The sequence below is a fragment of the Fructobacillus sp. ESL1117 genome (assembly GCF_058508565.1).
The window spans coordinates 754,729-812,399 of the sequence record NZ_CP196385.1 but is presented as its reverse complement, the minus strand read 5'-3'; the positions used below and the strand labels follow the sequence as shown (position 1 = coordinate 812,399).

Genomic DNA, 57,671 nt, shown 5'->3' with positions numbered 1-57,671 from the left:
GTTGCTAATAAGCAAACCGATGCTACGGTTTCAGCTTGGTTACCAAATACTCACAAGGCTTTGTACGCTAAGTATAAGAATGATGTCGATTTGCTTGGCCCTAATTTGAAGGGGGTTAAGTTAGGTTTGGTTGTGCCAGATTATATGGATGTCAACTCAATTGCTGATTTGACCAACCAAGCAAACAAGACCATTACGGGGATTGAACCTGGTGCCGGTGTGATGGCTGCCGCACAAAAGACGATTGATTCTTATGGTAACCTTTCTGGTTGGAATTTGCAGGCATCATCATCTGGTGCAATGGTTTCAGCATTGGATAAGGCTTATAAGGCTAAGCAACCAATTGTCTTGACTGGTTGGTCACCACATTGGATGTTCAACAAGTACAAGTTGAAGTACCTGGCTGATCCAAAGGGAACAATGGGATCACAAGAAACAATTAATACTGTTGTTCGTAAAAACTTGAAGCAGACGAACCCTGATGTCTACAAGGTGATGAAGAACTTCCACTGGACACAAGATGACATGCAGACGGTTATGCTTGATATCCAAAACGGTAAAACGCCTACAAAGGCTGCCGACGATTGGATTAGTAAGCACAAGTCTCAAGTGAACGCTTGGTTTAAGTAACAATTTGAATCAGGTTCGCCATCGTTTTGATGGTTAATTAAAAGCGACCCAAGCAATTTGATTGCTTGGATCGCTTTTTGATTTGGGTTATTATCGGTAAGCCTGGAAGGAGCTGGGGCTGATTTTACCGTTTAAGAGTGCTTGAGGGAAGCTAATAGTTGCTTCAAGATATTTTCATCTGAATAGGACAAAACGTTTTTAGCGTAAAGTTTTTGTCCATATTGAGCAAGCGCCACGAGAGCAATGAGTGAAATGGCCAATGATAGAAGAGCCTGCCACCAGCTGGCATATTGGTTGGCAAGCAAGCTTGGCATTGTTGATTGAGCCATGAAGGGGATATAGGCAAAAATACGAACGAGAATGTTATTGCCACCATTTGAAGCTGAAGCAAGGCCAACAATATAGGGAATCATGGCCAGGGTCGTGACGGGGACCATGGCTTGAGAAACTTGTGAATTATCATTGACTAATGAAGCTGCAATGGCTGCTAAAATCAGGTAAAGGCCAGTGGCAACGATGATGAAAATCAAGGAATAAATTAGAAAAGCTGGGGTCAAGGCAGTCAAGTAGGAAAGGGCCTGCTTGACCACTGCAATTTTTTGACCGAAAAGGTTGGTTCCTATTCCTAAGACCACGTAAGAAAGCAGTTGGGTAACCAGAAGACCAGTGATACCTAGCAGCTTACCGAAGTATTGTGCCCGAGAAGACGAGGCTGCTAATAGGGTTTCCATAATTCGTGACGATTTTTCATTGGCAATCTCATTACCAATTAAGGATGCATAGGTCGAAACAATGACTAAGACGATAATCGTTATAGCAACTGAAACAGCTGCTTTTGCAGCCTGGTTATTGTCGGCGTTTTCTTGACTAGCGTGACTTTGCACAGTTGTTTTCAGGCTAAACGGTGTCATCAATGCTGCGGTTTGTTTGGGGGTTAGACCATAATTTTCAGCCTGATTCATCAAAAAAATCTTGCTTAAGACCGCTTGTAATTGATCTTTATCAATTTTCGGTGCTTTTGGCTGCATCACTAATGTTCCTTGATCAGCGTTGAGAGTAAGGATGCCGTCAATGCTTTGCTTTTGTAAAGCCGACTGTGCAGAGTGGTCATCGGTAATTGATGAGACCTTGATATTGAGCTTGCTAGCTGTTTGGCTGATGGCCTCACGACTATTGGCCTGTCCAATAACAGCAATTTTGGCTGGTTGATCGTTTGAAAAGTAGCTAATTCCGTAGCCTAGAAGACCAGCAGCAGCAATTAAAAGGATAGGTGAGATAATTAACCACCAAAAAGATTTTTTCTTAAGGCGACTGAAGTAGGTGTGCTTGGCTACGAGAAAGGTTAGATTAGTCATTGGTGCTGACCTCCGTTTTAAAGATTTCGGCTAGAGTGGGTGGCTGTTGTGAGAAGGCGGGGATGTACCCATTACTGGTCACCGCCTCGAAGATGGAATGTCCAGCCGCTTCAGAGTCTAGCGTCAGCAGAAAGCCACCATCTTTAGCTTCGACATGGTTGACGCCGGTCATTGCTAAATAGTCTGATTTTGTTAAATGAGGCGCTTCAACATAAAGACGGGTTCGGCCAAAGGATTCACGAATTTCCTGAACAGGTCCTTGCAGGACGGTTCGACCCTTTTTAAGCATTAGGAGTTGGTCTGAAATTTGGCTAACATTATCCATATTGTGCGATGAGAAGATAATCATTGCGCCACGATCTTTGAGGCGCTGAATTTCGTCCATAAAAATGGCAGCATTGACAGGATCTAAGCCAGAGAAGGGTTCATCGAGAATCACAAAGTCCGGCTCGAAAATCAGAGCCATAATCATTTGGATTTTCTGGGCGTTTCCTTTTGATAGAGATTGGACTAAGTCCCCTGGTTTTCCAACGACTTGTAAGCGGTCTAGCCAGTCTTGGAGCGCTACTTTTGCCGCTTTTTTGTCCATACCATGTAATTGGGCAAGGTAGACGACCTGTTCTTCAATGGTCTGTTTTTGATAGAGCCCGCGTTCTTCGGGTAGAAAGCCAATTTTTCGACGTAAATTAGCATCGATTGGATGTTGATCCCAGGCAATCGTACCTTCGTCAGCCTGGATAAAGTCTAAAATCATCCGAAAAGTGGTGGTTTTGCCGGCACCATTTTGGCCAATCAAGCCGAGAACTTCACCTGGTTGAAGGGTGAAGGAAAGATTGGCAACGGCTTGGTGACTGCCGAATGCTTTTGATAAGTTGGAAATGGTAATCATGGTCTGCTCCTAACGTCTCTAATTTAATGGATGAATTGGGTTTAACTTAGGCTGTTCAACAAACGTGGACTAGTTATTTAATACCAAAAATTGATCTTCATCACTTGTTCGAATATTCTCATTATCTCATAGTTTTTCTTTGGGTTCGACAGTAATTGAAGAGAGTTCGGTGTTGATGAAAACGGCTCTTGGGTTGGTGGGTCAGTGTAAATTGGTTGTTAGCTGGTGTCTTTGAGCCTGACAGTCACAAATTTGTGATACAGGCTCTGGTCAAAGGGGTTAACAAGGTAACAATAACGTTTGTTATACCAATAATTTGCTAATAGCAAACAATGCTAAAAAAATAATTGACGGGTGGGCAATAATCTAGTAAACTATTTAAGTATTGTTGACTATGGCCCCATGGTCAAGTGGTTAAGACGTCGCGTTCTCAGCGCGGAATCGAGGGTTCGACTCCCTCTGGGGCTATTTTTGCCGATGCATTGCAAACAAGCAGTGCATCGGCTTTTTTGTTAGAAAAGGCTCTATATCAGTAGTTACATAAGATAAAAAAAGATAAAAAAAGATAAAAAACAAGTAAATAAATTTGCTAAAAATTTGCTAAATCATGGCAAAATTAGTCCTGTTTGCCCCAAATTTGCCCGAAAAAAATACCCCCCAAAGGGGGTAATCGAAGTTATAAATTGTTCAAATAATCAATTGATTTATCTCTTCTTGAGTTTTTAGTTCATGAATCATGTGGGCATATAATTCTATCGTGATTGTCGTATTCTCGTGTTCTAAGCGCTCAGAAATATAATTGATAACAACACTTTTAGATAGCAGCAAACTAACATGAGTGTAATGCCAGTTTTTTGCTATGGGTAGCTAACGTAATTGTTGGTTTCTTCAAGCTACTACTTAATAAGTAATCAATGGTCCTTGGGTTGTATATGATTAAATATTAATTATTTTAAAATGTGATTGTTAGAGCGTGTATATTTAACTGGAAAAAAAGTAGAGGGAAGGTGATGGACTTATGCAACTATAAGTATATCAGTAAGATATTTTAGTAATGCTGTTGATGTAAGAAAAATGCCAATTAATGGTTTAGCTCCCGCACTAATTACTCTTTTCGATGCTGTTCATGAAATTAAAAGATCGAAAATCCAAATGAAACGTTTCTATCTTGAGCTATTAAAGCAATTAAGAAAGATTATTTGATTGTTGATTTGGTGTTAGCAAACGGAAGTGATATTTATTAAAAGCAGTTAATCTACTTACTTTTAATAAATTAAATGTTGTACTTAATTTGGCATTGTATATTGGCATTTTTGATGGTGTTCTATAAATATATTTTAAAAAAGTCGATTAAGTGATCTGAAAGAGTGAAAGGTGCCAAGTTAATCATGATCGAGCAGTAAGACTAAATCATACAAGAATTGGCTTATAAATAAACTCGAGATAACTCCTATTGCTGATTGTGCTTTAAGGGACCATGCTTTGGAATACTTGGGTAGGTAATTTAGCACAACATGTTGTAAACGAAAAGGGCTCCCATCGGAAGCCCTTTGTCTCACTTTTTAAATTCTTTGGCTGCTTTTTTTAATGCGATTGGCACAATTAATTTTTGTAACCAATTTGGCTTCTTTGTCGATGCAAAATGAAGTCCATTGTTAAATTCAACCATTAAATGCCATTTATGTCCTTCTAAGATAGCATCCGGAGCTGACTGTGGCAGGAATACACCTAACTTGACATGTAAACCGTTCTGCTTTCCCTTGAATTGATGCATTCCGATAATCTTAGTATCTTGCATATTGTGGGCCAGGAGTGTTTTACCAAGCATAACCATGTCTGTATCAGCATCAGGGGTGATGGGTTTTGCCACACCTCGTCCAGGTACTAAGTGTAAGTAGGATGGATCTTTATACATACCAAATGTTTCGACAATTGTTTGTGTGCCCCCCTTACCAGCTTCAAAGTAGTAATGCTCAGGGTGAATTTTTGATGGCAAGTACAAATTGTTTTCCTTGGCCAGACTTTGATTAAAGAGGATGAATTGAATTAGTGAAATATTATCTGTTTCCACTTCCACAATGGCTTGTTTCATTGGCTTTTGGCCATCGGCTTCTGCAGCAATGTCTTCCCACATTTTATCGGCGCGGAGCAATTCGTCTTTGTAATAATCGAGCATTCCTTGCTTTCCAACTGCCTCTTTACTTTGGGCAAGAAGTTCTTTAGCTTCTTCCAAGGGAAGTTCAATGGCTTCTTCTGCGCTATATTGCTTGCCATCCATTTGAAGAGGAATACCCTTTTCACCAAACTCGTTAAAGACCTTTTCATAGCGGCTAAGTTCCATGTCATGAATTTGTTCTTGCGTAATCATTTCACCATCGATTTTAAATTGAATATTGAAATCTGCCATTTATTTTCCTCCAACTGTCTCGTTTGTATCTTTTAGTTATACCAAGTATACTTGGTGTCAGAAAAAAGAAAATACTTTTTAAGTAAGTTGCACAATTGGAGATTATCTGTGTCAGTAAAAAATAATATAAAGAGAACCAAACAGGTTGATCAATCAATTAATCTGCTGATTTTAGGATTGATAAGATTAATGAATACGAAGCCACTTGAAAAAATAACTATTAGCGAATTGACTAAGGAGGCGGGGTTATCAAGGCGGACTTTTTATCGTCACTTCCAAAGCATAGATGATATACTCACTTTAAAAGTCGAGCAGATCGTTGATAAACTCTATCAAAGAGCTGGATTGAAGGGACAGACGTTGGAGGAAGTTTTAAATGACGCTTATCATGTTTTGCTGTCAGATAAGGTCTTCTTGCAAAGTTTATTAGAAAATAATCATGAGTATTTGTTACAAAAAGTCATTTTACAGAAGCGTGAACAAAGTACGATGGATGTTCCTCATGATCAAATTCATAATTTAACGGCTTATTTTGGGTCCGGTGGTATCAGTTTCGTTATCATCTACTGGATTCATCAGGGGTTTAATCAAAAAATAGAAGAAGTTAAACAGGCCAACAGAGAGCTCGTAACGCATATTAAAAAATTAATGTAATGAATATGGATTCATTTAAAAACAAGATTCATAAAATAGGATAGCGCAGTAATTGTGTATTCTATAATAAAAAGCACCTTGGTAAACCATAAACTGTCCGGCAACCAGGGGGCTTATTTTATTAATATATAAGTCATTAATAGTGTATTGTCTCACTTGAAGAAGCCAAGGGATCAAGATCTTTGTCGCCAATGTGGTTATTATAGTCTTCCCCGTTATAGGTGAATCCTTGTGATTTGCTAGTTGGTTCTTTGGTGAAAATTTGGAAATATCCCATGCGTGCATACATTGCCACTACATTTTCTTTTTTACCATTGATAGTTAAGGTTGCTGGCCAGAATGTAGCACCGTCGGTGTAGTTTTCGTTCGGATCAATACTTCCGTTAGTAGTGGGCAAGGTTGTTTTTGTTTGACCATCATAATAAACGAGGCTGTTATTATTGGTATGTGACTGACTAAATGACGGTTGACTGCTTGAAACTGTTGAATTTGCTGACTCTTGTTGATTGGTTGACTTTGAAATGTGGCTCAAAATTACACTTGATGAGTTATCGCTATTTTTTCGTCCTTGTTATTATTAGCATTACCGACAAAGTAAAAGCTGACCACCAGAATGACGACAATGGCTAAAACAGAAGTGAATAACAGGCCTTGGCTGTTTTTATTTGATCCGTGTTTCATGGTTATATCTCCGTTAAATATATTTTTTGCTTGCAAGCCCTGGAGGAATTTGTTAATTGTTCGTATCCACCCAATTTTGGTGGTAATTGTGCACGTTTCTCTAAATCTATCAGTAGGTCGATAATAGGTTGTATGTTTGCTTTTATTTCGGGGTACGCGTTATGGCGAAGTGTTGCTTTTCTAGCCAAGTACTGAACCAAGCTAAGCTAAGATTGTCCCCCTTTTCTCAACTGTCTAATATTATTTTGCTTTGTTATTTATAAGAGTAATTCTAAATACTTTTATAATAAAAGTATCGACGAATTGTCTTAGCGGTTCAAGAGATAATTTTTCCTGTAGCAAAGTCCTTATTTTGAATTTACCAGCGTAGTTTTTGCCTTTATGCCCATTAGTCGACTATTGATAAAAGATTCCAGCGGAAAAGAATAGTACAACTGTTGTGTACTGCGTTTCAATAATTTTGTCATTGCCTTTTTCTAATTCCGTTAAAACTGAATTCAACTGACTGTTAAAATTTATTAGGGATTAGAAACTATTGGTGACGATTGTTTACCTCTAGCTGAGTTTTCCATTCTGATTTTGTTAGTGACCAAACGTTCTCATCGTGGTAACCATCGGATAATCGTTCTTGTTGACGTAACGTGCCATCGAGGGTGAAGCCAGCACGTTTGGCGGTGTTATTACTACGAGTGTTATCTACTGCCGCATGAATGGTCATTTTATGCAAATCATAATCTTCAAAGCCAATTGCACACATCCCTTGAATTGCTTTTTGCATAATGCCTTTTCCGGAAAAATTAGTGCCGAGCCAATAGCCAATTTCAGTATTCTGATTGAGCCAGCTAAAACGGTTGAAACTGATCATACCAGCAATTTCACCGTGATAAAGAATGACCAGATTGAGTGAAGCTTTTTCGACAAAGCGTTTCATAGTACTTTCCAAGAAGATTTGTTCATCCTGAGGAGATTTCATATTCTGAATCCAGGGGAGCCAAGGCTCAATTTCTTTTTGACTGGCGGTTAATAAATTAAATAGTGGTACTGCATCTTTTTCAGGGGTCGGCAGGGCCAGACTATCTTCCTGATCGATTCGATAAGTAAACATAACTTTCTCCCTAACATTTTCTAAATAGCATAACCTTAAATTAAACAAATTATTACGCACTTTAGGAGTGGGGTCAATAAGCTAATCATTGGATGGCTATATTTAATAAAAAATATATCGGGATGATCTGGGCTTTGAAAGTTGCATGAATTTTCAGGGGATATCTAATTATCAAATTTTACTGTTAATCCAAAGGATGAGCTAAATAGTTGAAAAACAAAAGAGATTTTTGCAGTAGTGGTTGCTTGAGTGGACATGATAACAAGTTCAGTGAATCATTCAGTTTTCGTATTTTCAATGAAATAAATTTAAAAAACTTGCTAAATGATAATTTATTGGTTACACTATGAATCTAGTCGATAAATCTTATTTATTGACGTAATCAGAAAAAGGCTTTAGCTTATGTATGATTTGTTGAATGGGATGTCTTTAGAGAACTCTAAAGGCACATTCAGAAATCATCTTTTTTTTTGCTTTCATTTTGATAAAAGCAACTAAGAGGTGAAACTTGTTCGGTTGATTCTTTTCTTGAAAGAAATTAGCTGTCGAATTCATTTGTTAAAGCGATACGAAAGTAAACAGGCCGCAAAAATTTATTTTCGAGTGATTACGTGAATACGAAGTGGAGTAGTTGGGCTGCTCTACTAATAAGATCTATTCAACAAATCATCACTATTAATGGCCGTTCTGATTACTGTTACTTGTATTCGGAAAGGAATTAGAAATGAGTAATTCAGAAAAAAGTAGTCCAAGGAAATGGTGGGCATTATTTGCACTATCCTTGGGCGTCTTTATGAGTTTGTTAGACGTAACAATTGTGAATGTTGCTTTGCCAATTATAGCTGAGGGCTTTAAGACCAACTTTAGCAATGTTCAATGGGTGATTAGTGCCTATACAATTTCGTATGCGGTGGTCATCTTGATTGTGGCAAAATTGGGTGATATGTATGGCCGTAAACGAATCTATTTAATTAGCATGCTGATTTTCGTTTTAGCTTCAACCATCAACGGTTTAGCACCGTCGTTGCTGATTTTAAATATTGGTCGGGTCATTCAAGCATTCGGTGGCGCCGGCTTAATGAGTTTAGCGCTGGCACTAGTCGCCTCTTTGTTTGATGGAAAAGAACGGGGAGTTGCCCTAGGTATTTTAGGTTCAGTGATGGGAATTTCAACTGTTTCTGGTCCTTTGATTGGTGGTATTTTATCAGAGTCATTTGGCTGGCCATCAATCTTTTATGTAAACATTCCAATTGGAATATTGGCAGGATTTTTAGTTTATTTCACAACAAAAGAAACGCCAAAGTATGGTGAAGGTCAGAAAATTGATTTCTGGGGGATGCTTTTATCTTCGGCAGCCATTTTTTCTGCGATTTATGGATTAATTCAAAAGGAAAATCATGCGCAATTATCATGGTTTAATCCTCAAATCGCATTCTGGTTAATTACAGCAATTCTACTGTTAGTGGCATTTATCGGTGTTGAATCGAGAATCGAAAAACCAATGATGGATTTATCCTTGTTCAGAAATAAAAATTTTGTTGGTTCGATTATTGTTGCCTTTGCCTTGGGATCTGGCGTTTATGCGATGCAAATTTTTATTACTTCGATGATGGAAAATGCGCTGTCTTACGCAGCCTTTGAAACTGGGTTACGTCAGGTACCAATGACCATTTGGAGTTTGATTTTAGGGCCAGTTGCCGGTTATTTAACCAATAAGTTTTCAAACCGCCGCACAATTGCGGTTAACTTATTAGTGGGCGCTGTCGGTCTATTACTCTTCGCTAATGCCATGACAACCCAGCTGTCTTATCAGGAACTAATTTTGCCACTAATTTTGCTCGGAGTATCAAATGGACTCGTCAATCCGTTGTTGAATAATGCAGCCTTGGCAGATGCAAAACCGGCTGAAATTGGAATGGTATCAGGCCTAGTCAATGTCTTTATGCAGTTAGGAACATCCTTTGGAGTCGTGATCTTAGGGCTGTCTCAAAGTAGGACATATGATACTCATCTGCAGACTTTCTTTCATTTTTTTGATACCCATTTACCAGGCATTGAAAAGATCAAAGATCAGTTATTAGCAGAAGGACCCTTTTCGAGTCATAGCATTATGTCACAGGATATTCAGGCACCAATGACAATGGTGAAAAGTCTTCAGCATGCTGCCTCAAAAGCCTTTTACGCAGGAATGAACAGCGTGATGTTGGTTTCGGCATTGATTTTAACAGTCGCTGCTGTTCTAGCCTTTTTCTTGCTAAAAGATGGTCAATCTGCTAAAAATTTAGAAAATAATTAATTGTGACTCAACTTGACTGAAACCCCTGAATGTTATCGACATTCAGAGGTTTTTCTTATTTTTTGTCAGGGTTTTCGTCTGATTTTTGGAAAAAATGTCTTCAAAACAACATTTTGTATGTAAACAAAGTAAAATAAATGATAAAATTGTATTTAAATATTATCAATAAGATTATTTAAAAGATAAGGAGAAATATATATATGGATACAATATATGATGGCAATGCAAGGATTAACAACGTGAATAAGCATGTTTTTGTTTGGGTTTGCAATTTTTTGGTTGGTACCTTTGGTGTTGATCGCTTTATTCGCGGACAAATCGGCTTAGGTTTGCTCAAGCTACTTGTTGGTTCATGGATTACCTTTGGAATTTGGCCTTTTGTTGACTTTGTGATTGCTCTGGTTAAAGCTTATGGTTCCAATAATCATAGCAATCAACTAACGTTTATTAATGGTCGTTATGCTAACTAGGGATTGCGACTAAGCATTAATGAACTAGTTTACTAATCAGTAATGTCCTAATTTGAATTCTAACATTGGTGTCAGTTAACAAATTTTTCCGGATAACAAATTGTTACCATTTATAAAACCCCACTGTTCAATCACGGTGGGGTTTATTTTTTATTTGATGTTGTGAAAGTGGACCTAAGCCAATACTGATTTGGTATTAGTAATCGTTCACCCAAGCAAGGCAATATAGCCGACCCCGACCATACTGAGGACCGCAATGATGCCAATCATAATGAACCAAGGACGCGTGTAGAGCGTGTCTCGGGGTTGTTGGTCTTCGTTTTCTTTGTTTTTCTTGTACATTAGGCGCTCTTCCTTTCCGAAAAAATTAGATTATTGGTATAAAATAATAGCGCGATAGCTGAGTGACCATGGTGAAATTGACACGATTTCATAACCTTGGTCTGTCAGATTGCTGATGGCTGTATTTAAATTTTTTTCAAAACCTTTAGCAGTATTAGCGATAATAACTTCTGTTTTCATTAATTCTCTCCGTTCTTTGGATAACAGGTACAAGTAACTGTCTTCCTTCATTGTAAGTAAAACGACGTATTTTTCAATGTTCGAGGTGATTCTTTTAATAAATTTAAAGGGATTCAGCTACGATTACGATAGTTGCCAATTCGGTGCTAAGAATCGAAACAGCTAGCTGGTATTGGATTTGTTCAGGTTGAAAATGGGATATGAATGACAAAGAAGATTAATTTCTTTGAGGAGATTTTAGCGTAGTAAACCTCAGCCCGCTATTTCGAAATTAGTTTCCGACAAAGTGAGATCCAGTCAGCTTAGTGGATGAACTTGTTTGTGGATGAGCCGTTTGATTTCTGTCAGTAAAGATAAGTTCGCTAAATTGTCATCAGAATGATAGACAAAAAAGCGACGAGAGAGTTAAACTAATGGGGTCAGTTACCAATTTTTCTTGCAAAGAAATGGTACAAATTTATTAGGTTCGATTGAACATCAGGTTGTTTAGTGTCCTGATTTTTAATTGTTTGGGAGAATCAGAATGTTTTTCTTGTTTTCAATGACGATTGTCGCCTTGCTGTTTTTGACTGCAATTGTGCGGGCATACCATTTAGCTCGCCGCCGTCGTATTGTTGGTGCAATGTTTCGGCATGGAGTTAATCAGGTTTTGGTCGACCAAAACCAGCAGAGTGACCATGACTTTGATTTTGACGTTCATACGCCAAAAGAGGCCCATGATTATCTCAAGCAGCAATTCCAAGATGAAAATGCCTTAAATCTCGGTGATGGTCTCTTTATTGATGTTAAGACAGAGTATTTGTTTTATGACTTGGGCCATGCTGATGCCGACGGCAACCTTTATTTCATTGAAAACTTTGATGAAATTGAATACTATGAAGTCGTAGCTGAGACTGAGGAGACTAAGACCATTGCTGCTAACTTTTTAGATTTTGATGATGGTGATTTTGTTCAGACGACTTTAAGCCGTCGGGAAAATCCGGTTATAGGGGCTAGTCCGGCTGACTACTTTGAAAAATTGTTGAAAAAATGCGTCAAGCAAAACCGGCAAACCTACCAGGATTATTTGGTTGGGCAAGAGCGCTAAAAGCGGATTATATTCTCACTTAATCTATTTGAGTTACACTAGAGTTACAATCATGATATTGAATGAGGTATAAAACGTGTTCTTATTATTTGGTTTAATTTTAGTAGTGTGGGGAGTTGTTTCATTATTCCGCTTCACTTTATCTGTATTTTCATACTTTTTAATTTTGATTGGCTTTTTGTTAATCATTGGTTTCTTTCTCCACCACTGGATCTTTTCGTTGATTCTTGCAGCCATTATCGTTTACATTGTCCGCAGTGGGAAACGTCGGGTTGTTGTTGAAGAACAAGCGGATACAGCCTTTGGCCGTCGCGATATTAGCGATGAGGCAGAACAAAGTGATTCAAAATAATTTTCAATCAATAAAGACGACCGAGAGGTCGTCTTTTTATTAGCTACTAATTTTTTATCAATATTTTCCTTTTTTTCTCAACTGGTCTATAATCAAGATTGCTTATTATAGTTGAAAAGAGGACGAATTAATGAAAATTGGTATTACAGCAGATGCGAATATGCAGCAAACGGCCCCAAGTCGATTGAAGCTAGCTAACTACGTTCAAAAGAGTCTAGTAGATGTTTTGGTTAAAAATGACGTGGTGCCAGTGATTTTACCAATTGTTAAGTCAGCAATGGTAGCAGAGATGGTGCGCATGGTGGATGCCATTATTATTCCAGGTGGACCGGATGTTTCACCACATCTTTACGGTGAAGACCCACACCAACAAATTGGCGTAACTTATGTGCCACGCGATGACTTTGAAAAAGCAGTCATTGAAGAAAGCGTGCGGCAGAACAAACCCGTTTTGGGAATTTGCCGTGGTATTCAAATTATTAATGTGGCCTTTGGTGGCACGCTATATCAGGATTTGCCTTCACAATATGAACAGGAAGCGATTCGTCACGAACAGGTGCCCGATTCGGCTTTTCCAACCCATTTCGTCAATGTGGAAGAGAAAAGCTTCCTGGCCAAGTCTCAGGGAGCGCACCCGTTCGTGAACTCCAAGCACCATCAAGCAGTGAAAAAGATTGCCGATGGTTTCAAGGTCACGGCACGGGCCAAGGATGGGGTCATTGAGGCGATTGAAAATCCTGATTTGGCCGTTTACGGCGTTCAGTGGCATCCGGAAACTTTCTGGTCTGACCATGAAAAGCAGGAGAAGCTTTTCCAAGATTTTTTTGCCTTGGTAGCTGAAAAAAGCCCTAATGAACTAAATAGTGAACGGAATTGATTGTTAATAAGAATTGCAATAAACCCTTAATTTTACACTACTGAAACCCGGGTATTTATGCCAAATGGGAATAAATTTTGCAAACTGAATTGCTTATAATGGTGGCAAGCGAAAGCCAAATTTAATAGCAATGAGGTGATTAGAATGCAAAAATATTTATGGCCGGTGACAAAGGGCGGACTCATTTTTATGGGACTGCTGTTGATAGATTTCTTTGTCGCCATGTTTAATATTTCCCAGAGCGGGGTGACAGAAACGGCACTCGGAATTCGGATTGAGACCGAACGTGATGCTCGCTCAATGAGCAATTTTGTGACGGGTACCTGGGAGATGCTGGTATACTTTACCGTCTTTATGCTTTGCTGGTTGGCTTATTTTTATTTCAAAAATCAGACCCAAAGCAAACATTCTGCTGCCAAATAAAATCATCAAAAAACCGACTTTTTAGCCGGTTTTTTTTATGAGCGAATGCTGATTTTTATTTGATTTGATAAAGACACCAGACCATCTCGGGGTGGTATTCCTTGATGATGGTCAATGAATCGTGGGGGAGGAAGGATTGCTGACTGAAAATGGCGTATTGATAGTGGCCTTTCTCGAAGGCCTTTTGTGCCAGGGGCTTGCTGGGGACGAAGTCGATGGTTAGATTTTGGTGGCTATCAACCATGTATTGCTGAATTAACTCCGCTGTTGCTGGATGGAGGATGGCTTTTTTATTCTTGATTGTTTGGTTTTCCGTTAATAACATCGGCATGGTTGGTAAGAAAAAGGTCGTTTGAATCGTGAGATGATCGAGATAGCGGTAGTTATTTCTGGTCCAACTGTCGCCATTGTCTGATTGGTAGGCAGTTGGCACCAAAAAATAATCACCGATAAAATCAGTCAGGTGCTGGTAGACGTTCTCAAAGTTTTCATGCAGGGTGATTGTGAGAGCTCGATAGTCAGGATCCTCATCTTGCAGGTGCTTGGCGGCTTGATAGCTGTCGGTTGTTTTTGGTCCTAGAGTATGAATGGTAGCCATCGTCAATCCTCCTAAATGTTAACGTTGATTGAATGAATAATTTCTTTTGCGATATCAGCCGGTTGTTTGCCATCAACGGTAATAATTTCACTGGCAATTTTTTCGTACACTGGCTGGCGAGTCTGCTTGAGCGCTAGCAGACCGTCCATCCCCAGTTGCTGAAAGAGTGGCCGACTAGTAACCCCATCGGCCAAGAGCCGACTAGCAATGGTCTGGTCACTGGCATCCAAGAAAATGACGGGGCCAGGCTGATTTTTCAGTAGGCCTTGGTTGCTGACTTGAACGGGGGTGCCGCCACCAGTTGACAGGATGCCTTCTAGGCTCAGTGCCTCGGTTAAGACACTCTGCTCGAGCTGACGAAAGCGAGCCTCACCAAATTGTTCAAAGTAGGCGGGGATAGTTAGGCCCGCAGTCTGTTCAATGAGGGTATCAAGATCATTTTGCGGTAGGTTCAACTGGTGGCTAAGCTCTTTGGCAACAGTAGTTTTACCGGAACCCATAAAACCTATTAAGGTAATTCTCATCGCTTGTCCTCCAATCGTCGTCGAGCCGTGTTGGCGGCCTGGAGTTGGTCATGAATACTGTCCTGGTCATCAACCGAGATGGCGGTTCGTAACCGGGTTAGTTGCTTTTGAAATTGATCGATCTGTGCTAATAAATCAGCCCGCTCGCTCGTAAAAATAGCGGTCCACATGTCAGGGTCTGCCTTGGCAATTCGTGTGGTATCAAGCAGACCGCCGGAGGGAATACCAGGATCGATAGCCATGTCGTCCACCTCCGGAATGATTGTGTTGGTTAGTGCAAAGGCAACCATGTGGGGCAAGTGACTGGTAGCTGAGACTAGTTGATCGTGCTGCTCAGCAGTTAAAGCACTAAAGTGCAACTGAGCTGGAACCAAGAGTGCTTGATAGGCCTTGATAGTCGTGGGACTGGCATTGCCATTCACTAAGAAAAAACTGTGGTTGGCCAAAAGGTCCAGCCGGCTATTTTGGCTTCCCGTTAGGTGGGATCCGGCCATCGGGTGGCCACCTAGGAATTGGACACCGCGGTCCATTAAGGGTTCAGCGGCCCTTAGAATAGTTTCCTTGCTACTACCAACGTCGGTCACGAGAACACCTGACTTTAAGTCCAGCTGAGCTAACTGGTGGAGGCTTTCACAGATACCAGAAACGGGGGTGGCAAGAATGATTAAATCAGCCTGGCTGGCTCCCGTTGCAAAGTCAACGGTTTGGTCGACAACCCCAGCAGCTACCATTGTGGTCACATTCTCTTGTTTAGAATCAAAAGCAGTTATGGTTGTGGTCGGGCTAGCGGCTTTGATGATTCTGGCCATCGTGGCCCCAATTAACCCTAACCCGTTGATAAAGACGGATTTCAATTTAATCAACTCCTTAATCGTTGTAAGTCAGCTAGAAAGCTGGGGTAAGAAATATTGACGGCATCAAAGTCACGAATTGTCACTGGCTTAGAAAGGAGGAGAGAGGCGATTTTCAGGGTCATTGCAATGCGGTGGTCATGGTGGCTATCCAAATCCGTACTGTGTAACTGCCAATTTTGCCGCCCGTCAATCACGAAACCATCGGGTAATTCCTCAATGGCAATGCCAAGCTTACGAAATTCTTCTGCAACGACGGCTAGCCGATCAGACTCCTTAAAGCGTAATTCTTCTGCGCCAGTTATGCGACTGATGCCATCCGCTCGAGCAGCTAAGAGGGCTAATAGGGGGACTTCATCAACAAGAGCGGGAATTTCTTCAGCACCGATTGTAAAGGGCTGTAGTTTTGAGGCGGTGACGGTAATATCGGCAGCAGGTTCGGTTTCATTGTTTGCCTGAGTCCGTTCTTGAATGGTTAGTTGTGCACCCATTTTCTTTAGAACTGAAAGGATGCCGGTGCGCGTTTGATTAATACCAACATTTTCAATCGTGATAGCAGAGCCGGGCACAATTGCACCCGCAACCAACCAGAAGGCGGCGGAAGAAATGTCACCGGGAACGGTGACGTGTTGGGCGGTCAGAGGATGGCCAGGGTGAATGATAATTTGGTGACCATGCCGGTCAATACTGGCTGGGCTAAAGGTCGCTAGCATTCGTTCAGTATGGTCTCTGGAGGCCGTTGGTTCCTCGATGACGGTCTCGCCCGTTGCCTGCAGAGCAGCGAGGATGATGGCACTTTTGACCTGGGCACTGGCAACCGGCAGGCGGTAATTAAACCCGTGGAGGGGGCGACCGAAGACCATTAATGGTAGGTGGTTTTCAGTGCTGGTAAAATTAGCTCCCATTTGACTGAGTGGGTCGGTGACCCGGGCCATTGGTCTTTTGGAAAGTGAGGCATCCCCGACCAATGTGGAAGCAAAATCTTGGCCGGCCAAAAGACCAGTGATTAACCGCGTTGACGTACCGGAATTCCCCATGTCAAGGGGTTGGCTGCTTTGTGTCAGTCCCTTTAAGCCAACACCTTTGACCAGTACTTGGCTTTTTTGTTCATCAATTTTGACCCCCAAGTCCTTGAAAGCCTGCATCGTGGAGAGGCAGTCAGCTGATTTCAAAAAATTATCAATCGTTGTGACGCCCGTGCTAATTGCCGCAAAAATAATGCTGCGGTGGGAGATACTCTTGTCACCAGGAACAGTGATGCGTCCTGTTAATTTTGTTCGATCTTGTTCTGCCATGGTTTATCCTTAGAAATTCTTGAGTTCGAGACGGTAGTCCGCAATTTGCTTTTGTAAGCGGGTGAGGTTGCTACCGTCAAAAGTATCGGTAATCGCCTTAGCCAATTCAATGGCAATCACACTTTCAATCACAATTGAAGCGGGCACAATCGCAGTGGTATCGGAGCGTTCCACTGTAGCCTTTTTAACTTCCTTGCTATTGATGTCGGCACTTTGTAATGGCTTGTAAAGAGTTGGGATGGGCTTCATGGCTGCCTTAACAATGATTGGCATGCCGTTGGTCATCCCGCCTTCAAAGCCACCCAGGTGGTCTGAATTACGGGAAAATCCATGACCCTCTTGCCAATCAATCTCATCCATGACCTGGCTGCCACGGTGTTCAGCGTTTTCAAAACCGTCGCCAATTTCAACGCCTTTCATCGCATTGACACCCATGACCGCCGCCGCCAGCTTGGCATCTAATTTTGTATCCCAGGAAACGTAGGAACCTAAGCCGGCAGGGACGTTTTCAGCAACTACACGAATCACCCCACCCAAAGTGTCGCCATTACGCTTAGCTGCATCAATTAAATCGTGAATTGCTGTCACCTGGGTCTCTTCAGTGAGGCGCAAGTCGTTTTGGGTAATCAACCGTTCGATTTGATCAACGTCTGTGGGTTGGCTGCCTTCGGCATGGATGCCTCCAATGGCTTCAACGTAGCCAACCAATTTGATGTCGAGGGCTTGTAAGACCTGCTTGCAGATATTACCAATAGCGACCCGCATCGCTGTTTCGCGGGCGGAGGACCGTTCTAACACATTGCGCATGTCACGATGACCGTATTTCATGCCGCCAACTAAATCAGCATGGCCAGGGCGGGGCCGACTAACTGCACGCAAAGTATTTTCTGGTGTCTCAGTTGAGGTGGGATTCATGATTTCGGACCATTGCTTGTGGTCACGGTTTTTAACCGTTAAGGCAATTGGGGAACCAAGTGTTAGGCCGTGGCGAACGCCACCAGTGATAATGATTTGATCGTGTTCGATCTTTTGCCGGTTGCCCCGGCCGTAACCACCCTGACGGGCTGCCAAGGCGGCATTAATTTCATCAATATCAAGGTGGAGACCAGCGGGGATGCCCGTGAGGATTCCTGAAAGTTCCGGTCCGTGTGATTCACCAGCAGTTAAGTAAGTCAGCATAATGTTTTTTCCTTTTCTATCCTATGGTTGAAATGGTTTTCAATGATAACGGCTATCATCGTCACGTTTTTTGTCAAATTGACCTTTTTTATTTGAGTGAAGCTTGGTACTTGCGTGAATTATCCATGATTGTTTGGATGATATCTTGATTGTAAGTGACTAATTTTTTATTTTTAGTTTTTCTGGCAACGTGAGCGAGGACTTGCCGCTCACGGTCGAGATCTTTAATGGCAATTTGCCCGGATTGCTTAAATTGATGGACGTCATCGACAGCCGCAAAGCGCTGTTCGAGGAGGTCAATGATTTGCGTGTCGATACGATTAATTTCTGCCCTTGCATCAGCCAAAGAGGTGATAGCTGGTTTTTCTTTGGGGAGGACCCAGTACATCATCAAGGCGACGACCAAACCGACCAGGGCCACGAGAATGTCGCCGGCCATCAAATTCAAATGTTGGTTTTTAACAATCAGGCCAGTCATGATTGGCACTGAGAAGGAGGCCAAGGAACCAAAAATAAAGAAGAGACCGGTTAACATGCCCTTGTGCTTTGGGTAGATGGACAAGAGGGTGTTTAAGGCGATTTGCATCAAGCCACCCGCCGCGCTCAAACCAAAGAGAAAAGCTGCGACGGCTGAAAGCGTTTCGTTGGTGCTCAAGGTAATGGTGGTGATGGACAGGAATGAGATAGCGTTTAGTGTTAGGAACAGTTCTTTTTTAATGGTTAAACGCTGTAGTAATATCACGACAATGATGACGCCACTGATGGAGCCTAGGCTGTACAGGGAAAGGAGGAAGTGCGCCATGGCAGCCGTAAAATTAATTTTCTTAGCGAAAATGGTAATCCATTGGGTAAACCAAATCATGACGGCCATCGATGTGTAACCATAGATGAAGAGCCCAGCGGTCAAGGCTGATTTCTTAGCAAAGCCGAGCTGGAGACCGGATGTTTCTGTAACAGCGGCTGTTTTCTTGGCAGCCTGAACATTGATCGTCAAAATATTGACAAGGTTCACCAGCAAAATGCCTGCTGGAACCAAAAATGAAAGGCCGAACCACAGTTTTTGCTCGGTTAAGAAGAGCACAAGCATTGGCAAGATAAATTCGCCAATTGAAATGAAAGCCTTCAAGAAGACGCTATTACTAGTGCCATTTTGGTTAATTTCAGTTAAAAGCGGGTAAGTTGCTGAGTCGAGGGCTGAGTTGGCCACACCGGCCAAGATGGCGAGGCTGTAAGCTAAGGCAAGTGATTGGTTCAGTGGCGTAGCCACGAAGAAAATTAGGTAAGTAATCATCCCAATTAAGAGGGTTGTCTTGCGGCCAAAGCGGTCGGAAATAAAGCCCATAATCAAGTAAGCAAGCAGGCGACCTATCCCTATTCCAGAAAGGATAAAGGAGGCCACCGGTAAAGTGGCTTGCCAGTGCTGAGCCAGGGTGACCAGATTTTGGGTCAGAATAATCATGCCAAAGCCATGAACTAAGTAATTGGTGAAAAGCCCGGATTTGAGACGAAAGCGGGAAGTTTGCATAATGATTTCTCCTTAGAGTAGTTGAAAGATTTGCCGGATTTGAGCGATGGTTAGTTGGCCGGGCGCTGACTCTGCTGTTTCGTCCAGGCTAGCGAAAGTAATTGCCGACCCGCTGAGTTGACCCGCGATGCGACTGATTTTTCCAAGGTACCCCATGGCCATGGTGATGATTGGAATCGTCAAACTTTCCTGGGCGGTTTGGCTAGCAGTTAAGAGACGGAAAACATCGGCCTTGGTTTTGGGCATAACGGCAATCTTGGCCATGTCTGCCTTCAAATTAGCCATTTTTTCAAATTGCTTTTGTAGAAAGGTCGTGGTTGGGGTTGATTGGAAGTTATGGTAGCTGGCGATAACCAGTTGATTGCGATCGTGGCTAGCCTGGATGGCTTTCTCAACCAAATTTAGGTCGTGGTCAACCTCGACATCGATGAGATCAAAATCACTTTGAGCTAGGTTGGCTAAAAGGTCGCCGTAATCTGCTTCTTCAAGGGGCATGGCGCCACCTTCGCCCTGTGTTCGAAAGGTAGCGATAATGGGCAGATCACCTAAACCAACCGTTAAAGCAGCTCGAATATCTTTGAGGTCCTTTAACTCTGGGGTATGGTCAAGGTGGTCAATTCGCCATTCAACTAAATCAGGCTGGCTTTCCCTGATCGCTGGCAGTTGCTCTTTCAAATCGGCTAGGTTGGTTGCGACGATTGGGAGGGCGATGGCACTTTGGTCGTTTTCGCCGATGATGGTATTGTGACAAGTAAGTGTTTTCATTGTTGGTCCTTTTGCTCAATTGCTGTTTGGACGAGGTCGATTGGCATGTTTTGGCCGGTCCAAAGTCGAAAAGCGGCAGCGCCTTGTTCAATCATCATACCCAAGCCATTGTAAACATGGGCAACGCCGGCATTCTTGGCGATGGTCATGAGCTTGGTTTCTCTTGGGGCATAAACTGTGTCGTAAACGACCAAGTCTTTTTTGAACCAGGTCGGGTCTGTGACGAGGCTTTGGTCTTCCAATGGCTCCATGCCAACGCCGGTCGCATCACAAAAGATGTCGGCCCAAGCGAGGGCTTCTTGCAAAGCGCCTTGATCAGCCAGGTCTGTTATGCTTGCCTGACAATTCGTTTTTTGATTGATGATGTCGACGGTTTCTTGTGCGTGGCCGAACCGCCCGTCGTGACGGTTAAAGATTCTGATTTCACTGAGGCCATCGAGGGCCGACTGGGTCGCAATCGGGGTTCCAGCACCACCGGCACCAATCAAGACCATCTTTTTTCCGGCGACTTCATGGCCTTTTTTCTTTAAATCAGTGACGAAGCCAACGCCGTCGGTGGTGTAACCGGTTAAGATTCCGTGATCGTTGACCACAGTGTTGACGGCCTGGTTTAGCTCAGCTGAGATATCGAGCTTGTCTAAGTAGGGGATGATCGCCTGTTTATTGGGCATTGAAACGTTAGACCCCCGCATCTCGAGGGTGCGGATAGCAGCGACACCATCCTTGAGTTTTTCCTCTGGTACATCAAAAGCCAGGTAAACAAAGTTTAGGTTCAAAGCCTCGAAGGCGGTGTTATGCATGGTTGGTGACATAGAATGGCGGATGGGGTAGGCCATCAAGCCAATTAAGTAGGTGTGTCCATCAATTCTTGTCATATGATTCTTCCTTTCTGATTGAAATAAAAAAGCCGGCTAGGTAAAGACCTAGTCGGCTGATTGCTCACAGTGAGAAAGAAAAAATTCCATCATGGTTGCCATCGATTACCGACTAGGTGTTACATCTAGTCGGCCAACACAAAGATGGCTTTATTACCTAGATGCGGACGCTTGAGCACGTCCGCATCGAGAATTGGACGTGCTATCTAAAGTAATAAAAGCCATAATAACGACTCATCATTTGTGCTGATGATTTTTTCATTGTTGGAATCCCTTTCCGTTAAGTTGCTTTAATTAAAACACAGGAAAAATGTTTTTGCAAGATTTTTATCATCTTTTTCTCATTTTTATCTTGTCTGCTTGATTTTCTTTAATGCTTAAATAATCCGCTATATAAGAAGAAAAAAGTCGTTTAATAGTTGCTATTTCTTGGATTGATTTATTTTTTAATCATAAAAATGAAAATAATCCTCATTTTTTCTTGACACTTTTTCATTTTGTGATTAAACTGAGGGCAATTAAATAGTTCGTCCATAAAAACCAATGATGTGGAGATCAAGATTGTTGTGCACGCTAAGAGAGTCGCCGATGCTGGGAAGGCGATGGGAACGCAGGCAGTTAAATGGACCACGGAGGGTTCCGCTGAAAGAGCATTTGCTCAAGTACGGGAAACGTCAGGCATACGTCAGTTGTCGGGGATATGTTAGTATCTCGCTAAGGAGGGGCTAAAGACCTTTTTTCATTGACTTTTTTGTTGAAAAATGAGTTTTTTGGCCTAATTAAGGTGGCACCGCGGAGAGAATCCGTCCTTAACAAAGCATAGATTGCGTTGTTATGGGCGGATTTTTTAGTTGAAAAAATGAAACGAGGTGACCAAGAGTTGAAACAATTAGACCTAAAGCAATATGGCCAAGAATATCCCTTCCTGCCAGTGATTGTTAGCAAAAGAATCAGTAATTTTGACCCAGAATTGCTCATGCAGGAACTGGGGACAACCAAGAATCAGACGATGATCTTTCAACGCGAGGGTGTGACCACTTTTTTCCTCTCACTTGAGCAAACGATTACCGGTCGTGATGGCCAAATCCAAGTAATGAGTGCCGATGGTGCGGTCGAAACCGCCCAGGGTGATCCAATTGCCTTTTTAAATCAGCTTTATCACCAGTATCAAATTCCCAAGGTGACAGACGCCATCCCCTTTGTGGCCGGACTAATGGGCTATTTTGCTTATGATTTTGTCCGTTACCATCCTGATGTTCACTTAGCGCCAGCCCAAGACGATCTTGGTTTAGCGGACTTCGAATTATTTTTACCAAAGGTGGTTGCCAATTATCGTCACGAGACCAAGGAATTGATTTTAAGCCAAACGGTACCGTCCGAAAGGTTGTCGACCGACTTCGATCAGGTTCAACAAAAGTTAAATGATTTGGCGAACCGGGCTGGTGAAATGATGGACCAAATTCAGGAAAATGATTTGGCAACTGCCGAGCTGGAAAACCAGGTTAGCTCAAATCAAGAGCTGCTTCAGGGTGATGAGGCCAAAAGCCAGTCAGCACTAACTTTTACCAATCAATTGACGCGGACAGCCTTCAGCGATCGGGTTCAAAAAACGAAAGAACATATTCATGCTGGTGATATCTTTCAGCTGATTTTATCCAATCCTTACCTGGCGAAAACTAATAATCAGCAACTCTTGCTGGGTGTTTTTACCAGGTTACAGGGTGGGCCCCAATCACCCTACCAATTCTACTTTCATAACGGTGACTACCAAGCAACCGGTGCCTCACCAGAAACCTTAATTAAAAAGACCGGGGACCGATTGTTCTCATATCCGCTAGCGGGTACGAGACGGCGGGGGAAAACAGCAGAAGAGGACCAATTTTTTGCCCAGGAACTGCAGCACAGCGAAAAAGAACTCGCGGAGCACAATATGCTAGTTGATTTGGGTCGCAATGATTTGGGTCGAGTGAGCCAATTTGGCACGGTCGCCGTTACGAAGCTGCGCCACCTGCTTTATTTTCCAAATGTGATGCACCTTGGCTCAACAATTGAAAGCCAAGTTCAGACTGATTTAACTCCCATCGACATTCTAAAAGCAACCTTGCCAGCGGGAACGTTATCCGGAGCACCTAAGATTTCGGCCATGCAGATTATCAATCAGTTGGAGAACCGCAAACGTGGCATTTACGGTGGTGGTATTGGAACGATTGGTTTTGATGGCGACCTCGACTTCAGCATTGGGATTCGCTTAGCCTACCAAAAAAAGCAAAACCTGGTCGTCCAGGCCGGTGCTGGGATTGTGGCCGACAGCAGCCCAGCGGAAGAGTACCGAGAATTTGAAAATAAAAGCCGGTTAATGTTGGATTTGGTCACAAAGGAGGTGGCAGCCGATGCTATTACTAATTGATAATTATGACAGCTTTACCTATAACCTCTACCAGGAAATTTGCAAGTTGACCAAGCAGACCATCAAGGTGGTTAAAAATGATCAGGTAAGAGTTGAGGACCTAGATGAACCAACGTTAATGGGACTGATTTTATCACCGGGACCGGGTCGGCCAAATCAGGCCGGGAACCTCAATGCCGTTCTGGCAGCTGCTATCGGTCGGGTACCCGTTCTTGGTGTTTGCCTTGGCCATCAGGCAATTGGCGAGGTCTATGGTGCCAAGATTGTTACGGCCCCGTTGATGCACGGGAAGACCAGCCTGATTCACCAGCAGGGAAAGCAGTTGTCGGGTATCTTAGCCGGGTGCCCGACAACTTTTACGGTTGGACGCTACCATTCCTTGATGATTGATCCAGCCACCATTCCTAATCACTTAACCGTGACCGCCCAGGCCGACGATGGGACCGTTCAGGCAGTTGCCGATGAAGAAAACCACGTTTACGGAGTCGAATTTCACCCCGAATCGATTATGACGGACCAAGCGGCCGCCAAACAAATTTTTACTAATTTTTTAGCTTATACGGGAGAGAACAACCATGATTAAACCAGCCATTCAAAAAGTCAGCCAACAGCAAAACTTAACCTTCGATGAGTCAGCCGAGGTTATTAGTGAGATTATGACCGGCCAAGCAGAAGAAAATCAGATTGTCGCTTTTTTGACGGCATTAACAGCCAAGGGGGAAACGGCCGCTGAAATTGCTGGGGCAGCCCAAGCAATGCGGCAAGCGGCCCTGGAATTTCCTAAACAAGCAGCGGCCCTGGACATCGTTGGTACCGGCGGTGACCATTCTAATTCCTTTAACATTTCGTCGACGGCGGGTTTGGTCATTGCTAGTCTTGGTTATGATGTGGTCAAGCACGGGAACCGCGCTGCTTCTTCAAAAAGTGGTGCTGCCGATGTTCTCGAGGCCCTGGGATTTCCAATTAACCAGGAGGTTGGCCAGGCCGAGCAGCTACTAAAAGATCAGCACTTTACCTTTCTTTTTGCCCAAAAGTACCATCAAGCAATGAGGTATGTTGCCCCTGTTCGCCGCAGTTTGGGCATCCCAACCATTTTTAATGTTTTAGGTCCCTTGGCCAATCCAGCCGAACCAAAGCAAATGGTTTTGGGTGTCTATGATGGGGCGCTGTTGGAACCGATGGCTCAGGTTTTGCACCAACTCGGTGTACAGTCAGCCAATATTTTGTATGGAACGGATGGCCTCGATGAAGCTTCAATCTCAGCACCAACTAAGTTAGTACGATTGCGGGGTGATAAGGTTCAGTTCCAAACGATTATCCCAGAGGAGTTTGGCTTGAAGCGGGCTACCAAAGAAGAAATTGTGGGCGGAACAGCCCAGGAGAATGCAGCCATTACTCGGACTATCTTAGCCGGTGAAGAACGGGGAGCCAAGCGTGATATCGTGGTTTTAAATGCGGCCATTGGCCTCAATGCCGTCAATCCAGCTATCTCGATTGAACAGGGGGTGATATTAGCGCAGGAGGCCCTCGATAGTGGTCGGGTAGCTGATTTGCTTGCAAGGATAAGCACTGCGGAGGCCGTTGAATGATTTTAGATGATTTAGTGGCCGCCACGAAAAGCCGGCTAGTAAAAGAAAAAGTAGCGGTGTCATTAGCGACTTTGAAAGCTCAGACAGAGGCTCTGCCGGTGATTGACCCGCAAGCTGTTTACGACCGTTTTCTAGCACCAGGGATTCACGTGATTGCCGAGGTCAAGAAAGCCTCACCCTCCAGGGGTTTGATTGCGGTTGATTTTCCTTATCAAGAAATTGCTCAAACCTATGATCAAGCCGGCGTAACGGCCATTTCTGTCTTAACCGAGCCGGATTACTTTTTGGGCAAATTAGACTATTTGGCTGAGATTGCGGCCAAGGTAACCGTTCCAGTTTTGCGAAAGGACTTTGTCATCGACCCCTACATGATTTATCAGGCAAAGGTTGCGGGCGCAAAAATTATTTTGCTGATTGTGGCGATTTTATCTCCGCTAGACTTGCAAGTCTATTTGAACTTGGCTGAGAGTCTGGGACTGGCCGTGTTAGTCGAGGCACATGATGCAGATGAAATTAGTCGAGCGCTGGCCGTCGGTGCCAAGCTGATTGGGGTTAATAATCGCAATTTAAAGGATTTTACAGTCTCCTTTGATAACAGCCAGCGGCTCTTTAATTTGGTGCCCGATTCTGTTGCCTTTATTGCCGAAAGTGGCGTGCAAAGTCCGGCAGATATTGCACACCTACAATCCTTAGGAATCAATGGTGTGCTGATCGGAGAGGCCTTGATGAAGGCGGCTAGTCCAAAAGCTTTCATTGAAGCCGGATTGGGGGAGCCAACCCATGACTAAGATTAAAATTTGTGGCTTGATGACTAAAAAAGAGGCCCTGATGGCCAACGAGGCCCGCCCTGATTTTGCAGGAGTCGTCTTTGCTCCAGGTCGCCACCAGGTTACGAAAGCGGAAGCTTTAGTAGTGCGCACGACGCTTTATGAGTCGATTCCATTGGTTGGTGTCTTTGTTGCTGAACCGGTGGAAATGATTTTGGAATTGGTTGAAATGGGGACGATTCAGCTGATTCAGCTCCATGGCCGGCGACCAATTGATGAGGTCCGGCGGTTGGAAATGGCAGGCGTACCAATTATCCAAGCCCTGGTGGGTGATGATGCCATTGACCAGGCCAAGAGTTGGCAAAATCAGCTTCGGTGGTGTCGGCCACAAGCAGACAATGGCGGTTTGGAAGAAGGTCTAGATCGCAATCGGCAGTTAGCCAATTTTAGTGGCAGTTTGCAAGAACAATCAGTTAGTAATTTTGACCTAATTGATTTTTTAATGGTTGATGCTGGTGCTGGCTCTGGTCAACGATTAGATTGGCAGCGGTTAGCTGGTTTGGCCCCGAACCACCTATTTGTGGCTGGCGGGATTCGCCCCGATAATTTAAGCGATTTACTGCAGGTTTATCAGCCTGCTGGCGTTGATGTGAGTACTGGGGCGGAAACCAACCGGCATAAAGACCTAAAAAAGATGTTGGCACTGGTAGCCATTGCCCATCAAGAGGAGAGAAAGTAATGGAAGCAGAATACAAGACAAAGAAGCAGGGTGGTCGGTTTTTAGAGTATGGCGGCCAATATGTACCGGAAACTTTGATGAATGAGTTAAATAAGTTGGCTGCAGTTTACCAGGAAGCCCAGGCCGACCCTGATTTTCAGGCGGAATTGGCTGACCTATTGGCTAATTATGCCAACCGACCATCGTTGTTGTACTATGCCAAAAACATGACGGCTGACCTTGGTGGCGCCCAAATTTATTTTAAACGTGAGGATTTGAACCACACGGGGGCCCATAAGATTAACAATGTCATTGGCCAGGCACTGTTAGCTAAGAAAATGGGCAAGAAACGCTTAATAGCCGAAACAGGAGCGGGACAACACGGGGTAGCAACGGCTACGATTGCTGCCTTGTTTGGTCTGGAGTGCGAAGTCTTTATGGGCAAGGAGGACACGGATCGCCAACGGTTGAATGTTTATCGGATGGAACTCCTTGGGGCCAAAGTCCACGCCGTGACTTCCGGATCAATGGTGTTGAAGGATGCCATTAATGCTGCCTTGCAGGACTTTGCGGCTCGGCCTGAGGATACGTTTTATGTGATGGGTTCGGCCACCGGCCCCCATCCTTATCCGGAGATAGTCCGTGATTTTCAAAGCGTGATCAGCCAGGAATCCAAGCAACAAATTCAAGACCAATTGGGACGTTTGCCCGATATGGTCATCGCCTGCGTTGGTGGCGGATCCAATGCCATTGGTAGTTTTGCCCATTATATTAACCATGCTGAAGTTGAGTTGATTGGGGTAGAAGCAGCCGGCAAGGGCGTTGATACTGATTTGACGGCGGCTACTATCGAAAAGGGTCGCTTAGGTGTCTTTCACGGCATGAAGTCACTCTTTTTGCAAAATGATAGTGGCCAAATCAATCCGGTCTATTCGATTTCGGCTGGGCTCGATTACCCGGGTGTTGGGCCAGAACACGCAGCATTAGCAGCCGAGCACCGTGCCCAATACGTCGGTATTACAGATGATGAGGCCGTGGCTGCCTTTGAATACATTGCCAAGCAAGAGGGGATTATTGCCGCTATTGAAAGCTGTCATGCTGTGGCCTATGTGCAAAAATTAGCGCCAACGTTACCTAAGGACCAGGTCATTGTCTGCACACTATCTGGCCGGGGGGACAAGGATGTTGCCGCAATTGCCAAGTACCGGGGGGTTGAAATTCATGAGTAAAATTAGTCAAAGCTTTACGAATCATAAAAATTTTATTGCCTTCGTCACCGCCAATGATCCTGACATGGAGACGACTGTGAAAAATGTCGTGGCTTTGGCAAAGGGCGGGGCCGATATTGTTGAAATTGGCATTCCTTTTTCGGATCCAGTCGCCGACGGTCCCGTTATTCAAGCGGCCGATTTGCGGGCTTTGCGTGACCCTGATTTACCAATTGAAGTGATTTTTACGGCGGTGAAGGAAATTCGTCTGCAAACAGCGGTGCCTCTGGTTTTCTTGGTGTACCTGAACGTTGTTCTCCAGTATGGCTATGAACGTTTTACCGCCGACTGTGAAAAATTCGGTGTCGATGGCCTGATTATCCCCGATTTGCCCTATGAAGAACGAGGAGAGTTAGTTTCTTTTACTGACAAGCATGGGCTGGATTTGGTTCCGTTGATTACAGTGACGTCTGGTGAGCGCATTGCGCTGATTGCCAAAGAGGCGACCGGTTTCATCTACTTGGTTTCTTCTTTAGGCGTAACGGGAACCCGTGAATCCTTTGCTGCTAATTTAGCAGAAGTTGTCGGGCAAATTAAAGCGGTCACGAATGTGCCGGTGGCTATTGGCTTTGGTGTACATACCGCTGACCAGGCCCGGGCAATGGCTGATTTGGCCGATGGGGTTATTATTGGCTCAGCCTGCGTCCAGATTGTCGCTGAAAATGGTCACAAAGCACCAGCAAAGTTACAGGCGTACGCTAAAGAAATCAGCGCTGCTGTTGATGGTGTGTCGGTTGGGAATGCTAAATGCATTGGTCAAAATTGAGTGCCGTTACCAACAAGTAAAATGGCCTAGTGATTGCTACCAAGATTGAGGTTGTTGCTGGTGGTGCATTTCGCCTAACTTTTTTGACCAGCGCTTTGGCTGCTACTATTCGTGGAACAGTTTCGAATTTGATTAAACAAAGTTGATTATATTTGTTCTAATATTGAATTTCATGTTATACTGAAAAAAATTAATTAATTCGCAAGGGGAGCATCACGCTGAGATTAGACAGAAATGTCTTAGACCCTATGTACCTGATCTGGTTAATACCAGCGTAGGAATGCAACTAATATTGATAACAAGGGGTCTTTTTTGGGACTTTTCGGTTGAGGTTGAATTCATCATGAATTCAACCTTTTTCTTTTGCTGGTAAAGACTGTTCAGGGTGGATTGATGAATTGAATTTTAGGAGAAAAAAATGATTCAACAGAACCATCAGCAGCAAGAAAGTTCCCCGGAAGAGATTCCATTGAGTACTAGTCAGACGATATTGATTAGTCTCCAACACATCTTTGTTTCCAATGTCTGGCTTGATCCGATTTTTGTTGCTTCAGCCGCGGGCCTCTCGTTAGCCCTGTCGACGAATTTGATTAGTGCCATTTTTTTGGCATCTGGTCTGGTAACGATTTTGCAGGCTTCAAAATTAGCACGGCTGCCGATCGTGCAAGGGCCTTCAGCGGCCTTTGACGCCCTCATGATTAGTGCTGGTAAAACCGGTGGTTTGCCAGCTGCCGGTGGTGCCGTCTTTCTCAGTGGCTTTATTGTTTTGCTGATGTCTTTATTTGGCTGGGTTCATCGCTTAGCTAAGAAATTGACACCTGCGATTAACGGGACCATTATTTTTTTGGTTGGCATTTCGCTTTCAAGTTTTACAATGTCAGAATTACTAGGAGGGACGCCTGGCACAAAAGGTTTTGCATCGCCAAACGTTCTTCTGGTGGCCGTTACAACCACTTTGATTGTCGTCTTAGGATCGTTGTTTGGCCGAGGTTACTGGCGCAAGTTTTCCTTTTTGCTGGCCCTTGTGGTTGGTAATCTTTTGGCGGCCAGCCTGGGGATGATTGACTTGTCAAGCGTGCAAAGTCAACCATTTTTTGGCCTACCACGGTTGTTTCCTTATGGACTATTTCGTTTTAATTGGGCCATTTTTCTGACCTTCTTCATCGCTTATTTAGTGGCAGTGATTGAAGCTTTGGGCGTTTATGAAGCCTCTGCAGATGTTACCAAAGAAGAATTAAGTGCAAAGCGTATTAGTCGTGGAATTGCAGGTGAAGCGGGTGGCTCAATGCTTTCTTCTTTGATTGGCGGTTTTCCAACCACAGCTTTTGCCCAAAACTTAGGGGTCATGAAGTTGACGGGAGTGCATTCTCGTAAGCCCATTCTATTGGCCGGGGGATTACTAATTTTACTAGGATTTGTGCCCAAGTTTGCAGCAGTACTCGCTTTGACCCCAGCACCCGTTATCGGTGGGATGTTTTTGCCGGCAGCGGCAACCTTGTTAACGACGGGCTTTGCAACCCTGCAGAAGGCTGATAAAGGCGAAGCTACTCGGATGAGTATTGGTCTGTCTTTGTTGCTGGCCATTGCCCTGCCATCTTATGCAAAAGGATTTTCGGGTATTTATCAGTCGCTCTTTTCAAATAGTATTTTAGTCGGTGCTCTGTCGATTGTGACCCTGCATGTTCTATTAATTGTTGTACCAGGATTTTTTGGAGGGAAAAAGAACCATGAGTGATTCGGTTGCTGCAATTCAAAAAGAAATTCTGAGTTTTATTGACCAACACCAAGTCATGGACGGCCACCATGAAAGTGATGAGGATTTCAATCAGTTGGCCCTCGATTTATTTCAATACCAATTTGACCATAATTTACCCTATAAAAAATATGCGCAACAACAACGAAAAAGTCCGCTAATGGTACATCGGTGGCAAGAAGTACCATTAATGCCGATTCAGGGATACAAGCAGTTAACGCTGTCGACAACGCCGATCACGGCGGGCGAAGCTGTTTTTATGTCAAGTGGGACAACGGATAAGACCCACCGTAGCCATAGCTACCATCCGACTTTTGCTGTTTGGAATGAGTCAATGAAAGTATCTTTCAAGCAGTATGTCCTCCCGGACGTTGATCAAATCACTATTATTGGCCTATTTCCGGATGAAAAGCACCTTGACAATTCTTCTTTGGCTCATTATGTCAGTCGCGCCATTACCGAATTTGGTGACCAACACAGCAGATCCTATGTCGATGCAGACGGGATTGATTATCAGGGCGTGGTCGCTGCTTTAACGGCGGCAGAAATTGATCACCGTCCCGTGATGCTGCTTGGCGCAAGTTTTTCCTACGTCCATTTTTTGGATTATCTACAAAAGCACCAGTTGGTCTTTCACCTGGCTGAAAAAAGTCGAATTTTTGATACCGGTGGTTTCAAGGGCCAATCGCGTCAAGTTAGCGAAGACCAGCTACTAGCTGATTTGGAAGCGGCCTTCGGTATTGGTCGTGACTATTATTTGAATATGTATGGCATGACGGAAATCAGTTCACAGTGCTATGACCAAAATTTGTGGCGGCTCAACCAGGGTTTGGACCCAATTTTTAGTAAGCAAACACCAGCTTGGGTTCGCGTCAGGATTTTAGATACCGATACCTTGGCGCCTGTTGCGCCCGGACAAAAAGGTGTCTTGGCCTATTATGACCTTTCGAACTGGAACTCATGCTTGGGCATCTTAACGGAAGATTTAGCCGTACAGGATGACGTCGGCTTTACTTTGCTTGGTCGGATTGCTGGGGCGGAGTCAAAGGGGTGCTCAATTTCTGTTGATCAACTACTGCAAGCCAATCAAGCATGAAAGAGGATACAATGGCTAAAGAAGGAGAGACAACCAAAATCAACTTGTTTCTTGCGCCAAATGAGAGTCAATTTAATCGATTGAAAACCTGGTCGATTTCGGTGGGTAAGCAACGCTATGATTTACAGTATCCTGATTTGACAGAACAAGAAGTCAAAGAAACCATCAAGACGTTGAAAGACCATCAGCAGGCTTTTTTAAGTCAACTTTCGGTCGAAGAAATCATTCTGATGATTAGTACTGCCGCCGAAAAATGGATGGACCCGGCGTACAATGAGCGCCAGTTGGCACTAAAGTTATTACCGATTATCACGGGATACAGTGAGGAAACGATTAACTTGGAAATTAGGCGGTATATGCGCCTGTTTCGTGCCAAAGAGTTACGTCGCTTTTTAAATACGGAATTGGCAAACCCAGCAATTTTGGATGCTTTTCAGCCACAAGCATCCGGAAGCCTAACCAAGGCTTATGGTCCCCAAACAAGCTTTCACGTTTTTTCCGGTAATATTCCTGGTCTCCAGGTTTGGCCGCTCGTAATGACACTGTTGGTAAAATCAGCTAGCTTTGGGAAAACTTCCTTTGCTGAGCCGCTTTTCCCGGTGCTCTTTGGCCAAAGTTTATTAGCAGTGGAACCCAGATTGGCGGGTTGCTTGGCAATCTTTCCTTGGAAAGGTGGTAGCAAGAAGTCAGTTGAGAAAGCGGCTGCGGCTGGGACAGAGGCTACGATTGCCTATGGCTCGGATCAATCGGTGAAGAATGTTCAGACATTGGTGCCAGCTGGCCATTTATTTTTGCATTTTGGCTATAAAATCAGTTTTGCTCTGGTTGGTCAAGAGGCGTTGGCGACCGATCGGTATCAAGGTACCGTTAATCGGGCGGGTGCGGACGTAGCGATTTATGACCAGCAAAGCTGCCTGTCGCCGCAGTGTATTTTCGTTGAACGCGGTGGTTCTCTGTCACCAAAGGACTTTGCTAGTGCGTTAGCAGCTGATTTGGCAAGCAGACAACAACGGTGGCCTCGGGCGGACCTGGATGACCAACAAGCCACAGCCATTAACCGCTTAAGGGCACAATTTCAATTGGAAGCAATCGCTGATCACAGCTTGACAGTCTATTCTAGTCCGCAAAAGACAGATTGGACCGTTGTTTACCATGATCAACCCATCTTCATCAGTTCGCCATTAAATCGGTTTGTGCATGTGGTGGCCGTTGATAATTTACTGACTGTGCCGATTTACTTAAGACCCTACCAGCAGTACTTACAAACTGCCGGTATCGCTGTCGCACCAAAACGTCTGTTACCAATCACGGATACTTTGGGCCAAGCGGGTTTGTGCCGGATTACCGCCTTAGGGGAGATGACTCGGGCACGACCTGGTTGGCACCATGATGGTCGTTTTAATATATTAGATTTGTTGCGGTTTACAGATATTGAGCCAAGTGCAGAAAGTCTGGCTGAACACTTAGATACAGATGTGGAGTGGTAAAGATGTTATTAGAAAATCAAGTCGCACTGGTGACTGGGGCTAGCCGGGGCATTGGTGCTGCCGTTGCTAAAAAATTTGCTGCTGAGGGAGCACTTGTTATCGTCAATTTCTTGAAAAATCAGGAAAAAGCGGATGCAGTTGTGCAAGAAATCCAGACAGCCGGAGGACAAGCGGTCGCGATGGCTGCCAATGTTTGTGATGACCAGGCAGTTCAGGATATGATGACGATGATTGCTGATAATTTTGCAGGTTTGGATATTGTTGTTAATAATGCCCTAAGACACTACAGTTTTAATCCAAAAAACCGTCATCAGGTGGAATCGATGCCTTGGAGTGACTATCAGGAACAATTTGAGGGGGCAGTCAAGGCAGCTTACAATGTCAACCGGGCTGCCCTACCTTTGTTAAAGGCGAACCAGGACGGTCGAATTATTCAGATGATCAGTAACCTTGTTCAACAGCCAATGGTTCCTTACCACGATTATATTACTGCGAAGGCTGCTTTATTAGGCTATTCGCGGGCATTAGCCAAAGATCTTGGGCCATTTGGTATCCGCGTGAACACAATTGCACCTGGGCTGACTTATCCGACCGATTCGAGCAGTGCTACTGGTAATGACGTGCGTGAGCGGTTGTTGGCTCTCTCGGCAACGAAACGGTTAACCATTCCAGAAGATGTGGCTGGAACAGCTCTGTATCTAGCTTCAAGATTATCCAATAACGTGACGGGTCAGTGCATTACAGTTGATGGTGGTCTAACCATGAATTAACAATCAACTTGTTTTTTTATTAGGTGTTTGTTTGAATAAGTGAAACAAAAAAGGAAACAACTAGTCAGGGAGAAGCCTGACTAGTTGTTTCCTTTTTATCTTTTTAAAAGAACAAACGAATACCAAAGTACATAATGACAAAGCCAATGAAGGGCGATAAGAACTTGTTAATCTTTTTTGGATCAAATTGTTTTAGAACAAGGGGTGTCAGAATTGAACCCGCCACACCACCAATCATCAGATAAAGGCCAGCTGTCCAAGAAATAGGACCGCCACTTAGTAAGTGGCTGATGAGCCCGACGACAGCTAAAACCCACAGAACGTAGGTTGTGGTACCAGCAGCCTTGACTGCAGGCACGTTCATAATCGAAAGGCCCGCTACGGTGGCCGAGCCACCTGATAGGCCGCCAAAACCAACCATCAGGCCGGAAATTAGTCCAAAGACTGGTGCGACTTTACTATTCTCATTGGACTTTGCGTTCTCTTTTTTCTTACGGAAATTTTTGATGACCACAATCAAGCCCATCCCAGTCAACAAGATTCCGACGCCGAGATTGTAAACAGTGACGGGAATGAACCGGGAGACGGCGGTACCGATGATAATGCCTGGAATACCGGCTATAATTAATCGATTTCCAAGTTTACTTTCGATATTCTTTAACCGCCATTGTGTTATCATGCCTGAAAAAAGGGCGAAGACGGCAATTAAGAGCGAAGTTGGGACAGCGACGACAGTCGACATCCCTAAAGTCGAGGTTAGCACTCCAAGGTAAAAAGTGGCACCCCCACCACCAATTAAGGTAACAAAGCAGCCAATTAGGAAACCATAGAAAATTGCAATCATGAAAAAACCAGCTTTCAAATAAAAGATTTAACAAAACCGAGCAGGGTTTGCGGAGGTCCAGAGATGAACCTTCAAACAGAATGACACTAATTATTAGTAGTCTACCAGTCTTTGCCAAAAAATGCAGGGTAGGAGTTGGTTAAAAGAAAAAAGTGCGAGGACGTCAGCAGCAAAAAGAGCGGAAAATTTTAGTATCAAAAAAGGACTGGGATTTCCAGTCCAAAGGTTGGCTAGTAACTTGGTGGCAGTGAAAGAATTAATGGAACGGTAAACAGGTCGGAATAAAAAATGCATTTTTTGGGAAACGTGCTAGAAATATAGTTAGGAACTCATTGATTACACGAAAGAATCCTGTTTACCCAATGTCGAACAATAGAAGTAGGAATTAAGACAAGTATTCATATAAGGACACTGCCACCAGGTTCCTAGCACCAAGATTATATCATAATTTTAAAATAACGACCATTATTTAAAAATATTATACAAAAGCAGGGCGATTAACTAAAAAATAAATTTAAATATTGAAAGTTGCCGGTACCATAGTTTGGTCAGGGAGATTAAGGTTGATTGGGGCTGATTTATTCAGACTGTGACAACCGTTTTTTTCTTAGTCAAGCAACGACCCGTTGCTCTTCAGGCAAAATAAAAAAGGCCTTAGGCCTTTTTGTTTGAAAAAGATTCGCGTAACCATGGTTGGTTACTGGCCTCATTTTCAGTTAAAACACGTTCGAGCGTTTCCGCCGCCGCAGGCACAAACATTTCTGGTCTTGGGTTAACCGGAATAAAGTCGGCGGCCAAAGTTTCATCACCATCGACAACTAAATCAGCTGCGCTGGCACCAGGAACTAAGCGGACCTCAAAGCCCATTGACAAGGTCTCTTGGGCATCGCCCCATGAATTTTTGTCTGTGACGTGGCTGGCTACGCCTAAGAGCCGGACTACTTCGACATCGAGATTGGTTTCTTCTTTAAATTCACGGACAACGGCCTGCATTGGTGACTCACCATACTCCAAGAACCCCCCTGGGAAGCCGTAGCCATTCTTTGAATCACCACGTTTTTCTAATAAAATAGCGTCGTGGTTTTCATTCCAAAGTACGCCCCAGGCAGAGGGAAAAATCATGCCTTCGTGACCAACTTTTGCCCGCATTCGAGCGATATAATTTTGTTCCATCAAATAACCAGCTTTCTTATTTTTAGCTTTGAGTTAATTTTACAATAGTATCATAACATTCAATCATGGTGTTTTGCGGGCTGTTTTTTGCAGACTAATTTGCTTGTCAACCGTTTCCAAGATCGACCGTGCTATAATGGGAATAGTGAAAATTTTTGAAGTAGGTGAAATATGACACAGCAAAAGGGTGCCGTTTGGTACGAACACCTTCATACTGAAAAACATACCGGTGCACGTCGTGGCCGATTACATACTCCCCATGGAACCTTTGAAACGCCAATGTTTATGCCAGTTGGAACTCAGGGCGCCGTTAAGGGCGTGAATAATCGAACATTGAAGGAAATTGGTTCCCAGTTTATCTTGGCCAATACTTACCATTTGTGGGTTCGCCCCGGAGATGAGTTAATTGCTGAGGCCGGCGGCTTGCACAAGTATATGGGTTGGGATCAGGCCATTCTAACCGATTCTGGCGGCTTTCAAGTCTTCTCATTATCCGATTCGCGTAAATTGAGTGAAGAAGGGGCGACCTTTCGTAACCACGTGAACGGCGACAAGATGTTTTTGTCGCCGGAAGTGGCCATGCGCATTCAGAACAATTTGGGTTCTGATGTCATGATGCAGCTGGACGAAGCCATTCCTTATTTTGAAACCTATGAGTATATTCGGGATTCCATGCAACGGTCATTACGTTGGGCAGACCGGGCACAACAGTATCACAAGAAGACCGATACTCAGGCTTTATTTGGAATTGTCCAAGGAGCTGGTTTCCGCGATTTACGGACTGAATCCGCTCAGGAATTGGTCAAGATGGACTTGCCAGGCTATGCCGTGGGTGGTTTATCTGTTGGTGAATCAAAGAAGGAAATGAACCGGGTTTTGGACTTTACCATGCCAATCTTACCCGAGGATAAGCCCCGTTATTTGATGGGGGTAGCTGCTCCTGACTCCTTAATTGATTCGGTTATCCGCGGGGTGGACATGTTTGATTGTGTCTTGCCAACGCGAGTCGGCCGTAAGGGGACACTGATGACCAAGCGCGGTCGAGTGGTAATTAAGAATTCGAAGTATAAGAATGATTTTTCACCTATTGATCCTGATTTGGAATATTATTCAAAGAATCCCATCCGGTCAAATCAGTTTGGCAATTTAGCGCAATACGATTTGCCATCTTATAGCCCCTATCAAAACCTATCAAGGTCTTACTTACACCATCTCTTTAATGCCAATGAGTTGCTGGGAGCGCAAATTGCCTCAGAGCATAACCTGCGCTACCTGTTAAACTTAATGGAAGAAATGCGGACTGCGATTGAAGAAGACCGACTCTTGGAATTCCGTGAGCAGGTCTTGGAAGATTATGGTTATAATAAACCCAATGCGCGTTTGTTCTAAAAATTTGTTACAATAGTTTAAACTAAAATAAATTAAAGGAAGTTTTTATGCAAAGTTTCATTTTCCCTCTATTAATTATTGTTGTGATGCTCTGGTGGATGTCACGGACAAGCAAGAAGCAACAACAACGCCAACAAGAGATGCGCAGCAATCTGAAGCCAGGTGCTAAGGTGATTACCATTGGTGGTTTGCATGCTGTTGTTGATGCTGTCAACGAAGAAGCAAAGACTGTTGATTTGGACGCCGAAGGCGTTATTTTGACTTTTGAAGCAACGGCTATCCGGACTGTTAAACCTGAAGAGGCTAAGTCTGACGATAACACCGCTGAAGAAGCAAAGGACGAAGCAAAAGATTAAGACGTGACTCGTTTTGTTTAACACAAACAGTCGTCTTGGACCCTCCCAGCAATTCGGGAGGGTCTTTTTACCAGTAAAAAGGGACAAAAATTCTAAGGAATGCTGATTTGCCCCAAAAACGTGATGAGGAAGAATTGATGAATTTACTATTACATTATGCCAGGCCTTATTGGAAGCAAATCACCTGCGCTGTTTTAGCAGTCGTGACGATGGCAACGGCAACATTATTGCAGCCCCAGTTTTTAAAGCGGATGCTATCGGCCATTATTGCTGATAATTCACAGGCCGTTCTCCATAATGGGGTTTGGCTGCTAGTACTAGCCGTTGTTGGTATGATTGCCGGGGTTTCAGGCACCTATTTTGCTTCCCAAGTTTCCCAAAGTTTTGCGGCTGATTTACGACGAGCAGAGTACGAAAAAATTCAGTCGTTTTCTTTGACACAAATCCAAAAGTTTTCATCTGCTAACTTGGTGATTCGACTAACCAATGATATTAACCAGGTGCAACGGTTTGCCATGCAGTTGCTGCAAATTATTTTACGCGTGCCAATTTTGTTTGTCGGTGGCTTGGTGTTGGCCATTTGGACCATGCCTAGTCTTTGGTGGGTAATTGTTTTGATGATTATTTTAATCATGTTGGCAACAGGACGTATTTTTGGCAAAATGGGTGGTTTGTTTGGTAAATTCCAACATATCTTGGACAAAAACAACACTCTTACCCAAGAAAGCCTTTCAGCCGTCCGCGTCGTGAAGTCCTTTAACCAAGAAAAGCAGGAAGAAGATAACTTTGCAGCTAGTACTAAGGAATTGACTGATTTAAACCAAAAGATTTCTTATATTTTCTCATTAATGCTGCCGGTTTATATGCTAATTTCCTATATTGCCATCGCTGCGGCTTTACTTTTGGTTTCGCAAACAATTTTGAAGAATCCCGATGAATTGGCAAAAATTACACCTTTTATCACCTATTTAAATCAGATTTTGTTCTCCTTGCTGATGATGGGGATGGTTTCCAACATGGTTTCCCGTGGTTTGGTTTCTTTGAAGCGTATTGGGGCGGTGATGGCCGAGCCCAGTACCATTAATATCCATGCCAATGCTGAAACTGGAGCAGTTAAGCGGTTGAATGGGGTGATTACTGTTCGCAATCTCTCCTTTGCCTATCCAAATGATGACAAACAGGTTTTGCGCGATATTTCCTTTAACCTTCCCGCTGGTCAAACGCTTGGCATCGTTGGTTCGACCGGGTCCGGCAAGTCAACTTTGGCACTGTTGTTAGCCCGTTTGTATCAGCCGAGTGCGGGTCAGATTGACATTGATGGCCAAGATTTACAAACCATCGACCAAGAAACGCTGCATCAAAACCTATCAATTGTCTTGCAAAAGCCAGTCTTGTTTTCCGGCACGATTGAAGACAACTTAAAGATGGGGCGTCCAGATGCCAGTTTGGCTGATTTAGAAAAGGCAGCCGACCAGGCTCAGGCCAGTGAATTTATTAACCAATATCCTGACCGCTTTGGTCAAGAAGTGTCTGAAAGGTCTTCTAACCTTTCTGGTGGGCAGAAGCAACGGTTGTCGTTGGCGAGAGCCCTTGTTAAAAATCCGAGTTTGTTAATCTTGGATGATTCAACCTCGGCCTTGGATGCCCGGTCAGAAAAGTTGGTTCAAGAAGCATTAGCCAAGGACTTTGTGGCAACCACTAAGGTGATTATTGCTGAAAAGATTGCTTCCATTATCCATGCAGATCAGATTCTAGTCATCGATCAGGGGCAGATTGTTGGTGCAGGAACGCACCAAGAACTACTCGAGCAGTCTGAAATTTATCAAGATATTTACCAAAGTCAAAAAGCAAAGGAGGACAACCATGGCTGAAATCAAAACAGCACTTGCTTACTTTGTTAAAAATTTAAAGCAATATTGGCGAGCTTTGTTTATTTCGTTGCTTTTAATTTTAGTGGCAACTTATGCACAAATTAAGGCACCGCTTTATTTAGGGGATGCCATTTCGTCCTTGACTGATTATTTGGTTGCCTCGCTCACGCCTGGGGGTCATGGTTCCTTACATGACTTTTATGTGGCCGTTTTTTCCATGATTGCTTTTTATGTGTTGACCGAATTTGCCTTGCTAATTTCAGGTCTCATGACTGCCAAAATTTCGTCTGATTCAGTGGGTGTGATGCGGCGTGGCTTGTTTGGCAAGCTTCAAAAAATGCCGGTGCGCTACTTTGATACCCACCAGGACGGAAAGGTTTTATCACTCTTTACTTCTGATTTAGATAATATTTTTACGGCGATGAATAACGCCGTTTTTCAGATTTTCTCTCAAGCGTTGCTTTTTGCTGGTGTGATTTGGATGATGTTTGCCAAATCAGCAACGATGGCGTGGGTAACCTTAGCCTCAACGCCAATTGCCATTATTGGTGCCTTACTGATTGCTAAATATGCTCAAGTTCAAATTAACCACCAGCAGGCGGCGACAGCTGATATGAACGGTTATATTAATGAACAGTTGGCAGGGCAAACTGTTCTGTTGACGGAAGGCCGCCAAGCGGATTCAATTGAAAAGTTCGAGCCGTTTAACGATCAGGTCCGAGTAGCTAGTCAAAAGGGACAGTTCTATTCTGGCCTGTTAAATCCTTTGATGCAGGGGTTCTCTTTGCTTAACTTAGCGATTGTGATTTTCTTTGGTTCGTGGTTAGTTTTGCATAATGGCATGGACAAGGCCTCGGGTTTGGCCTTGGTTGTTGTCTTTGTTAACTACTCACAGCAGTTGTTTCAACCAATTACTTCATTGACGACTATTTATAATGCCCTGCAACTGGCCGTAACGGGTGCTAACAGGATTACGGAAGTTGAAGAGGAAGACGATGAAGTTAATAACGGGAAAAAGATTGCTGGTCCATTAAAGGATGAAATTGCTTTGAAGCATGTTGATTTTGCTTACAATCCTGATCGACAAATTTTAAAGGATGTTTCAATTACGGTCAAAAAGGGACAGATGGTTGCTTTGGTTGGGCCAACGGGTTCTGGTAAGACGACTGTGATGAACCTTTTAAATCGTTTCTATGATCTTTCAGGTGGTGAAATTACCTATGATGGGACCAAGTTACAAGACTTTGACCTTTATTCCCTGCGTGATCGAGTTGGGATTGTTTTGCAGGAATCAGTTATCTTTTCCAAGTCAATCATGGATAATATTCGCTATGGTCGGCCGGATGCCAGCTTAAAAGAAGTCCAAGAGGCCGCTAAGCAAGCCCGCATTCACGACTTTATTATGTCCTTACCGGACCAATATGATACACAAATTTCTCCTGAAAAAGATCTTTTCTCCAGTGGGCAAAAGCAGCTCCTTTCGATTGCTCGGACAATCTTAACGGATCCAGTTTTGTTAATCTTGGACGAAGCAACATCAAACGTTGATACGGTGACCGAGGCAAAAATTCAAGAGGCAATGGACAACGTTATGGCTAACCGAACTTCCTTTGTGATTGCGCACCGTCTGAAGACAATCTTATCTGCTGACCAAATTGTTGTTTTGAAGGATGGCCAAGTCATCGAGCGTGGTTCTCATGAGGAATTGATTAAGAAAAACGGCTTCTACGCTGAACTTTATACGAATCAAATGGTCTTTGAATAAGGACTGCAGTGGTCCAAAATGATGATTTCTTGCTGGAGCAAGATTTGGAACGGTCTCAGCGAGATGGTATACTAAAAGTATTATGCCCACGGGCAAGCAATGAGCAATGGAGATTCCTATGAAAATTGGCTTATTTACGGATACTTATTTTCCACAGGTTTCCGGTGTCGCCACCTCAATTCAAACCTTAAAAAATGCTTTGGAGGCCCAAGGCCACCAAGTCTATATTTTTACGACCACGGACCCCAAGGTTGACAAGCATACGCCAGAAGAAGGAATTTATCGTTTTTCATCGATGCCTTATTTTGGCTTCAAGGATCGTCGTTTGACTTTTCGTGGTTTAATTCAGGCTGTTGAAATTGCCCGTGACTTGGGCTTGGAAATTGTGCATACCCAAACGGAATTTTCGTTGGGCTTAATTGGCAAGTATGTGGCCCGACGGTTAAAGATTCCTGTTATTCATACCTATCACACGCAATATGAAGATTACACACATTATGTTGCGAAAGGGATGTTAATTCGGCCCAGTGCAGTTGGTCATATCGTCAAGGCCTACCTGAAGGGAATGGAGGGCGTAATTGCTCCTTCTGAGCGGGTCAAAGAAAGTCTCCTCAGTTATGGTGTGACGATTCCAATTCCAGTGATTCCAACCGGTGTGGCTATCAAAAAGCGAGAAGCTCATCACGATCTTCGTAAGCAGTACGGTTTGGCTGAGAATCAGCCGGTGATTTTATCTTTGGGACGGTTAGCTTTTGAAAAAAATGTGGCTTTGACCATTTCTGCCTTTTCTGAGCTTTTGCAGACCGTTCCAGATGCCAAGCTCATGATTGCTGGTGACGGCCCAGCTAAAAAATCACTGGAAGAACAGGTTGAAGACATGGGCTTGCAGGAAGCGATCATTTTTACGGGAATGATTAATCATGACCATGTCGGTGATTACTATCGAATGGCTAACGTTTTCGTTTCCTCATCAGATAGTGAGACACAGGGGCTAACTTTTATTGAAGCCTTGGCAGCCGGCCGGCCGTTTGTCGCTGTTCGTTCACCTTATTTAGAAGAAGTGGTGACCAATAAGGCCATTGGAACGTTAATTGATGATTACGATGAGTTCCTGGCTGCCACTTTATACTACTTACAGCATTCTGATACAGCTGCCGATGATCAAATTCGGGCAGCAGCAGTAAAAAACGTTGATGCAACGACTTTTGCGGATCGAGTCTTAAACTTTTATGACCAGGTCTTGCAGAATTACCACCATGATGACGTTGATGACGATTCAGACCAGTTAACGGATGAAGAGGTCGGCTATATCAAACGTCTCTTACGCAACCCCTTTAGGAGAAGCTAACTTGAAGGTTCTGTTATATTTTGAAAACCAAAAATTGATTGCCAAATCAGGAATTGGTCGAGCAATGCGCTTGCAACAAGAAGCGCTAGCACCAATTGCTAATGTGGAGGTAACGACTGACCCCAAGTGTACAGACTATGATATTTTGCATATCAACACTTATGGCGTGAAATCGATGTATATGGTCAAAAAGGCCCACAAGATGGGGAAAAAGGTGGTTTACCACGCTCATTCGACTTATGAAGACTTTCGTAATTCATTTTTTGCCTCAAATTTGATTGCACCCTTATATAAAAAGTACTTGGTAGCCCTCTATGGTCAAGCCGATGCTTTGATTACGCCAACGCCGTATTCAAAATCACTTTTGAAAAATTACGGTCTCACACAGCCAATTTATGCTATTTCAAATGGGATTCGTTTGAGTAAATATGCAAACAATCCACAAAAAATTCAGGCCTACAAGGATTATTTCCGTATTCAACCAGGACAAAAGGTTGTGATGTCTGTTGGTCTATTCTTTGAGCGTAAGGGGATTTTCGACTTTGTTGAATTAGCCAAGCGGCACCCAGAAATTACCTTTATTTGGTTTGGTCATACCAACCCTGCCATCTTGCCACGCAAAATTCGCCGGGTTGTCTTTGGTGGCGAACATCCCAAAAACCTCATTTTCCCGGGTTATTTATCTGGCGATGTGATTTTAGGGGCTTTTGCTGGGGCTGATTTGTTTTTGTATCCATCTTATGAAGAGACAGAGGGAATTGTTGTCTTAGAAGCCTTGGCCTCTAAGCAGCGTCTCTTGGTTCGTGATATTCCAGTTTATGATTCTTGGCTGAAAGACGGCGTTAACAGCTATAAGGCAGAAGACTTAGACGACTTTGACCGTCAAATGGTCGCAATTTTAGCCGGTGAAAAATCTGATTTGACGCAGGCTGGCTTCCAAGTTGCACAAGAAAAAGATTTAAACCGAGTTGGCGAAATTCTTGCTGAGGTTTATCAAGCAGTTTTAGATAATCGCGCCTTGTCACTTAACCCTGACCAGGACGAGGCGCTTATGCCAGCTTGGTCGACGAATCGGTCTTAGGAGATTCTTGATGGGTGCTTTAAAATCCAAAAAAAACCAATTATCGGCCTTGCTTGTCCTCGTGCTAACAGGTCTAACCGTCTATTATTTGACGCGGGAATTAAGTGGCCGTGAAAAGCAATTAGAGGCTGCGCTGAAAGTCTTAGACTGGCATTTTCTTGTGCTTGCATTGTTGACGATGATGCTGTCGTTGCTGCTAGAGGCATTGGCTACTAGATCTCTGCTGAGTTCTGTTGATCGAAAGAATACGAGTTGGGGAACGTTGATTCGTGTGCCGTTGTTGAATCAACTAGGGACGGGTCTGACGCCTTTTGCTTCCGGGGGACAGCCAGCACAACTATATGCGTTAACTCGAGGAAAAATTGAAGGTAGCCGCGCTTTATCTGTGACTTTGATGAAATTTTTGGTTTATCAAATTGTGGTCGTTTTGTTCTTTATCGTCGGCTATGTAGCCGCTGATTCTTTCATCTACAAAAATGTTGATCCAGCCTTTGCGACTTTCATTCCTTTTGCTATCGCTATTCACGCCGTCGTGATTATCGGTCTGCTGTTGATCATGTTTTGGCCACAGCTGTCTTTGAAGGTTGTTGAGTGGTTTGGCCGTGGCGCGCGAAAGTTTATGAGTGCCAGTCGAGTTAAAAAATTAGTTGACACGACGGAAGATAAGGTCAATAATTTCCATCAGGAGTCAAAACGTGTGGCCCGCTCGGCCAAGTCACTCCTGGTAGCAACTCTGTGGACTGCTCTGCAATTAATTGCCTTTTACCTGGTGCCCTATTTTGTTATCCGGGCCTTTGGCTATGCCTCCGTGAACCCCTGGCTGATTTTAACAATGAACATTATGATTGTGATGGTTATTTCGTTGTTTCCAATTCCAGGTGGTGTTGGGGGGGCGGAGCTGTCCTTTCAACTGCTCTTTACGCCTTTTGTTAAGAACCCAGCAACGCTAGTCTTGGTTATCTTAATTTGGCGCATCATTACTTATTACTTCTGTCTCTTTGCTGGTATTTTAGCCTATGTAATTCCTAATAAGGAGCAGCGGTTGGCAAAGAAACAAAGGGGGTAAAAAGAATGGATGAATTAGCCAGTAAAAGTGTTTTAACAACGATATTAAACCGGCTCTTTGCCATGGAAAAATCAACGGACCAGCGTTTTCAAGTTCGACGTTTTGATTCTTACGGCTTAGAGGTTTTAAAGGTAACCCTTGATCAAGAAGACAAGGTTTGGACAATCGAAGAACACCGGCGCAATAAGCAATATAAATTTGATGATGTTGATTTGGTTGCCATCGAGATTTACGATGTCCTCTTCGATATTCAACATACCTTTTAAGTTTTGTGAGGAAAACCAATATGTTAGCTCGTCTTAAAAATGAATTCAAGCCAAAAAAACTCTGGCAAAAGATGAAGAATACTAAGGACTTTTGGACTAGTATTAGTGGTTTTTTTGTTTTGAACCTTTTTTTTGTGTGGTTAAAGACTTATATTAATTACCACATCAATTTTTCTTTGGGTGCCCAAGGACCAATTCAGGATTTCTTGCTGTTCTTGAATCCAATCCCGACGGCCATTATTTTGCTCGGGATTGCACTCTATTTTCGCGGGAAAGTGGCTTATATTCTAGCCTGGGTGATGAACTTAATTCAGACCCTTTGGCTCTTTGCTAATATCCTTTATTACCGTGAGTTTTCTGATTTCTTATCCTTTGGGATTATGGGATCTGGTTCATCAACGGGAAATAACCTGGGCAAGTCAATTGCAGCCATTATTCGCCCAACTGATTTCTTAGTCTATGTCGACTTGATTGTGATGGCCGTCCTCTTACTCTTTAAGTTTTGGCCGATTGATAAGCAAGCGATTCAAAAACGTTATGCGATTTTGACAACTATTTTAGGAATTGTCTTGATGTTGGTCGATTTCGGTGTAGCTTCGGTTGACCGATCGGGCCTGTTGACGCGCTCATTTGATAACAACTATATTGTCAAGTACTTAGGCTTAAATGAATACGCTGCCTTTAATGCCTGGCAGACCAATAATCAAACGAAATCTCGTAAAGAAGCCAGTGCCGCTGATTTACAAAAGGTTCAAGATTTCTTGAAGCAAAATTCAGTGCCGGCCAATATTTCATACACCGGAACCGAAAAGGGGAAGAATGTCTTCGTCATTCACCTTGAGTCTTTCCAGCAATTTTTGATTGATTACAAGGTTGATGGTCGCGAAGTAACACCAAACTTAAACGCCTTCTACCACGATCAAAATACCCTTTCGTTTGATAACTTCTACAACCAAGTTGGACAAGGAAAGACATCTGATGCTGAAATGATGCAGGAAAATTCCTTGTACGGACTTTCAACCGGATCAGCAATGACCAAGTACGGTTCCAGCAATACCTTTGAGGCGACACCGGCCATCCTAGGCCAACAGGGCTACACTTCTGCCGCCTTTCATGGTGATGTGCCAACCTTCTGGAACCGAAACAATACTTATAAGTCCTTTGGCTATAATTATTTCTTCTCAAAGAACTTCTATAAGGATAGCGATAAGCCAAGTTATAACGTTGGTTATGGAATGAAGGATAAGATTTTCTTGAAGGATACTGCTCAGTATATCGAACAGTTACCACAGCCATTCTATGCCAAGTTAATTACGGTGACGAACCACTACCCATATGAAATTGATAAGGAAGATACTGATTTCCCAGCTACAAAGACTGGTGACACTACAGTTGATGGTTATGTTCAAACAGCGCACTATCTTGATCAGGCTTTTGGTGAACTGATGGCTTATCTCAAGCAGGCTGGCTTGTACGATAACTCTGTCTTTGTTTTGTACGGTGACCATTATGGTATTTCTGAAAATCATAAGCCTGCCATTGCGAAATTATTGGGTAAGACTTCTGTTAGCGATTACGACTTGGCCCAATTCCAAAAGGTGCCATTCATGATTCATGCAACTGGCTTGCAGGGTGGAATCAACGATACCTACGGTGGTGAAATCGATATGATGCCAACTTTGATGAACCTTTTGGGGGTTTCAACAGAAGGGATGACCATGTTCGGTCACGATTTGTTGTCAACTCAAAATCCACAAATTGTTGCTTTCCGTGATGGTGATTGGACGACACCAACTTATACAAAGTATAAGAACCAGTACTTCGATAGTAAGACTGGTCAGAAATTGTCAATCGATAATAATCCAGCGTTAAAGGCAACGGCGCAGCGAGTGCAATCATACGTTGATGAATCGCTATCAAATTCGGATAAGGTAATTACAGGTGATTTGCTTCGCTTTGATAAGAACCGTTGGAACTTCCACCAAATTGATAAAAAATCGTACGACTATACGAGGGCCAATACCTTGAAAGCATTGAAGGCGAGTCAGTCGTCGAGTCCAACTTCGATTTTAGCCTTACGTAACGGCCAATCGACTGTAGCAGATTATAAGACTGATGCACCAGAGTTGAAATAAAAAACAAAACAAGAAAACGGACACGTTCAAGTAATAGAACATGTGTTCGTTTTTTGTTATATTTGTTATAATATTCCTGAATGATTTTTTTACCAGGCGAGGAGGATTTATCTTGATTACACCGCAAAAAGATCAAAGCTTTGAAGTCGTTTCAAAGTACCAACCGACTGGTGATCAGCCGAAAGCGATTGATAAACTCGTGAAGGGTTTAAAAAATGGCGTCAAGGAGCAAATTTTGCTCGGGGCAACGGGAACTGGGAAAACATTTACAATTTCCAATGTGATTGCTCAAAACAATAAGCCCACCTTGGTCCTGTCACACAACAAGACCCTGGCTGGTCAGCTCTATTCAGAATTAAAGGAATTCTTCCCACATAATGCGGTTGAATACTTTGTTTCTTATTATGATTACTACCAGCCAGAGGCTTATGTTCCTTCTTCAGATACCTTTATTGAGAAGGATTCCGCGATTAATGACGAAATTGACCAATTGCGTAATTCGGCAACCGCTTCACTTTTTGAGCGTAATGATACGATTGTTGTTGCTTCAGTCTCGTCAATCTTTGGTTTGGGTGACCCGCACCAGTACCAAAACCACGTGATTTCCTTGCGGGTCGGTAACGAATATGGTCGCAATCAATTGATGCGCGACCTGGTTGACATTCAATTTACTCGAAACGATATTGACTTTCAGCGTGGAACTTTCCGGGTGCGCGGCGATGTGATTGAAATTTTCCCGGCCTCCCAGGATGAGCTGGCCATGCGAGTTGAGTTCTTTGGCGATGAAATTGACCGCATTCGACAAATCTCAGCCTTGACGGGTCAAGTTGTTTCTGAACGCGACCATGTGGCGATTTTTCCGGCTAAACACTTTATGACTGATGATGAACGGATGAAGGCAGCCCTGATTGGTATTCGCCAGGAAATGGAAGACCAGGTCAAGAAATTTGAAAAAGAAGGAAAACTTCTTGAAGCCCAAAGGATTAAGCAACGAACCGAATATGACCTCGCCATGTTGAATGAAATGGGCTTTACTTCTGGAATTGAAAATTATTCGCGCTGGATGGACGGACGCAAAGAAGGGGAACCACCATTTACCCTTCTTGACTTCTTTCCCGATGATTTTTTGCTTGTTGTCGATGAAAGTCACGTGACGATGCCACAGGTGCGCGGAATGTACAATGGTGACCGTGCTCGAAAGCAAACTTTGGTTGATTATGGTTTCCGTCTCCCTTCAGCATTAGATAACCGTCCTCTGCAATTACCAGAGTTTGAAAAACATGTTAATCAAATCATTTATATGTCGGCCACGCCAGGTGATTACGAACTTTCTCGGGTACCCAAACGTGACATTGTTGAGCAAATTATCCGGCCAACCGGCTTGCTCGATCCGGAGATTGAAGTCCGCCCAGTGATGGGGCAGATCGACGACTTAGTCGGTGAAATTAACCTGCGGGTAGAGCGCAATGAGCGCGTCTTTATTACAACGCTGACAAAGCGGATGTCAGAGGATTTGACGGACTATTTGAAGGACGTTGGTATTAAAGTAGCTTACCTGCATTCCGATATTAAGACGCTTGAACGAACGGCCATTATCCGTGATTTGCGATTGGGAAAGTACGATGTGCTCGTCGGTATTAACTTGTTACGTGAAGGGATTGATGTCCCCGAAACCTCTTTGGTAGCCATTTTGGATGCTGATAAAGAAGGTTTCTTGCGTAATCCTCGCTCGTTGATTCAAACAATTGGTCGGGCTGCACGAAATGCAAACGGCCACGTGATTATGTATGCCGATAAGGTGACAAGGGCGATGCAGGAGGCGATGGATGAAACGGCTCGTCGTCGTGACATTCAGATGGCTTATAACAAGGAACATGGCATCACGCCACAAACAATTAAAAAAGAAATTCGCGACTTAATTAGTGCAAGCAAGGCGGCTGAAGAAGTTGAAGACGTTGACTTGACCCAAGTTGACTTTGCTGATTTGCCAAAGTCAGACCAGACTGAAATTTTGGAAAACCTAACTAGCCAAATGAAGGCTGCAGCCAAGGGCTTAGACTTTGAGACTGCTGCTAAAATTCGCGATAATATTATGAAATTGAGGAAACGGGCCGGCCGGTAAAGGGTTGGTCTCTAGTCACCGCTGTGATAAAACAGGGGTGAACTTGCCAAGCGGGTTTTGGCTCGTTTGACCATGAAAGAGGATTTTATGGCGAAAGATAAAATTGAAATTCGCGGGGCTCGTGCCCATAACTTAAAAAATATTGATGTTGATATTCCCAAGGAATCCCTCACGGTTGTGACTGGCCTATCGGGATCAGGAAAGTCCTCTCTAGCTTTTGATACCCTCTATGCCGAGGGGCAACGACGCTACGTGGAATCATTGTCCGCTTACGCCCGGCAGTTTTTGGGACAGATGGATAAGCCTGATGTTGACTCGATTGACGGCCTCTCACCGGCCATTTCCATTGATCAAAAGACAACTTCGAATAATCCACGGTCAACGGTTGGGACAGTAACCGAGATTTCGGATTACTTCCGCCTCTTGTTTGCTCGAGTAGGGAAACCTGACGATCCAAAGGATGGGACGAAAATTCTCCATTCGATCGATCAAATGGTCGAATACGCTCAAAAAGCGTTACCTGAGGGGACCCGTCTGCAGGTTTTTGCACCGATTATTAAACACAAGAAGGGCACCCATGAAAAGGCCTTTGCTCAGATGCAAAAGCAGGGTTATTTACGGGCTCGCATTGATGGTGAAATTGTCGAACTTGATACAGTTGATGACCTTGCTTTGGAACGCAACCGCTTCCATGATATTGATGTTTTGGTGGATCGAATTGTGTTGCGGGCTGATGCTCGGTCGCGCCTTTTTGATTCAATTGAAGCAGCGACGAACCTAGCGGGGGGATTAGTCGTTTTGGAACCAGTTGGCCGTGGTGATGAGGAGGTTCCCGCGCCATTGAGGTTCTCAGACCACTATTTGGGTGACCTGAAAGATTTTAAGGTTGGCCGGTTGGAACCGCGACTCTTTTCTTTCAACGCACCAATGGGAGCTTGTCCAGTTTGTCAGGGACTGGGGGCAACCCAGGAGGTTGATTTAGACCTCGTTGTGCCTGATGATACTTTGACGCTGAAACAGGGCGCTCTGGCGCCTTGGAACCCAATTTCTTCCAATTACTATCCTGCATTGTTGGAACAGTTCTGTGAACAATTTGGAATTGACCAAAATGTGCCCTTCATGGACTTATCAAAGAAGGACCAAGACCTGATTTTATATGGTTCGGGTGAAAAAGAATTCCATTTCCATTTTCAAAACGATTTTGGTGGCGTTCGTGATGCTGATCAGGTTTTCGAAGGGGTGATGAATAACGTTTCCCGGCGGTATAAGGAAACCAACTCTGACTTTACTCGTGACCAAATGGCCCAGTACATGACGCGATTAACCTGTCCAGCATGTCATGGATACCGGTTAAATCCGGCGGCCTTGTCGATTAAGGTTGGGGGTCGCAATATTGGTGATGTCACTAATTTGCCAGTTGATGAAGAGCTAGCATACTTTGCTAATTTAACCTTTGGCCCCCAGGACCAGGAAATTGCTCAACCAATTTTAAAAGAAATTCAAGATCGACTTGGCTTTTTGCGGTCGGTTGGCCTTGATTATTTGACGCTATCTCGTTCTGCAGCGACATTGTCTGGTGGTGAATCTCAGCGAATTCGTTTAGCAACACAAATTGGATCCAACCTATCTGGGGTTCTTTATGTTTTGGATGAGCCATCGATTGGTTTGCACCAGCGCGATAATGACAAGCTCTTAGCATCAATGCAGTCAATGCGTGATTTGGGCAATACGTTGGTTGTCGTGGAACACGACGAGGATACCATGGAGGCGGCCGACTACCTCATTGATGTCGGCCCTGGTGCTGGGTCACTTGGTGGCCAAATTATGGCTGCTGGAACACCGACCGAGGTCATGCAGAATCCAAAATCTTTGACGGGTCAGTACCTTTCGGGGAAGCGGTATATTCCAGTACCAAAGTCTCGTCGGAAGGGTAATGGAGCAGAAATTGTCATTCGAGGAGCAAAGGAAAATAACCTGAAAAACATTACGGCGAAGTTCCCACTGGGCAAGTTTGTGGCCGTAACGGGGGTTTCTGGATCGGGCAAGTCGACACTCGTCAATACCATTTTAAAACGGGTTTTGAAGCAAAAACTCAACAAGAATTCAAATAAGCCTGGTGCTTACCGCTCGGTTGAAGGAATTGAAAACCTCGAACAAGTAGTTGATATCGACCAATCGCCAATCGGTCGAACGCCACGGTCAAACCCTGCCACTTATACAGGTGTTTTTGACGATATTCGCGAGTTGTTTGCCCAGACAAATGAGGCTAAACTCCGTGGCTATTCTAAGGGACGGTTTTCTTTTAATACGAAGGGAGGCCGTTGTGAAAACTGTCGTGGTGATGGAGTCATCAAGATTGAGATGAACTTTTTACCTGATGTTTACGTAGCCTGTGAGGTCTGTGGTGGTACTCGTTACAATTCTGAAACCTTGGAAGTTACTTATAAGGATAAGACGATTTCTCAAGTTTTGGATATGACCGCTAAGGAAGCCCTCGATTTCTTTGCACCAATTCCAAAAATTGCGCGCCGTTTGCAAACAATTAATGATGTTGGTTTGGGCTATGTAAAATTAGGTCAGTCCGCAACAACCCTATCAGGTGGTGAGGCGCAGCGAATGAAGCTGGCTTCCGAATTACACCGAAGGACAAACGGGAAGACGATTTATATCTTAGATGAACCAACAACTGGCTTGCATACCGATGACATTGCTCGATTGCTAACGGTTTTGAACCGTTTGGTTGATGCCGGCAATACGGTCGTCGTTATCGAGCACAACTTGGACGTGATAAAATCAGCTGACTGGTTGATTGATTTGGGTCCAGAGGGCGGTGCCGGTGGTGGTAAGATTCTGGTCACTGGGACACCGGAAAAGGTTGCGAAAAATACCGAATCTTATACGGCAAAGTATTTGAAAAAAATTATGGACCGGGATATTGCCCGTGAAAAGCGTGATGAAAAATCAGTGCAGCCCTAAAGAACAATAAAAACGGCAGTGACCATCAAAAGCAGATGGTCACTGCCGTTTTGTTTTCTAATAATTGAAAGTGCTTAGCTTGGCTTAAACCGCAACCGCACCACGGATAGCCGGTTCTGATTCATAATCCAAAATTTTAATATCATCCATGGTGTAATCAAAGATTGACTTGACCTCAGGGTTCAGCCAAAGCTTTGGCAATGGATGCATTGGTCGACTAATTTGCTCTTTGACTTGGTCGATGTGGTTCTTGTAGATATGTGTGTCGCCGATGGTGTGGACGAAGTCACCAACTTCCAGACCAGTTTGAGCAGCAATCATGTGAATCAACAGCGAGTAAGAAGCGATATTGAAGGGAACGCCTAAGAAAAAGTCACCTGAGCGTTGGTAAAGTTGTGCGGAGAGCTTACCATCGCTGACGTAGTACTGGGATAAGACATGGCAGGAAGGCAATGGTGCCTGGGGAGTTGTTTCTGCATTCCAGGCAGACAAAATTAAACGCCGAGAGTTCGGATTGTTCTTGATTTGGTCGATTAAGTTGCTAACTTGGTCTGTGGTACCACCTTCGGGCAAAACTGAAGCCCATGACCGCCAGAGCTTACCGTAAACTTCACCGATATAACCGTACTTTTCCATAAAATCATCATCGTTTAAGATTTTGTCGACGAAGATGTCCTTTTGTTCCTGGTAGAGAGCATTGAACTGGGAATCGGTTTGTGACCGCAAGCCAAAATCAGTCATGTCCGGTCCGCTGTACTCGTCAGACTCAATCCAGTTTTTAAAGGCCCATTCGTCCCAGATATGGTTATTGTTTTGCAACAAGAAGCGGATGTTATTATCACCGCGCAAGAACCAGAGCAATTCTGATTTGATCAGCTTGAAGAAAACTTTTTTAGTGGTTAAAAGAGGAAATCCTTCCTGGAGGTCAAAGCGCATCTGTGTCCCAAAGATTGAATAGGTTCCGGTCCCAGTTCGATCATCCTTGTAGTGGCCTTCGTTTAAAATTTTAGCCGCCATATCGAGGTATGTTTGTTCGTTTTGACTCATGATTAGTCCCCTTTAATAAAAAATTATCCTTCTCAGTATAGCAAAAAAGCCAAGAGTACTCCTGGCTTTTTCTTGGGTCTAGTCTTGAATAAATTGAGTGAGGTTAATTTGCTCAGCTGTCTGTTCTTCAAAGGGGACTTGGACTAAGGCAACATTTTTTTCTTCTAAGATGGACTCGGCAAATTCGTCATTGTGATAGTCGCGCATGAAGTTAATCTTTTTAATGCCGGCTTGAAGCAAGAGTTTTGTACACTGCACGCAGGGAACATCGGTGACATAGACTTCTGATCTTTCAACGGCAATGCCCATCGAGGCGGCCTGCATTAAGGCGTTTTGCTCGGCATGAACGGCTCTAATACAGTGACCATCGACGACATAGTCACCAACTTCCGTACAGTGAGGGGTGCCAGAAACGGCCCCGTTGTAGCCAGAGGCGATAATGCGATGGTCCTTAACAAGGATGGCGCCAACGTGACGTCTAGTGCAAGTTGACCGGGTGGACAGGATGGCGGCTTGTGCGATAAAGTATTGATCCCAAGAAATACGGTTGTCAGACATGAAAAAAATTACCTTTCTGTAAACAAAAAACGGTTTTATTCTGATAAAATTGTCTTACAAAGATATTTTATAATAAAACGTTCGGAAAATCAGGAGCAAGGAGAAACGTAATGGCAACTATTTTAGACGGAAAGGCCCTCTCGAAGGACCTCAAAATCGCACTGGCGGACAAGGTCAAGGAATCGGGGTTGAGTCCAAAGTTAGCGGTTGTTTTCGATCCAAAAAATGATGGATCACGTCTCTATGTTGGCATGAAGCAACGAGCAGCAGCCAAGGTTGGTATTGCCACTGAGGATATTGCGGTTGCTGACGATGTGACAACAGAAGCCGTCTTAAAGATTGTAGCAGATTTGAACGCAGATCCAAGTGTAACTGGTATTTTGGTTCAAGCGCCATTGCCAAAAACTGTCAATGACCAACAGGTTTTCTCAGCCATCGCCCCTGAAAAGGATGTTGATGGATTAGGGGCCTTCAACCAAGGGATGCTCTTTGGTGACCAACCTGGCGAATACGCTGTGGCTGCCACTCCACAAGGAGTGATGACGCTGTTGAGGCATTATGACATTGATTTACATGGCAAGAAGGCTGTTGTTGTTGGCCGGTCTCAGCTTTTTGGTCGACCAATGGCTGCTTTGTTAAACAATGCGAATGCAACGGTAACGATGGCTCACCGTTACACCCCACGTGAAATGCTTTTGGATTCCCTCCAAAATGCGGATATTGTGGTCGTTGGGGTTGGGATTGCCAACTTTATTACCGGTGACCAAATTAAAGATGGTGCTGTTTTGGTTGATGTCGGGATGAACGTCGTCGACGGGAAGACCACGGGTGATATCGAATTTGCCTCAGCCGAAAAGAAGGCTTCTTTCATTACGCCAGTGCCAGGTGGTGTTGGTCCGATGACCATCGCTACTCTGTTGGAAAATACTTTTGCAGCCGCTCTGAACCAAGCAAAAAGCAGTAAGAATTAATTATGTTTATCTAAAAGATCGAATTCATTGGATTCGGTCTTTTTTGTTTACAAAAAGGTTCCTTGCCTAACCTGCTCGAGCGGACAAGGAATGATGGAAAATTGGCCACGTCAACAGCTTTTTTGGTTGAGCAATTTTTTACTGAACTGGTCGTCTTATTCACTAGCAACGAAGGGAGGACACCATGATCAAGAAAATGGCCAATTGGCCAGAACATGAACGGGCAGACCCCGCGGATTGGATTCAAGCCGTTTTAACCTGGGGACAGACGAAAAAGGTAGCTGATTTTTATTTTTTACCAGCAGAGGGCAATGATTATCAGGTTCGTGGGCAAATTCTGGGCGTAGTCAGAACCCTCGCAGTGATGCAAGCGGACTTTGGGAAACGGGTTTTGGCCGTGATTAAGTACCGGGCAGGTTTAAATTTGGCTGAAAGTCGACGTCCACAATTGGGCCGTTTTGATTTTGGCCGGGGCTTTGTCCGTGTCTCAACCGTTGGCGACTTTTTGGGACAAGAGAGTGCCGTTTTACGGCTAATTTATCCGAATCTAGCGCAAAATCGCTGGTTTGACCCAGCTGTATTTGAAGATTTAGTAGCTGAAAAAATCACTGCGGGTCTCTATCTGGTCGCCGGCCCCACTGGATCAGGCAAAACCAGTACCCTTTATCGTTTGTTGGCAGCTTGGTCACCAGGGAAAGTCGTTTTAACAGTCGAAGATCCAGTTGAAATTTATCAGCCAGCCTTTTTGCAATTACAAGTTAACGAACAGGCTGGGATCGATTACCAATCCTTAATTAAGGTGGCTTTGCGCCATCGGCCGGACTTATTGGTGATTGGTGAGATTCGTGATGCTAAAACTGCTCAGGCTGCCCTGCAAGCGGCCTTAGCCGGTCATTTGGTTTTAAGCACTCTGCATGCTAATTCGGAGCTTGCTGTTTTCGATCGTTTGTTAAACCTCGGTCTTGACCATCAATTACTGAATCAAGCCTTGGTCAAAACGATTTATCAGCGTTTGCTCCCGGGATTAGATGGTCAGTTAGGTGTTGTTTGCGGGGTGGTTAATTGGAGGGCGGGTGAAGTGATTCGTCATCTCTCCTATGCAGAAAATTTAAAGCGCTATCAACAAGAAAATCAGGAGGTTTAATCGATGCGTAGAAAACGAAAAAATCGCTTTGCCGAAAGTGACCAAGTTCTTTTCTTAGCCGAACTTGGGGAGTTGACGGCATCTGGTTATGCCTTATCACTGAGCCTCGATGTTTTAGCGAGTGCACATCCAAGCTGGCAGAAACGGCTATTGACCATCCGAGGCCAGTTGGAACATGGTCATCCATTAGCTACTAGTTTGGGAATGGTTTTAACTCCTTCGATTGGAATTTATCTTGATTTGGGGCAGTCGCATGGTAATTTTGACCAAACGCTGATAGCGTTAGCGAGCAACTTTGATCATGTGTTGCGCTATAAGCAAAGGTTCCGTCAAATTTTAACTTATCCGGTGATTTTATTGGTCTTTTTGCTATCCCTGGTGGTGGGGATGGAGACGTATCTTTATCCGATTTTTCATGCCTTGTCGGCTGGGCAAGAGGGAAGCCAGGGCACAGGCAGCAATCCTGCTCTCTTTTCTTTGCATGTTTTAGTCTTTTTCTTTGTGTTTTTTTTAGCCATGATGGTTGTCCTGCTTTTTTGGCTGAAGCATTTATCACCACTGCAACGAATCCAAGTTTTCACTCGAGTGCCCTTTTTAGGGACACTCGTGCAGACACTCTTAACTTATTTGTTAGCGGAGCATCTTGGGATTTTGTTGTTAGCAGGACACACGTTGCCAAATGTGATTGACCGTTTTGCTGCTTTAGCCACTAAGAAAAATGGCTTAGTTGTGGCCATTGCTAAACGGGCCCAAGAAGCCGTGCAGAGTGGCCAGACTTTGCAAAGCTGGATTAATGAGCAGGGCTATTTGAAAAAGTCACTAGCAACTTATTTAGACAGAGGGTTTACTGGACCGATACTTGGTACCTACTTGACTTATTATGCTAAGAGCGAATTTCAACGGTTTGATCGCCAAACTAGTCAATTATTGGGTCTAATTCAGCCGCTCTTTTTTGCCCTGATTGGGCTAACTATTGTTTTGTTATACCTCGCAATGCTATTACCGCTGTATAAAAATTTAGGAGGAATGTCGCTATGACGCACACACTGGACCTTGCTAAGCACGCACAAACTCGAATTGGGGGACAATCTCGGTTTTCAGGAAGACCGCGAAATGGCTGTCGCTATCAAAACTTTCCGTTTAATCAAGTACGGCCCATTCATGCTTGTAACCCAAAGACTATTTGTCAACCCTATAAACGCTTTTGGCTGAAACGGGACCATCGTAAAATTAGTCAATCAAAGGCTTGCTATGCTGCAATTCGTGCTAAAAACCGACGAGTACTAACGAAACAAAAAGGATTCACGTTGATTGAAGCGACGGTTGTGCTCTTTATTATCGGTCTGTTGATGTTGCTGATTTTGCCAAACTTAACGCAACAACGCGATAAGGCGCAGCAAACTCATGCAAAGGCAATGGTCGCTACTGTACAGACACAGGTTGATTTGTACGTTAATGACCACCCAGAAAAGAAACAGGTCACAATGGCTGATTTAGCAAAGGAAAACTACCTGACCAAGGAACAGCTTGAAAAAGTTAAGGCACTGAAAATTGTAATTGCAGGTCATGAAGCTAAAA

55 protein-coding genes, 1 tRNA gene and 1 riboswitch (3 of these 57 cut by a window edge) are annotated in these 57,671 nt (G+C 43.8%); of the genes, 36 read left to right on the top strand and 20 right to left on the bottom strand.

The window, feature by feature from the left end:
- Positions 1-630, top strand: the 3' end of a protein-coding gene (locus ACSYSH_RS03470; RefSeq protein WP_489816020.1) for an ABC transporter permease/substrate binding protein. 1,086 nt of this gene lie to the left of the window's left edge; the window shows 630 of its 1,716 coding nt (coding positions 1,087-1,716); its start codon lies beyond the left edge, outside the window; its stop codon occupies positions 628-630.
- A 131-nt stretch (positions 631-761) separates the two neighbouring features.
- On the opposite strand, the gene ACSYSH_RS03465 is transcribed toward ACSYSH_RS03470, so the two are convergent.
- Together ACSYSH_RS03465 and ACSYSH_RS03460 are read right to left on the bottom strand one after the other, a co-directional pair.
- Positions 762-1,985 (bottom strand): ABC transporter permease, encoded by a 1,224-nt coding sequence (locus ACSYSH_RS03465; RefSeq protein WP_252773545.1) that lies wholly within the window; start codon positions 1,983-1,985, stop codon positions 762-764.
- A complete protein-coding gene (locus ACSYSH_RS03460; RefSeq protein WP_489816018.1) occupies positions 1,978-2,874 on the bottom strand; it encodes an ABC transporter ATP-binding protein in 897 nt (298 codons plus the stop codon). Before ACSYSH_RS03460 ends, ACSYSH_RS03465 begins: the two co-directional genes overlap by 8 nt.
- A 396-nt stretch (positions 2,875-3,270) precedes the next feature.
- Between ACSYSH_RS03460 and ACSYSH_RS03455 the strand changes: the two genes are divergently transcribed.
- Positions 3,271-3,342: transfer RNA gene (locus tag ACSYSH_RS03455), tRNA-Glu, on the top strand.
- A gap of 1,087 nt (positions 3,343-4,429) precedes the next feature.
- Here ACSYSH_RS03455 and ACSYSH_RS03450 read toward each other — a convergent pair.
- Complete coding sequence (locus ACSYSH_RS03450; RefSeq protein WP_252773547.1) at positions 4,430-5,281, bottom strand: hypothetical protein; 852 nt, start codon at positions 5,279-5,281, stop codon at positions 4,430-4,432.
- A gap of 108 nt (positions 5,282-5,389) precedes the next feature.
- Here ACSYSH_RS03450 and ACSYSH_RS03445 point away from each other — a divergent pair, with 108 nt between their 5' ends.
- Positions 5,390-5,935 (top strand): TetR/AcrR family transcriptional regulator, encoded by a 546-nt coding sequence (locus ACSYSH_RS03445; RefSeq protein ID WP_491702371.1) that lies wholly within the window; start codon positions 5,390-5,392, stop codon positions 5,933-5,935.
- A 136-nt stretch (positions 5,936-6,071) separates the two neighbouring features.
- Here the strand turns inward: ACSYSH_RS03445 and ACSYSH_RS03440 are convergent, their stop codons facing one another.
- The 3 genes from ACSYSH_RS03440 to ACSYSH_RS03430 form a co-directional block, all read right to left on the bottom strand.
- The gene (locus ACSYSH_RS03440; RefSeq protein ID WP_491702372.1) at positions 6,072-6,467 is read right to left on the bottom strand and encodes a hypothetical protein; all 396 of its coding nucleotides are present in this window, start codon (positions 6,465-6,467) and stop codon (positions 6,072-6,074) included.
- A gap of 2 nt (positions 6,468-6,469) precedes the next feature.
- On the bottom strand, positions 6,470-6,616 hold the full coding sequence (locus tag ACSYSH_RS03435) for a hypothetical protein (protein ID WP_491702373.1): 147 nt from the start codon (positions 6,614-6,616) through the stop codon (positions 6,470-6,472).
- A gap of 532 nt (positions 6,617-7,148) precedes the next feature.
- Entirely contained in the window at positions 7,149-7,721 is a 573-nt protein-coding gene (locus ACSYSH_RS03430) for a GNAT family N-acetyltransferase (RefSeq protein ID WP_491702374.1), read from the bottom strand.
- 724 nt (positions 7,722-8,445) lie between these two features.
- On the opposite strand from ACSYSH_RS03430, the gene ACSYSH_RS03425 reads away from it, so the two are divergent.
- Positions 8,446-10,017 (top strand): MFS transporter, encoded by a 1,572-nt coding sequence (locus tag ACSYSH_RS03425; protein WP_491702375.1) that lies wholly within the window; start codon positions 8,446-8,448, stop codon positions 10,015-10,017.
- 200 nt (positions 10,018-10,217) lie between these two features.
- Positions 10,218-10,487: an NINE protein gene (locus ACSYSH_RS03420; protein WP_252773553.1), complete on the top strand. Its 270-nt coding sequence runs from the start codon at positions 10,218-10,220 to the stop codon at positions 10,485-10,487.
- A 207-nt stretch (positions 10,488-10,694) separates the two neighbouring features.
- Here ACSYSH_RS03420 and ACSYSH_RS03415 read toward each other — a convergent pair whose 3' ends face one another.
- Together ACSYSH_RS03415 and ACSYSH_RS03410 are read right to left on the bottom strand one after the other, a co-directional pair.
- The gene (locus tag ACSYSH_RS03415; protein WP_491702376.1) at positions 10,695-10,829 is read right to left on the bottom strand and encodes a hypothetical protein; all 135 of its coding nucleotides are present in this window, start codon (positions 10,827-10,829) and stop codon (positions 10,695-10,697) included.
- A 30-nt stretch (positions 10,830-10,859) separates the two neighbouring features.
- A complete protein-coding gene (locus tag ACSYSH_RS03410; RefSeq protein WP_252773554.1) occupies positions 10,860-11,009 on the bottom strand; it encodes a hypothetical protein in 150 nt (49 codons plus the stop codon).
- A 523-nt stretch (positions 11,010-11,532) separates the two neighbouring features.
- Here ACSYSH_RS03410 and ACSYSH_RS03405 point away from each other — a divergent pair.
- The 4 genes from ACSYSH_RS03405 to ACSYSH_RS03390 all read left to right on the top strand — a co-directional run bounded on the left by ACSYSH_RS03405 (position 11,533) and on the right by ACSYSH_RS03390 (position 13,748).
- Positions 11,533-12,096 carry a hypothetical protein gene (locus ACSYSH_RS03405; RefSeq protein WP_489815956.1) on the top strand — a complete coding sequence of 188 codons (564 nt, stop codon included), beginning with the start codon at positions 11,533-11,535 and terminating at the stop codon, positions 12,094-12,096.
- 76 nt (positions 12,097-12,172) lie between these two features.
- Positions 12,173-12,448, top strand: a complete 276-nt coding sequence (locus ACSYSH_RS03400; protein WP_491702377.1) for a hypothetical protein — start codon at positions 12,173-12,175, stop codon at positions 12,446-12,448.
- 130 nt (positions 12,449-12,578) lie between these two features.
- A complete protein-coding gene (locus tag ACSYSH_RS03395; RefSeq protein WP_489815954.1) occupies positions 12,579-13,325 on the top strand; it encodes a gamma-glutamyl-gamma-aminobutyrate hydrolase family protein in 747 nt (248 codons plus the stop codon).
- A 144-nt stretch (positions 13,326-13,469) separates the two neighbouring features.
- Positions 13,470-13,748, top strand: coding sequence for a hypothetical protein (locus ACSYSH_RS03390; protein ID WP_252773558.1), 279 nt, complete (start codon positions 13,470-13,472; stop codon positions 13,746-13,748).
- 55 nt (positions 13,749-13,803) lie between these two features.
- On the opposite strand, the gene ACSYSH_RS03385 is transcribed toward ACSYSH_RS03390, so the two are convergent.
- From ACSYSH_RS03385 to aroE, 8 genes are all read right to left on the bottom strand, one after another.
- Entirely contained in the window at positions 13,804-14,346 is a 543-nt protein-coding gene (locus tag ACSYSH_RS03385; RefSeq protein WP_491702378.1) for a hypothetical protein, read from the bottom strand.
- Positions 14,347-14,357: 11 nt separating this feature from the next.
- Positions 14,358-14,870 carry a shikimate kinase gene (locus ACSYSH_RS03380; protein WP_252773560.1) on the bottom strand — a complete coding sequence of 171 codons (513 nt, stop codon included), beginning with the start codon at positions 14,868-14,870 and terminating at the stop codon, positions 14,358-14,360.
- Positions 14,867-15,724 (bottom strand): prephenate dehydrogenase, encoded by an 858-nt coding sequence (locus tag ACSYSH_RS03375; protein ID WP_491706138.1) that lies wholly within the window; start codon positions 15,722-15,724, stop codon positions 14,867-14,869. The genes ACSYSH_RS03380 and ACSYSH_RS03375 overlap by 4 nt, the downstream gene beginning before the upstream one ends.
- Positions 15,725-15,729: 5 nt before the next feature.
- Positions 15,730-17,016: a 3-phosphoshikimate 1-carboxyvinyltransferase gene (aroA, locus tag ACSYSH_RS03370; protein ID WP_252773562.1), complete on the bottom strand. Its 1,287-nt coding sequence runs from the start codon at positions 17,014-17,016 to the stop codon at positions 15,730-15,732.
- Between the two features lie 9 nt (positions 17,017-17,025).
- Positions 17,026-18,195: a chorismate synthase gene (aroC, locus tag ACSYSH_RS03365; protein ID WP_491702380.1), complete on the bottom strand. Its 1,170-nt coding sequence runs from the start codon at positions 18,193-18,195 to the stop codon at positions 17,026-17,028.
- A gap of 88 nt (positions 18,196-18,283) precedes the next feature.
- Positions 18,284-19,720, bottom strand: coding sequence for an MFS transporter (locus ACSYSH_RS03360; RefSeq protein WP_491702381.1), 1,437 nt, complete (start codon positions 19,718-19,720; stop codon positions 18,284-18,286).
- Between the two features lie 12 nt (positions 19,721-19,732).
- On the bottom strand, positions 19,733-20,485 hold the full coding sequence (aroD, locus tag ACSYSH_RS03355) for a type I 3-dehydroquinate dehydratase (RefSeq protein WP_491702382.1): 753 nt from the start codon (positions 20,483-20,485) through the stop codon (positions 19,733-19,735).
- The gene (aroE, locus tag ACSYSH_RS03350; protein ID WP_491702383.1) at positions 20,482-21,360 is read right to left on the bottom strand and encodes a shikimate dehydrogenase; all 879 of its coding nucleotides are present in this window, start codon (positions 21,358-21,360) and stop codon (positions 20,482-20,484) included. Before aroE ends, aroD begins: the two co-directional genes overlap by 4 nt.
- Before the next feature lie 880 nt (positions 21,361-22,240).
- Between aroE and ACSYSH_RS03345 the strand changes: the two genes are divergently transcribed.
- From ACSYSH_RS03345 to ACSYSH_RS03295, 11 genes are all read left to right on the top strand, one after another.
- The gene (locus ACSYSH_RS03345) at positions 22,241-23,767 is read left to right on the top strand and encodes an anthranilate synthase component I family protein (protein WP_491706137.1); all 1,527 of its coding nucleotides are present in this window, start codon (positions 22,241-22,243) and stop codon (positions 23,765-23,767) included.
- Entirely contained in the window at positions 23,751-24,350 is a 600-nt protein-coding gene (locus ACSYSH_RS03340; RefSeq protein WP_491702385.1) for an anthranilate synthase component II, read from the top strand. The genes ACSYSH_RS03345 and ACSYSH_RS03340 overlap by 17 nt, the downstream gene beginning before the upstream one ends.
- Entirely contained in the window at positions 24,343-25,356 is a 1,014-nt protein-coding gene (gene trpD / locus ACSYSH_RS03335; RefSeq protein WP_491702386.1) for an anthranilate phosphoribosyltransferase, read from the top strand. Before ACSYSH_RS03340 ends, trpD begins: the two co-directional genes overlap by 8 nt.
- Complete coding sequence (gene trpC / locus ACSYSH_RS03330) at positions 25,353-26,144, top strand: indole-3-glycerol phosphate synthase TrpC (protein WP_252773570.1); 792 nt, start codon at positions 25,353-25,355, stop codon at positions 26,142-26,144. The genes trpD and trpC overlap by 4 nt, the downstream gene beginning before the upstream one ends.
- A complete protein-coding gene (locus ACSYSH_RS03325; protein WP_489815944.1) occupies positions 26,137-26,862 on the top strand; it encodes a phosphoribosylanthranilate isomerase in 726 nt (241 codons plus the stop codon). The genes trpC and ACSYSH_RS03325 overlap by 8 nt, the downstream gene beginning before the upstream one ends.
- Positions 26,862-28,070, top strand: coding sequence for a tryptophan synthase subunit beta (gene trpB / locus ACSYSH_RS03320; protein ID WP_491702387.1), 1,209 nt, complete (start codon positions 26,862-26,864; stop codon positions 28,068-28,070). Before ACSYSH_RS03325 ends, trpB begins: the two co-directional genes overlap by 1 nt.
- Positions 28,063-28,875 carry a tryptophan synthase subunit alpha gene (gene trpA, locus ACSYSH_RS03315; protein WP_491702388.1) on the top strand — a complete coding sequence of 271 codons (813 nt, stop codon included), beginning with the start codon at positions 28,063-28,065 and terminating at the stop codon, positions 28,873-28,875. Before trpB ends, trpA begins: the two co-directional genes overlap by 8 nt.
- A gap of 194 nt (positions 28,876-29,069) precedes the next feature.
- A riboswitch (TPP riboswitch) is annotated at positions 29,070-29,173 on the top strand.
- Between the two features lie 120 nt (positions 29,174-29,293).
- The gene (locus ACSYSH_RS03310) at positions 29,294-30,610 is read left to right on the top strand and encodes a solute carrier family 23 protein (RefSeq protein WP_491702389.1); all 1,317 of its coding nucleotides are present in this window, start codon (positions 29,294-29,296) and stop codon (positions 30,608-30,610) included.
- Entirely contained in the window at positions 30,603-31,724 is a 1,122-nt protein-coding gene (locus ACSYSH_RS03305; protein ID WP_491702390.1) for a LuxE/PaaK family acyltransferase, read from the top strand. Before ACSYSH_RS03310 ends, ACSYSH_RS03305 begins: the two co-directional genes overlap by 8 nt.
- 11 nt (positions 31,725-31,735) lie before the next feature.
- The gene (locus ACSYSH_RS03300) at positions 31,736-33,211 is read left to right on the top strand and encodes an acyl-CoA reductase (RefSeq protein ID WP_491702391.1); all 1,476 of its coding nucleotides are present in this window, start codon (positions 31,736-31,738) and stop codon (positions 33,209-33,211) included.
- A gap of 2 nt (positions 33,212-33,213) precedes the next feature.
- Complete coding sequence (locus ACSYSH_RS03295) at positions 33,214-33,981, top strand: SDR family oxidoreductase (protein ID WP_489815938.1); 768 nt, start codon at positions 33,214-33,216, stop codon at positions 33,979-33,981.
- Positions 33,982-34,084: 103 nt separating this feature from the next.
- Here ACSYSH_RS03295 and ACSYSH_RS03290 read toward each other — a convergent pair whose 3' ends face one another.
- Both ACSYSH_RS03290 and ACSYSH_RS03285 read right to left on the bottom strand, forming a co-directional pair.
- On the bottom strand, positions 34,085-34,825 hold the full coding sequence (locus tag ACSYSH_RS03290) for a sulfite exporter TauE/SafE family protein (RefSeq protein WP_252773578.1): 741 nt from the start codon (positions 34,823-34,825) through the stop codon (positions 34,085-34,087).
- Positions 34,826-35,479: 654 nt separating this feature from the next.
- Entirely contained in the window at positions 35,480-35,998 is a 519-nt protein-coding gene (locus ACSYSH_RS03285) for an NUDIX domain-containing protein (protein WP_252774426.1), read from the bottom strand.
- A 171-nt stretch (positions 35,999-36,169) separates the two neighbouring features.
- On the opposite strand from ACSYSH_RS03285, the gene tgt reads away from it, so the two are divergent.
- From tgt to uvrA, 11 genes are all read left to right on the top strand, one after another.
- Positions 36,170-37,387: a tRNA guanosine(34) transglycosylase Tgt gene (gene tgt, locus ACSYSH_RS03280; RefSeq protein ID WP_489815936.1), complete on the top strand. Its 1,218-nt coding sequence runs from the start codon at positions 36,170-36,172 to the stop codon at positions 37,385-37,387.
- A 47-nt stretch (positions 37,388-37,434) separates the two neighbouring features.
- Entirely contained in the window at positions 37,435-37,743 is a 309-nt protein-coding gene (yajC, locus tag ACSYSH_RS03275; RefSeq protein ID WP_252773580.1) for a preprotein translocase subunit YajC, read from the top strand.
- 137 nt (positions 37,744-37,880) lie between these two features.
- The gene (locus tag ACSYSH_RS03270; protein ID WP_489815935.1) at positions 37,881-39,614 is read left to right on the top strand and encodes an ABC transporter ATP-binding protein; all 1,734 of its coding nucleotides are present in this window, start codon (positions 37,881-37,883) and stop codon (positions 39,612-39,614) included.
- Complete coding sequence (locus tag ACSYSH_RS03265) at positions 39,607-41,379, top strand: ABC transporter ATP-binding protein (protein ID WP_489815934.1); 1,773 nt, start codon at positions 39,607-39,609, stop codon at positions 41,377-41,379. Before ACSYSH_RS03270 ends, ACSYSH_RS03265 begins: the two co-directional genes overlap by 8 nt.
- A gap of 118 nt (positions 41,380-41,497) precedes the next feature.
- Complete coding sequence (locus ACSYSH_RS03260) at positions 41,498-42,727, top strand: glycosyltransferase family 4 protein (protein ID WP_489815933.1); 1,230 nt, start codon at positions 41,498-41,500, stop codon at positions 42,725-42,727.
- A 1-nt stretch (position 42,728) separates the two neighbouring features.
- Positions 42,729-43,808 carry an LTA glycolipid anchor biosynthesis glycosyltransferase, IagA/BgsA family gene (locus ACSYSH_RS03255; protein ID WP_491702392.1) on the top strand — a complete coding sequence of 360 codons (1,080 nt, stop codon included), beginning with the start codon at positions 42,729-42,731 and terminating at the stop codon, positions 43,806-43,808.
- A 10-nt stretch (positions 43,809-43,818) separates the two neighbouring features.
- Positions 43,819-44,874: a lysylphosphatidylglycerol synthase transmembrane domain-containing protein gene (locus ACSYSH_RS03250; RefSeq protein ID WP_252773585.1), complete on the top strand. Its 1,056-nt coding sequence runs from the start codon at positions 43,819-43,821 to the stop codon at positions 44,872-44,874.
- Positions 44,875-44,879: 5 nt separating this feature from the next.
- On the top strand, positions 44,880-45,140 hold the full coding sequence (locus ACSYSH_RS03245; RefSeq protein ID WP_252773586.1) for a DUF1797 family protein: 261 nt from the start codon (positions 44,880-44,882) through the stop codon (positions 45,138-45,140).
- Between the two features lie 20 nt (positions 45,141-45,160).
- Complete coding sequence (locus ACSYSH_RS03240) at positions 45,161-47,275, top strand: LTA synthase family protein (RefSeq protein WP_491702393.1); 2,115 nt, start codon at positions 45,161-45,163, stop codon at positions 47,273-47,275.
- A 112-nt stretch (positions 47,276-47,387) separates the two neighbouring features.
- Positions 47,388-49,397, top strand: coding sequence for an excinuclease ABC subunit UvrB (gene uvrB, locus ACSYSH_RS03235; protein WP_489815930.1), 2,010 nt, complete (start codon positions 47,388-47,390; stop codon positions 49,395-49,397).
- Positions 49,398-49,484: 87 nt separating this feature from the next.
- Positions 49,485-52,373, top strand: a complete 2,889-nt coding sequence (uvrA, locus tag ACSYSH_RS03230) for an excinuclease ABC subunit UvrA (protein ID WP_489815929.1) — start codon at positions 49,485-49,487, stop codon at positions 52,371-52,373.
- Positions 52,374-52,457: 84 nt separating this feature from the next.
- Here the strand turns inward: uvrA and ACSYSH_RS03225 are convergent, their stop codons facing one another.
- Positions 52,458-53,420: a thymidylate synthase gene (locus ACSYSH_RS03225; RefSeq protein WP_252773590.1), complete on the bottom strand. Its 963-nt coding sequence runs from the start codon at positions 53,418-53,420 to the stop codon at positions 52,458-52,460.
- Positions 53,421-53,498: 78 nt separating this feature from the next.
- Entirely contained in the window at positions 53,499-53,978 is a 480-nt protein-coding gene (locus ACSYSH_RS03220) for a deoxycytidylate deaminase (RefSeq protein ID WP_491702394.1), read from the bottom strand.
- A 110-nt stretch (positions 53,979-54,088) separates the two neighbouring features.
- On the opposite strand from ACSYSH_RS03220, the gene ACSYSH_RS03215 reads away from it, so the two are divergent.
- The gene (locus tag ACSYSH_RS03215) at positions 54,089-54,949 is read left to right on the top strand and encodes a bifunctional 5,10-methylenetetrahydrofolate dehydrogenase/5,10-methenyltetrahydrofolate cyclohydrolase (RefSeq protein ID WP_252773592.1); all 861 of its coding nucleotides are present in this window, start codon (positions 54,089-54,091) and stop codon (positions 54,947-54,949) included.
- Between the two features lie 184 nt (positions 54,950-55,133).
- Positions 55,134-56,093 carry an ATPase, T2SS/T4P/T4SS family gene (locus ACSYSH_RS03210; RefSeq protein WP_489815928.1) on the top strand — a complete coding sequence of 320 codons (960 nt, stop codon included), beginning with the start codon at positions 55,134-55,136 and terminating at the stop codon, positions 56,091-56,093.
- A gap of 3 nt (positions 56,094-56,096) precedes the next feature.
- Positions 56,097-57,131, top strand: a complete 1,035-nt coding sequence (locus ACSYSH_RS03205; protein WP_491702395.1) for a type II secretion system F family protein — start codon at positions 56,097-56,099, stop codon at positions 57,129-57,131.
- A gap of 221 nt (positions 57,132-57,352) precedes the next feature.
- Positions 57,353-57,671 carry the 5' portion of a competence type IV pilus major pilin ComGC gene (comGC, locus tag ACSYSH_RS03200; protein ID WP_252774427.1) on the top strand. Its footprint extends 5 nt past the window's final position, so the window shows 319 of its 324 coding nt (coding positions 1-319); the start codon lies at positions 57,353-57,355; the stop codon falls past the right edge of the window.
- Positions 57,660-57,671, top strand: partial view of a hypothetical protein gene (locus tag ACSYSH_RS03195; RefSeq protein WP_252773595.1) — the 5' portion only. The gene runs 387 nt beyond the window's last position; only the first 12 of its 399 coding nucleotides appear in the window; its start codon is at positions 57,660-57,662; its stop codon lies beyond the right edge, outside the window. Before comGC ends, ACSYSH_RS03195 begins: the two co-directional genes overlap by 17 nt.

What these genes read in the sequence shown, in the direction of transcription:
- ACSYSH_RS03465 (WP_252773545.1), bottom strand. Translation starts at nt 1,985, where the DNA reads ATGACTAATCTAACCTTTCTCGTAGCCAAGCACACCTACTTCAGTCGC.
- ACSYSH_RS03460 (WP_489816018.1), bottom strand. Translation starts at nt 2,874, where the DNA reads ATGATTACCATTTCCAACTTATCAAAAGCATTCGGCAGTCACCAAGCC.
- ACSYSH_RS03450 (WP_252773547.1), bottom strand. Translation starts at nt 5,281, where the DNA reads ATGGCAGATTTCAATATTCAATTTAAAATCGATGGTGAAATGATTACG.
- ACSYSH_RS03435 (WP_491702373.1), bottom strand. Translation starts at nt 6,616, where the DNA reads ATGAAACACGGATCAAATAAAAACAGCCAAGGCCTGTTATTCACTTCT.
- ACSYSH_RS03430 (WP_491702374.1), bottom strand. Translation starts at nt 7,721, where the DNA reads ATGTTTACTTATCGAATCGATCAGGAAGATAGTCTGGCCCTGCCGACC.
- ACSYSH_RS03425 (WP_491702375.1), top strand. Translation starts at nt 8,446, where the DNA reads ATGAGTAATTCAGAAAAAAGTAGTCCAAGGAAATGGTGGGCATTATTT.
- ACSYSH_RS03420 (WP_252773553.1), top strand. Translation starts at nt 10,218, where the DNA reads ATGGATACAATATATGATGGCAATGCAAGGATTAACAACGTGAATAAG.
- ACSYSH_RS03415 (WP_491702376.1), bottom strand. Translation starts at nt 10,829, where the DNA reads ATGTACAAGAAAAACAAAGAAAACGAAGACCAACAACCCCGAGACACG.
- ACSYSH_RS03410 (WP_252773554.1), bottom strand. Translation starts at nt 11,009, where the DNA reads ATGAAAACAGAAGTTATTATCGCTAATACTGCTAAAGGTTTTGAAAAA.
- ACSYSH_RS03405 (WP_489815956.1), top strand. Translation starts at nt 11,533, where the DNA reads ATGTTTTTCTTGTTTTCAATGACGATTGTCGCCTTGCTGTTTTTGACT.
- ACSYSH_RS03395 (WP_489815954.1), top strand. Translation starts at nt 12,579, where the DNA reads ATGAAAATTGGTATTACAGCAGATGCGAATATGCAGCAAACGGCCCCA.
- ACSYSH_RS03390 (WP_252773558.1), top strand. Translation starts at nt 13,470, where the DNA reads ATGCAAAAATATTTATGGCCGGTGACAAAGGGCGGACTCATTTTTATG.
- ACSYSH_RS03385 (WP_491702378.1), bottom strand. Translation starts at nt 14,346, where the DNA reads ATGGCTACCATTCATACTCTAGGACCAAAAACAACCGACAGCTATCAA.
- ACSYSH_RS03380 (WP_252773560.1), bottom strand. Translation starts at nt 14,870, where the DNA reads ATGAGAATTACCTTAATAGGTTTTATGGGTTCCGGTAAAACTACTGTT.
- aroA (WP_252773562.1), bottom strand. Translation starts at nt 17,016, where the DNA reads ATGGCAGAACAAGATCGAACAAAATTAACAGGACGCATCACTGTTCCT.
- aroC (WP_491702380.1), bottom strand. Translation starts at nt 18,195, where the DNA reads ATGCTGACTTACTTAACTGCTGGTGAATCACACGGACCGGAACTTTCA.
- ACSYSH_RS03360 (WP_491702381.1), bottom strand. Translation starts at nt 19,720, where the DNA reads ATGCAAACTTCCCGCTTTCGTCTCAAATCCGGGCTTTTCACCAATTAC.
- aroD (WP_491702382.1), bottom strand. Translation starts at nt 20,485, where the DNA reads ATGAAAACACTTACTTGTCACAATACCATCATCGGCGAAAACGACCAA.
- aroE (WP_491702383.1), bottom strand. Translation starts at nt 21,360, where the DNA reads ATGACAAGAATTGATGGACACACCTACTTAATTGGCTTGATGGCCTAC.
- ACSYSH_RS03340 (WP_491702385.1), top strand. Translation starts at nt 23,751, where the DNA reads ATGCTATTACTAATTGATAATTATGACAGCTTTACCTATAACCTCTAC.
- trpD (WP_491702386.1), top strand. Translation starts at nt 24,343, where the DNA reads ATGATTAAACCAGCCATTCAAAAAGTCAGCCAACAGCAAAACTTAACC.
- trpC (WP_252773570.1), top strand. Translation starts at nt 25,353, where the DNA reads ATGATTTTAGATGATTTAGTGGCCGCCACGAAAAGCCGGCTAGTAAAA.
- ACSYSH_RS03325 (WP_489815944.1), top strand. Translation starts at nt 26,137, where the DNA reads ATGACTAAGATTAAAATTTGTGGCTTGATGACTAAAAAAGAGGCCCTG.
- trpB (WP_491702387.1), top strand. Translation starts at nt 26,862, where the DNA reads ATGGAAGCAGAATACAAGACAAAGAAGCAGGGTGGTCGGTTTTTAGAG.
- trpA (WP_491702388.1), top strand. Translation starts at nt 28,063, where the DNA reads ATGAGTAAAATTAGTCAAAGCTTTACGAATCATAAAAATTTTATTGCC.
- ACSYSH_RS03310 (WP_491702389.1), top strand. Translation starts at nt 29,294, where the DNA reads ATGATTCAACAGAACCATCAGCAGCAAGAAAGTTCCCCGGAAGAGATT.
- ACSYSH_RS03305 (WP_491702390.1), top strand. Translation starts at nt 30,603, where the DNA reads ATGAGTGATTCGGTTGCTGCAATTCAAAAAGAAATTCTGAGTTTTATT.
- ACSYSH_RS03300 (WP_491702391.1), top strand. Translation starts at nt 31,736, where the DNA reads ATGGCTAAAGAAGGAGAGACAACCAAAATCAACTTGTTTCTTGCGCCA.
- ACSYSH_RS03295 (WP_489815938.1), top strand. Translation starts at nt 33,214, where the DNA reads ATGTTATTAGAAAATCAAGTCGCACTGGTGACTGGGGCTAGCCGGGGC.
- ACSYSH_RS03290 (WP_252773578.1), bottom strand. Translation starts at nt 34,825, where the DNA reads ATGATTGCAATTTTCTATGGTTTCCTAATTGGCTGCTTTGTTACCTTA.
- ACSYSH_RS03285 (WP_252774426.1), bottom strand. Translation starts at nt 35,998, where the DNA reads ATGGAACAAAATTATATCGCTCGAATGCGGGCAAAAGTTGGTCACGAA.
- tgt (WP_489815936.1), top strand. Translation starts at nt 36,170, where the DNA reads ATGACACAGCAAAAGGGTGCCGTTTGGTACGAACACCTTCATACTGAA.
- yajC (WP_252773580.1), top strand. Translation starts at nt 37,435, where the DNA reads ATGCAAAGTTTCATTTTCCCTCTATTAATTATTGTTGTGATGCTCTGG.
- ACSYSH_RS03270 (WP_489815935.1), top strand. Translation starts at nt 37,881, where the DNA reads ATGAATTTACTATTACATTATGCCAGGCCTTATTGGAAGCAAATCACC.
- ACSYSH_RS03265 (WP_489815934.1), top strand. Translation starts at nt 39,607, where the DNA reads ATGGCTGAAATCAAAACAGCACTTGCTTACTTTGTTAAAAATTTAAAG.
- ACSYSH_RS03260 (WP_489815933.1), top strand. Translation starts at nt 41,498, where the DNA reads ATGAAAATTGGCTTATTTACGGATACTTATTTTCCACAGGTTTCCGGT.
- ACSYSH_RS03250 (WP_252773585.1), top strand. Translation starts at nt 43,819, where the DNA reads ATGGGTGCTTTAAAATCCAAAAAAAACCAATTATCGGCCTTGCTTGTC.
- ACSYSH_RS03245 (WP_252773586.1), top strand. Translation starts at nt 44,880, where the DNA reads ATGGATGAATTAGCCAGTAAAAGTGTTTTAACAACGATATTAAACCGG.
- ACSYSH_RS03240 (WP_491702393.1), top strand. Translation starts at nt 45,161, where the DNA reads ATGTTAGCTCGTCTTAAAAATGAATTCAAGCCAAAAAAACTCTGGCAA.
- uvrA (WP_489815929.1), top strand. Translation starts at nt 49,485, where the DNA reads ATGGCGAAAGATAAAATTGAAATTCGCGGGGCTCGTGCCCATAACTTA.
- ACSYSH_RS03225 (WP_252773590.1), bottom strand. Translation starts at nt 53,420, where the DNA reads ATGAGTCAAAACGAACAAACATACCTCGATATGGCGGCTAAAATTTTA.
- ACSYSH_RS03220 (WP_491702394.1), bottom strand. Translation starts at nt 53,978, where the DNA reads ATGTCTGACAACCGTATTTCTTGGGATCAATACTTTATCGCACAAGCC.
- ACSYSH_RS03215 (WP_252773592.1), top strand. Translation starts at nt 54,089, where the DNA reads ATGGCAACTATTTTAGACGGAAAGGCCCTCTCGAAGGACCTCAAAATC.
- ACSYSH_RS03210 (WP_489815928.1), top strand. Translation starts at nt 55,134, where the DNA reads ATGATCAAGAAAATGGCCAATTGGCCAGAACATGAACGGGCAGACCCC.
- ACSYSH_RS03205 (WP_491702395.1), top strand. Translation starts at nt 56,097, where the DNA reads ATGCGTAGAAAACGAAAAAATCGCTTTGCCGAAAGTGACCAAGTTCTT.